This is a genomic window from Pseudomonas mandelii (assembly GCF_024138395.1).
GTDB lineage: Bacteria > Pseudomonadota > Gammaproteobacteria > Pseudomonadales > Pseudomonadaceae > Aquipseudomonas > Aquipseudomonas mandelii_E.
The window spans coordinates 1-54,530 of the sequence record NZ_JAMYDU010000013.1 but is presented as its reverse complement, the minus strand read 5'-3'; the positions used below and the strand labels follow the sequence as shown (position 1 = coordinate 54,530).

Genomic DNA, 54,530 nt, shown 5'->3' with positions numbered 1-54,530 from the left:
GGGCGATTGCCTTCGGACCGGCGGAGTATTTCGTGCTGATGGTGTTTGCGATTGTCTGTCTCGGCGGCATGGCCGGTGATCGACCGCTCAAGACCTTCATTGCAGCGCTGATCGGTCTGTTTCTGTCGAGCGTCGGGATCGACGCCAATAGCGGCGTATACCGTTTCACCGGGGATAACATTCACCTGACGGACGGCATTCAGTTCGTTGTGCTGGTATTGGGTTTGTTCTCCATCAGCGAAATCCTTCTACTGCTGGAAAAAACCCATCACGGCCAGGAAGCGGTGAAAGCCACCGGGCGCATGATGTTCAACTTCAAGGAAGCCGCGGCAGTGTTCGTGGTGAACATCCGTTGCGGTGTGCTGGGTTTCATCATGGGGGTGTTGCCGGGTGCCGGCGCGACATTGGCCAGTGCTGTGGCCTACATGACCGAGAAACGTATCGCCGGCGCCAAGGGCACGTTCGGACAAGGCGACATGCGTGGCCTCGCGGCTCCGGAAACCGCCATCGGCGGTGCAGCCTGCGGTGCATTGGTGCCGATGCTGACCCTCGGCGTTCCGGGTTCGGGTACCACGGCGGTGATGATCGGCGCGCTGTCGCTGTACAACATCACCCCGGGACCGCTGTTGTTTCAACAACAACCGGATATCGTCTGGGGCCTGATCGCGTCGTTGTTCGTGGCGAACGTGATGCTGGTGATCCTCAACATCCCGATGATCCGCATCTTCACCCGCATCCTCGCCGTGCCGAACTGGGCGCTGGTGCCAGTGATCGCGATCATTACCGGGATCGGTGTCTATGCGGTGCATGCCACCACGTTCGACCTGTTCCTGATGATCGGTATTGGTATCTTCGGTTACATCCTGCGCAAGCTAGACTTCCCGTTGTCGCCCGTGCTGCTGGGCTTCATCCTCGGCGGTCTGATGGAACAAAACCTGCGTCGCGCCCTGTCGATTTCCAACGGAGCACTGGAAATCCTCTGGTCGAGCCCGATCACGTTCGGTTGCTGGGTACTGACTGCAATCATGTTGCTGATGCCGCTGCTGCGTATCTGGCGCAAACGTTCGGTCGCCCGGCGCGCTATCGCCGATGTCTGATAGGACCCCCTTCAAAAGCTGGTGGGGAACCCCGCTGGTCGGTCTGCTGGGCGGTTACCTCGCCAGCCAGATCGGCTGGCCACTGCCGTGGATGGTCGGCTCGTTGCTGGCGATCATCCTGGTGCGCTGTCTGACGCCCTGGCAATTGGCGGAAATCCCTGGCGGCCGCAAGTGCGGCCAGTGGATCGTCGGCATCGGCATCGGTCTGCACTTCACCCCGGGGGTGATGGAGCAGGTGTTGAGCCACTTCGGTTTGATCTTCTTCGGTGCGTTGGTCACCAGCCTGTCCGCGGTGGTCGGGGTCTGGTTGATGCGGCGCACCGGGGAAGATCGCGCCACCGCGTTCTTTTCCAGCATGCCTGGCGGCTCCGGGGAGATGGTCAATCTCGGCGCCCGCAACGGCGCGGTGCTCAGCCGTGTCGCGGCGGGGCAGAGTTTGCGGGTGCTGGTGGTGGTGCTATGTGTGCCAGCTGCGTTCAAATATTTACTGGGCGACGGTACGCCGATCGCCCATGCCGGCAGCGTCGATTGGCGTTGGCTGGCGATTTTGTTTCCGGCGGGCGCCCTGCTCGCCTGGATCTGGCAACGATTGCGTCAACCTAACCCCTGGCTGTTCGGGCCGTTGCTGGTGAGTGCAGCGGTAAGCATTGCTTGGGACCTGCACATCGGTCTGCCCAACGGCGGCAGTCAGATTGGCCAGTGGCTGATCGGCAGCGGGTTGGGGTGTCACTTCAATCGGCAGTTCTTTCGGCGGGCACCGTCCTTCATGGGCCGAACCCTGCTTGGCACGGTGTTGACCATGTTGATCGCCACTTTGGCGGCATTGGGTTTGAGTGCGCTGACCCATCTGGATCTGCGTTCGCTGACACTGGGCATGATGCCCGGCGGGATTGCCGAGATGAGCCTGACAGCGGAGACCCTGCAATTGTCGGTGCCGTTGGTGACGGCGATGCAGGTGATGCGATTGTTGTTTGTGTTGTTTCTGGCGGAACCGTTGTTTCGGTATTGGAACCGGGAGCCGGATTCGCCCTGATATGAGTCCTGTGGCGAGGGGGCTTGCCCCCGTTCGGCTGCGAAGCAGTCGTAAAATCTGAGGAATTCGGTGTGGCCGGTTTTGGGGCCGCTACGCGACCCAACGGGGGCAAGCCCCCTCGCCACAATCTTCAGACCGCCGGCAACCGCCACTCGATCGGCGTCTCGCCATTCTGTTCCAGAAACTTGTTCGCCCGGCTGAAATGCCCGCAACCGAGGAAACCGCGATAGGCGGACAGCGGCGACGGGTGGACGGAGGTGAGTACCAGGTGTTTGGTGGCGTCGATGAGTTTCTGCTTGCTCTGGGCATGCGCGCCCCATAGCAGGAACACCAGATGTGGCTGGTGCTCGCTGACCACTTCGATAACCCGGTCGGTAAAATATTGCCAGCCCTTGCCCGCATGGGCATTGGCATTCGCGCGTTCCACGGTCATGGTGGTATTGAGCATCAACACGCCCTGCTCTGCCCAGCTCTGCAAGTGGCCATGGTTGGGAATGTCGATGTTCAGGTCGCGCTTCAACTCTTTATAGATGTTCACCAGCGACGGCGGTGCCGGCACGCCCGGTTGCACCGAGAAGCACAACCCATGGGCCTGACCCGGGCCGTGGTAAGGGTCTTGACCTAGAATGACCACTTTGACCTTGTCCAGCGGCGTGGAATTGAGCGCGTTGAAAATCATCGGTCCGGGTGGATAGATCTCTTTGCCCGCCGCGCGCTCCTGTTGCAGAAATGTGCGCAACTCTGCCATGTACGGCTGGTCGAATTCGGCACGCAGTGCCTCCTTCCAGCTCGATTCGAGTTTGATACGGTCGTCAGCAGTCATGGTTACATCCGGCAAAAACAATGGGGCGAACCCTAGGAAACCCTATCTCGCTTGTCAATTGATCTGACGCAGATCCGGCACTTTCCTAAAGAGCGATCATACTGAACGCTCAATTTCCCGATCGAGGTCACGATGAATCTGCACTTCGAAGAACTCACCGGCACCGACGGCGCACGTATCGGCATCGCCAGCCTGGATGCCGAAAAATCCCTTAATGCCCTCTCCTTGCCGATGATCAACGCCCTGCGCGATCAACTGGACGTCTGGGCCAAGGAGCCACAGATCGTTTGCGTGCTGCTGCGCGGCAATGGCGCCAAGGCTTTTTGCGCCGGCGGCGAAGTACGCAGCCTGGTGGAGGCCTGTCGCGCCCATCCCGGCGAAGTGCCGCCCTTGGCTGCGCACTTCTTTGCGGCAGAATACCGCCTCGACTTCAACCTGCACACCTACCCGAAACCGCTGATCTGCTGGGGTCATGGTTACGTGCTGGGCGGCGGCATGGGGCTGCTGCAAGGGGCGAGTATCCGGATCGTTACGCCGAGCAGCCGGTTGGCGATGCCGGAAATTGGCATCGGTTTGTACCCTGACGTCGGCGCCAGTTGGTTTCTGTCGCGGTTGCCCGGCAAGCTCGGAGTGTTTCTCGGCCTGACCGGCGCCCCGATGAACGGTCGTGATGCGATCGATCTGGACCTCGCCGACCGCTTCCTGCGCGATGATCAACAGCATGAGCTGCTCGAAGGTTTGCTGCAATTGAACTGGCAGGAACAGACAGCCATGCAGCTCAACAGCCTGCTCAAGGCCTTGCAGCAGGAAGCGATCGCGCAAATGCCTGAAGCGCAGTGGCTGCCTCGACGCGAGCAGATCGACGAACTGTTGGATGTCAGCGACGTTCAATGCGCCTGGAAGGCCATCAGTGCGCTACACGATCATTGCGACCCGCTGCTCGCTCGTGCCGCCAGAACCATGACTGAAGGCTCGCCCCTGACCGCTCATCTGGTGTGGGAACAGATCGTTCGCGCCCGGCATCTATCGCTGGCTCAAGTCTTTCAGATGGAATACACCATGAGCCTCAATTGCTGCCGGCATCCGGAGTTCAGCGAAGGCGTGCGAGCGCGGTTGATCGACAAGGACCAGAAACCTCGCTGGCATTGGCCGGACATCAATACTGTGCCGGAGGCGGCGGTGGAGGCGCATTTCCATAAGGTCTGGGAAGGCCGGCATCCTCTGGCCGATCTATCGGAATACTGAAAATTCGAGCATAAAAAAGCGGCGCTTCATGCGCCGCCTTTTATTGAGCGGTTAACGGTGGCCGCCTCGGCCATCGTGATCGCCGCGATTGCGGTGATCGCCTCTTCCGTCACGGCGATCCCTGTGGCCTCGATAGTCATCGCCCCGGCCGCCTCGATTCCGGCCGTCCCAACCGCCCCGGTGATGACCGTCCCAACCTCTGCGGTCATGACGATCCCATCCGCGATTCTGGTAGACCCGGTAGTCTGCTCGTGGCGCCGGCTGGTAATAGCGCGGGGCCGGTTGATAAATCCGCGGCTGATGGTAATAACGCGGCGTTGGCTGGTAATACCGAGCAGGTGGCGAGTAATACCTGCGCGGGGCCGAGTAGTAACGTCCATCGGAGTAGTAAGCCCCGCCACCGGAATAATACGGCGCTGGGGACGTGTAGACCTCGGAACGGTAGTAGCTGGCTCCTCCATCGGAATAGGGCACACACGCACCAAGAGACAATCCCAATAGACCAATCAGCAGAATTTGGCGGATCTGTTTTTGACAGAGCATGGCGGCCTCCTGGACCGCGAGTGAACCACACCAGCGACGCTGGCAGGCGACAGTCAATGGTTCGGCGACTGTCGAAATATCAGACAGTGAAATCGGAATCTGGTGCGTCCTTGCAACACGTTGAAACAAGTAGCCGATGAAAGGTTTTTCATCCAGCCCACAAGAAAACAGCGCGTCCGTAAGCCAGACGCGCTGTTGTATTCATGAACCGGTTAACGGTGCCCGCGATGGTGTCCGCCGCGATGGTGATGACGGGGACCACTGAAATAATAGTAACGATAACCCCCGTAAAAACGCGGGCCGCCGTAGTAGTAAGGTGAGTAGTAATAACCGGGGTAGTAATAAGGGGTCGGGTAGAAATCGCCCGAGCCTGCGTAGTAGTAACAGCCGGACAGGCCCAAACCAAAAAACACACTGAGCAATATTCGACGCAGCTTTGTTTGACAGAACATGGAGGCCTCCTGGAAGACCTGCAACAGCAGTCGACTGACATCTGTTTTGACTTTCAAACCGGCACCGAGTGCCAGACAGCGTCTGGCCTTCAGATCAGCGGCCACTGCGTCCATCTACGGTGCATAGACATGCGCCAATGCACCATGACAAGGCAGGGCATGCTGCTTGTTTATCCCTCCCTTTTCCTCGATGCCCAAGCTAGAGGGCTCAAGCCGACTTGGCACGGCTCTCGCTTAGCCAAAGGCGTGCAGGAGTCATCACAGGTTCGCGGCACCACAATTTGCAATGGCTGACTAGGGTTCCGGCTCGCTTAGGCGAGTGGCTGGTCCGAGAGTTGGCGACCTCCAGTTGAGGTTACACGGCGGGACAAAAGCCCGGGAGACAAGCCACCGTTCACGGTGCCGCTGCCTTCCTGTCCGCCCTTGATCAACTGGAGAACCACCATGCTCAAGCTTCGTTTACCCACCCTGCTCGCCACTGCTTTCGCAGCCCTCGTGAGCGTCTCGTCTCAAGCTGCACAGAAAGACCACTTCAGCGTCTGCTGGACCATCTACGCCGGTTGGATGCCTTGGGAATACGCGGGCAGCCAAGGCATCGTCGACAAATGGGCGAAAAAGTACGGCATCAAAATCGATGTGGTGCAGCTCAACGATTACGTCGAATCCATCAACCAATACACCGCCGGCCAGTTCGACGGGTGCACCATGACCAACATGGATGCGCTGACCATTCCGGCTGCCGGTGGCGTCGACAGCACGGCCCTGATCGTCAGCGACTTCTCCAACGGCAACGACGGCATTGTGCTCAAAGGCGAAGGCAAGAAAGTCGCCGACCTCAAGGGCATGGACGTCAATCTGGTGGAGCTCTCGGTGTCCCACTACCTATTGGCCCGGGCGCTCGATTCGGTGGACCTCACCGAGAAAGACTTGAAAGTGGTCAACACCTCCGACGCCGACATTTCGGCCGCCTTCAACACCGACCAGGTCAACGCCGTCACCACCTGGAACCCGATGCTCTCGGACATCAAGGCCAAACCCGGCGTGACCGAAGTTTTCAACTCCAGCCAGGTTCCCGGCGAAATCATGGACATGATGGTGGTCAACAGCGCGACTCTCAAAGACAACCCGGCCCTGGGCAAAGCGCTGACCGGTGCGTGGTTTGAAGTGGTGGAGTTGATGAACGCCAAAAACGCCGCCAGCAAAGCTGCCCTCGAACACATGGCCAAAGCGTCGGGCACTGACCTCGCTGGTTTCCAAGCGCAACTCGATACCACCAAATTGTTTGCCACACCCAAAGAAGCGTTGGAATTCGCCACCAGCAAGCAACTGCCCGACACCATGCGCAAGGTCGCCGAGTTTTCCTTTCAGCACGGCTTGCTGGGTGAAGGCGCCAAGGACACCAGCGCCATCGGCATGGCTTTCGCCAATGGCGTGACCAGCGGCGACAAGACCAACCTCAAGCTGCGCTTCGATCCGAGCTACGTGCAGATGGCTGCCGACTCCACGTTGTAATAACGGAGGACTGGGCCATGCGCCTGATCAATCGCCACCCGGATCGTCCGAGTCGCCTGCTGTTGGTGATTCTGCCGTTCGCCCTGGTGTTGTTCGCCTACTTCATGGGCTCGGCCGATCGGCTGATGGACAACCCCAACGACAAACTGCTGCCCAGTGCCGTGCAGATGACCGATGCGGTGAAACGCCTCGCCTTCACCGCCGACACCCGCTCCGGTGAATACCTGCTCTGGCAAGACACTGCCTCGAGCCTTCGCCGACTGGCCATCGGCCTTGGCATCAGCGCGTTGGCCGGGCTGTGCCTGGGCATCGCCGCCGGGACCCTGCCGCTGTTCGGCGCACCGTTGTCGCCGGTACTCACCGTGCTGTCGATGGTGCCGCCGCTGGCGATCCTGCCGATGCTGTTCATCGTGTTCGGGCTGGGGGAGTTGTCGAAAGTGATGCTGATCGTGATCGGGATCACCCCATGCCTGGCCCGTGACCTGGAACAGCGAGCCCGGGAAATTCCCGTCGAGTTGCTGATCAAGGCACAGACGCTTGGCGCTTCGACCTGGACCTTGATGCTGCGTGTGGTGCTACCGCAATTGTTGCCGCGCCTGTTGATCTCGCTGCGGCTGATGCTGGGTTCGGCGTGGTTGTTCCTGATTGCCGCAGAAGCCATCGCCTCCACCGATGGTCTCGGCTATCGAATTTTTCTGGTGCGCCGTTACTTGGCGATGGACGTAATCCTGCCATACGTGGTCTGGATCACCCTGCTCGCCTGGTTGATGGATTGGGGCCTCAAGCGCCTGACCCAACGGGCGTTCCCTTGGTATGAGGGGGCCCGCGCATGAGCTTCATCACAGTGAAAAACGTCTGGCAGCAATACGCCGATCAGGTAGTGCTCGAAGGTCTGAACCTGAACGTCAACGAAGGTGAGTTCTGCACACTCGTCGGGGCGTCAGGTTGCGGGAAATCGACTTTCCTGCGGCTACTGCTGGGCCAGGACCGCGCCAGTCGCGGCGAGATTCTGTTGGACGGCCAGGCCCTGGCCAGCGAACCGGATGCCAGCCGTGGTGTGGTATTCCAGCGCTACTCGGTGTTCCCGCACCTGACAGTTCTGGACAACGTCGCCCTCGGCCTCGAACTGCCGCGCTCCCCGTTGCTGGGCCGGTTGTTCGGCAGCGCAAAAAAAGACGCGCAAGAACAAGCCTCGGTATTGCTGCACAAAGTCGGCCTCGGACACTCGCTGGACAAGTACCCGGCGCAGCTCTCCGGCGGTATGCAACAACGGCTGGCAATCGCCCAGGCATTGATCATGAAACCGCGCGTGCTGCTGCTCGACGAACCGTTCGGCGCGCTCGATCCGGGCATCCGCAAGGACATGCACGGCTTGCTGCTGGAGCTGTGGCGCGAGACGCAGCTGACGGTGTTCATGGTCACCCATGACCTGTCCGAAGGTTTCAGCCTCGGCACCCGTTTGCTGGTATTTGACAAGGTCCGTATCGACCCGCATGCCCCCGGTGCCTATGGCGCACGCATCACTTACGACATCCCTTTGAACAGCGACCGCCGCGCCAATCGCGCCGCTGTCGACGCCCTGCTGCCTCAGTTGGCAGGGTCGCCTCGCATCGCTTAGAGGAATTTACACATGACTGACTCGACTCAACTATTTGCGCCCTTCGCCGAAGAAATGCTCCCCGGCGGCGGCCATCGTTCCTTCGTTCTGAAACGCGGCCAATTAATGCGCCTGACCGACCTGCGCGGCGGTGCCAACGTCAGCCTGACGCTGCTCAACGCCAACGAAAAAACCGAACGCCTGAACCTGCCCGACAGCCTCAAATGCCAACACACCGCCAAGCTCACCACTGGCCATTGCCTGTACTCGGACATGGGCCGCGTGTTGGCGGCAATCACCGCCGACACCTGCGGCTGGAGCGACAGCCTCGGCGGCGTGCTGTGCGCTGAAGAGGTCGCGCAAAAGTACGGCGCGGGCCGCTATCAGGAACTGCGCAACGGTTTCTTCCGCAACGGCACCGACAACCTGTTGGTGGAACTGGGCAAGTGGGGTCTGGGCCTGTCCGATCTGTTGATGACCCTCAACCTGTTCAGCCGCGTGAACGTCGATGAGGCCGGGCGTTTCCACTTCGTCGAAGGCAACTCAAAGGCCGGTGATTACATCGAGTTGTACGCGCCGATGGACACCCTGGTGGTACTCACTGCGCTGCAACATCCGATGGACCCGGCGCCTGAGTACGCACCCAAACCGCTGAAGCTCAGCTGGATGAACGCCGATGCGAGTGTCGCCGAACACTGCCGCACCTCGCGCCTGGAAAACGAGCGCGGCTTCATCAATACCGACCGTCTGTTCGCCTGAGGATCGCTGCCATGTCACTCGCTATCGCCACCGCTCAACAGCTGCCTGAAACCGCGATCTACCGCGCCACCATCCCCGCCGGCGAACCCTGGCTGATGGAAGTCAAAGCCGGTCAGACACTGCGTATCCTCGACCTTGAAGGCAATCAGGCGGTCGACACCTTGTTCTACAGCGTTGCCAACCCGAAGGAGCGCTACGACGTACAACGCACGTTACGTCGGCAGAACAGCGTCTACCTGAGCACCGGCAGCGTGCTCTATTCCAACCTCGGCAAACCGATGCTGACCATCGTCGCCGACACTTGCGGCCGTCACGACACCCTCGGCGGTGCCTGCGCCCAAGAGAGCAACACCGTGCGTTATGCGCTGGAGAAACGCTACATGCACAGCTGCCGCGACAACTACCTGCGCGCCTGTGTCCACGATGGTCGGCTGGGCAAGGGGGACATCGGGCCGAACATCAACTTCTTCATGAACGTGCCGGTGACGGCCGACGGCGGCCTGACCTTCGAAGACGGGATTTCGGCACCGGGCAAATACGTCGACCTGCGGGCCGAGATGGACGTGATCGTACTGATCTCCAACTGCCCACAACTGAACAACCCGTGCAACGCCTACAACCCGACGCCTGCGGAGGTGCTGGTATGGAACTGAAATTTTCGCGTTTACGTAGATGGTTGTTTGCGTTCTGCCAAGCCCGTTCCGGCCAGTGCCTCAAACAGCCAAAACACCACTGAAACCTGTGGGAGCGAGCTTGCTCGCGATAGCGGTGTGTCAGTCGACATCGATTTTGAAAGTTCCGACGCCATCGCGAGCAAGCTCGCTCCCACAAGGGTTCGGTGGTGTTTGGGAGTTAATTCTGCCGCCGAGGACGACCTCGGCGCCTTTCGAAAAACTGCGGGACGGCCCGCATCCCAGGTCGAGGCTGATGCGTTATCGCCTCCAGGGGTCATGCCATGTTCAAAAAAGTTCTCATTGCCAACCGTGGCGCCATCGCCTGCCGCATCCTGCGCACCCTCGGTGAATTGCAGGTCAAGGGCGTCGCGGTTTACTCCGAAGCCGACGCCGCCAGCCTGCATATTCTGCAAGCCTCTGAGGCCCACTGCCTCGGTGAAGGCGCGGCAGCCGGCACGTATCTGGCCGTGGATAAAATCCTCACCATCGCAAAAGCCACCGGTGCCACCGCGATCCATCCCGGTTATGGTTTTCTCTCGGAAAACGCTGCATTCGCCCAAGCGTGCGAAGCGGCCGGCATCGCCTTCATCGGCCCTACACCAGAGCAACTGCGGGTGTTCGGCCTCAAGCACACCGCACGCGCACTGGCCAAGCAACACGGCGTGCCAATGCTCGAAGGTACCGAGCTGCTCGACAGCCTCGACGCAGCGTTGATAGCAGGCGAGCAGGTCGGCTATCCGGTGATGCTCAAAAGCACCGCCGGCGGAGGCGGCATTGGTATGCGCGTGTGCCGCAGCGCCGGCGAATTGAGCGAGTCGTTCGAAGCCGTCAAACGCCTTGGTCAGAACAATTTCAGCGACGCCGGCGTGTTCATCGAAAAGTACATCCAACGCGCTCGGCATCTGGAAGTGCAGGTGTTCGGCGACGGCCAGGGTGAGGTCATTGCCCTCGGCGTGCGCGACTGTTCGGTGCAGCGGCGCAACCAGAAAGTCCTCGAGGAAACCCCGGCGCCGAACCTGCCCGAGGGCATGGCTGACGAACTCTGTGCCGCGGCGATCAAACTGGCCACAGCGGTGAATTACCGCAGCGCGGGCACTGTGGAATTCGTCTTCGACAGCGATGCCCAGCATTTCTATTTTCTTGAAGTGAATACCCGTTTACAGGTAGAGCACGGCGTCACCGAACAAGTGTGGGGCGTAGATCTGGTGCGCTGGATGGTGGAACTGGCGGCCGGTGATTTGCCGCCGCTGCGCACGTTGAGTCAAGGATTGAAAGCCTGCGGCCATTCCATTCAGGCACGACTCTATGCCGAAGATCCGGGTCGGGATTTCCAGCCGAGTCCCGGTCTGCTCACTGCCGTGAACTTCCCTGCCGCCGATGGGAAACACCTGCGCATCGACACGTGGGTCGAGGCCGGTTGTGAGATCCCGCCGTACTTCGATCCGATGATCGCCAAGGTCATCAGCTGGGCGCCGACTCGCGAAGAAGCGCGCGTCGATCTGCATCAGGCTCTGGGTGACAGCCTGCTGTATGGCGTGGAAACCAACCGCGATTACCTACGCCAGATTCTGCTCGATGCTCCCTTTGCCAGTGGCCAGCCGTGGACCTGTTGCCTGGAAGGCCTGGTCTATCAAGCCAACACCTTTGAAGTGCTTAGCGCTGGCACCCAGACCAGCGTTCAGGACTATCCCGGACGCCTCGGTTACTGGGCGGTGGGCGTGCCGCCGTCGGGACCGATGGACAACCGGGCACTGCGTCTGGGCAATCGCTTGCTGGGGAACGATGAAGGTGCAGCGGCGCTGGAAATCACCATGAGCGGTCCGTTATTGCGCTTCAATTGTGATGCGGTGGTGGCCGTCACCGGTGCGGTGATTCCACTGACGTTGAATGGTGAAACCGTGGCGATGAACACGGCACTGCTGATTCCCGCCGGTGCCACTTTGAGCCTTGGCACCCTTGGCGGTGCAGGCGCACGCAGCTACCTGTGCCTGCGCGGCGGTCTGCAAGTGCCGGATTATCTGGGCAGCAAGAGTACGTTCACGCTCGGTCAGTTTGGTGGGCATGGTGGCCGTGCGTTGCGCGCTGGCGATGTGTTACATGTGCCTGCCTTGATCGACCGAAGTGCTGGTCAATCACTGGCTGAAGTTCAGATCAGCGAGTTGTCGAGCATGCGGCGTATTCGGGTGATCTACGGTCCGCATGGCGCGCCGGAATACTTCACTGAAAACTACATCGCTACCTTCTTCGCCACGCAGTGGGAAGTGCACTTCAACTCGAGCCGCACCGGTGTGCGGTTGATCGGGCCGAAGCCTGAATGGGTGCGGGCCGACGGTGGTGAAGCGGGATTGCATCCGTCGAATATTCATGACAATCCGTACGCGATTGGCGCGGTGGATTTCACCGGCGACATGCCCGTGATCCTCGGTCCCGATGGCCCGAGCCTCGGTGGTTTTGTCTGCCCGGTGACGGTGATCGAGGCGGACCTTTGGCAGCTGGGTCAGCTCAAGGCTGGGGATAAGGTTCAGTTCATCGCAGTCGACCTCAAGACCGCGCGCAATCTCGCGTTGAAATGGGATTCCTGTGGGAGCTGGCTTGCCTGCGATGAGGCCCGACCAGACACCGCATCAACTTCATCGCAGGCAAGCCAGCTCCCACAGGGGATTGCGTCGCCTGTGGTGTTGGATTTGGGCCAGGACGAAACGAGGCTGGTTGCGAGACTGTCCGGCGACACTCATTTGTTATTGGAAATCGGTGCCCCCGAGCTGGACCTTGTTCTGCGCTTTCGCGCTCACGCGTTGATGCAGGCACTGGAAAGCAAACACCTGCACGGCGTGATCGACCTGACGCCGGGCATCCGCTCGCTGCAAGTGCACTACCAACCCGAGCAGCTGCCGCTGGCCGATCTGCTGGGCATTGTCGCCGGTGAATGGGACGCCGTGTGCGCCGCCAAGGACCTGCAAGTGCCCTCGCGCATCGTCCATCTGCCACTGTCCTGGGATGACCCGGCCTGCCAGTTGGCGATCGAGAAATACATGACCACCGTGCGTAAGGACGCGCCTTGGTGCCCGAGCAATCTGGAGTTCATCCGCCGCATCAACGACCTGCCGAACCTCGACGAAGTGCAGCGCACAGTGTTCGACGCCAGCTATCTGGTAATGGGCCTGGGCGACGTCTACCTCGGCGCACCGGTCGCCACCCCGCTCGATCCTCGGCATCGCCTGGTGACGACCAAGTACAACCCGGCCCGCACCTGGACCGCGGAAAACTCGGTAGGCATTGGTGGCGCCTACATGTGCGTGTACGGCATGGAAGGCCCCGGCGGTTATCAGTTCGTCGGTCGCACGCTGCAGATGTGGAATCGCTATCGCGAAGTCGCCGCGTTCGATGGCAAACCGTGGCTGCTGCGCTTCTTCGACCAGATCCGGTTCTACCCGGTGAGCGCCGATGAACTGCTGCGCATTCGTCGGGATTTCCCGCTGGGGCGCTTTGATCTGAACATCGAACACAGCCAGTTGAATCTCGCGGATTACCAGGCGTTCTTGACCAAGGAAGCTGAGAGCATCGCAGCCTTTCGGGATCAGCAAAAAGGCGCGTTCAATGCCGAGCGCGAACGCTGGATCGCCAGCGGTCAGGCGCACTTCGACAGCGAAGAGCTGGCCCCGGAAGTGACCGAAGATGCACCGCTGGCCAGTGGTCAACGGAGTGTCGACAGCCACATCGCCGGCAACCTCTGGCAGGTTCAGGTGCAGGCTGGCAGCCGGGTCGCGGCGGGGGATGTGCTGGTGATTCTGGAGTCGATGAAGATGGAAATCCCGCTGCTCGCGCCCATGGCGGGCGTGGTGCGCGAGATTCGCGTGCAACCGGGTTCGGCAGTGCGTGCCGGGCAACGTGTGGTGGTGCTGGAACTCGACTCAAGCCATTAAAAAAGGATTAACGCCATGAACATCAATCTGCAACTCGACGCCCTGCGCAACGCTTACCGTGACGGCAGCACTACGCCTCGGCAACTGCTGCTGAACCTGCGTGAAAAAGCCGCGGCACTGAACCCGGACTATCACCTGTTCATCCATTTGCTCAGCGCCCTGGAACTGGAACCGTACCTCGCCGCACTCGACGATCGTGACCCAGGCAGCCTGCCGCTGTACGGCGTACCGTTCGCGATCAAGGACAATATCGACTTGGCGGGCATTCCCACCACGGCGGCGTGTCCGGCGTTTGCTTATGTGCCGGAACGCTCGGCAACCATCGTCGAGCAACTGCTGGCGCTGGGTGCTATCCCGTTGGGCAAGACCAACCTCGACCAGTTCGCCACTGGCCTCAATGGCAGCCGCTCGCCCTATGGCGCTTGCCCAAACAGCGTGTTGCCGGAGTATCCGTCGGGCGGTTCCAGCGCCGGGTCGTCACTGGCGGTGGCTCTCGGGGTGGCGAGTTTTTCCCTGGGCACGGACACGGCAGGCTCCGGTCGCGTGCCGGCGGCATTGAACAATCTGGTCGGTTTGAAAGCCAGCAAAGGGCTGATCTCCACTGCCGGTGTGGTTCCGGCCTGTCGAACGCTCGATTGCGTCACGACTTTCACGGCCACGGCCCGGGAAGCCAGTCAGTTGCTCGCGCTCACCGCTCATCTCGATCCACGGGACGAATACAGCCGCAGTAATCCGCTGTGGAATGACGGCTCGGCTTTCGGCACACCACGTCCATTTCGTTTCGGCGTGCCCCGTGCGCAGGATCTGGCGTTCTTTGGCTGTCCTGAAGGCCCGTTGCTGTTCGGCGATGCCATCGACCAGCTCAAAGCCATGGGCTGCGAGGCGGTCGAACTGGATTTGTCGCCGTTTCTCGAAGCGGCGCGGTTGCTCTACGAGGGGCCGTGGGTGGCCGAGCGTTACAGCGTGGCCGGCGAGTTGATGGAACAACATCCTCAAGCCGTGCTGCCGGTGATTCGCGCCGTGCTGGCCAAAGCTCCAGCGGTAACCGGCGTGCAAACCTTCCGTGCCCAATACCGTCTGCAGGCCTTGAAAGCGCTGTGCGACAAAGCCCTGGAAGGCCTTGATTGCGTGGTCACGCCAACCATCGGCCGCCCGGTGACACGGGCGGAGCTTGCGGCCGAACCGGTGCTGCGCAACTCGGAACTGGGCTACTACACCAACTTCATGAACCTGCTCGATTACGCCGCCGTCGCCGTGCCCAGCGGATTCATGGGCAATGGTTTGCCATGGGGCGTGACATTGTTCGGCCGGGCGTTCACTGATCAGTATCTGTTGAGCGTGGCGGATGCCTTGCAACGCCAGCAAGGGTTGGCCGCGCCTGCGCCGACACATGTTGCGCGCAATGATCGCGCACGGCTGGTGGTCTGCGGCGCGCACCTGGATGGGCTGGCGCTGAACTGGCAACTCAAGCAGCGTGGAGCGCGGCTGGTCGAAGCGACTCACAGTTCTGCCGACTATCAACTGTATGCCCTGGCTGGCGGTCCACCGTATCGTCCCGGCATGGTCCGTGTGAAAGAAGGCGGCGTGGCGATTGCGGTGGAAGTGTGGGAGTTGCCGAGCAGTGAGTTGGGTTCATTCCTGACCGGGATTCCGGCGCCGCTGGGGTTGGGCAAAGTGCAACTGGCGGATGGGCGTTGGGAGAGCGGGTTTATCTGTGAGCCCTATGGGCTGGAGGGGGCGGTGGATATCAGTCATTTGGGCGGGTGGCGTGCGTATTTGAACGATCGTCGTTGATTTTCAGGGTCGCCGGCTTGCGCAGGAGTGCTTGCCGGCCGATCATGCGCGGTCTCGGGCCAAACCAACCGGCCGTCACCGAATGCTCCTCGTAACCGATGCTCCTTCATGAATAAACCTGACCTGTGCCCGGCCTGTGGTGCCTCCAACGACTGCAGCCTGGCTGACCCGCGAACCGTCGATCGCGCCTGCTGGTGCTACGGCGTCAGCATCGATCCGGCGGTGCTTCAGGCGTTGCCCGCCGAACTGCGCGACAAGTCCTGCCTGTGCCCGGCCTGCGCCCAGGTCGAGATGCAGTTGCAAGCAGCCGCTTGGCCGATCACGTAAGATGCGCGGCGCTCTCCCATCGAATCCACCCACCGAACCCTAGCCATGCGCGTTGACCGCTTCCTCAGCAACCTGCCCCGCTTCAACCGTAAGCAGGTACGCCTGTTGCTGGTGGAAAAACGCGTCAGGGTCGACGGAGAAGTCGTCAGCGACCCTCACGCCGAGGTGCTTGAGTTCAGCCGCGTGGAAGTCGACGACGAGGTGCTGCAAGTTGGCAAGCCGGCCCGCTACTTCATGCTGCACAAACCACCCGGTTGCGTCAGTGCCACCCGCGACCCACAACACCCGACGGTGCTCGACCTGATCGATGAACCGGACAGGGACGACCTGCACATCGCCGGTCGCCTGGACTTCAACACCACCGGCCTGATGCTGATCACCAACGATGGCAGCTGGTCGCGACGCCTGACCCAACCGCAGACCAAACTCCCCAAGGTCTACTACGTCGAGACCGAGCAGGACATCACTGCCGAATACGCGGTCACCTTTGCCAAAGGGCTGTATTTCGCCTTCGAAGACCTCACCACACAACCGGCCGAACTGGTCGTGCTCGGGCCAAAATCTGCGCGCCTGAGCATCGTCGAAGGCCGCTATCATCAGGTCAAACGGATGTTCGGCCACTTCGACAACAAGGTGTTGCGACTGCACCGCGAACGCATGGGGCCACTGGTGCTCGACGATGGGTTGAAGCCCGGCGAATACCGGTCGTTGAGCAACGAAGAGATCCGATTGATCTAAGCGGACGACCGCTCAGCAGAAGTTATCGAAAAATTTGCGAAAGATACTTGCGCGATGACGTGACCGCTGCTTGAATCAGGACGTCGGCGCGAAACGTGACCGACGAGTCACAAAACTACTCTAAGAAACTTTTTGCCGGCAGAGAACCCTAAGGTTCCGCCTTCCCCCGGCAAACTGCCCGCTTATAACAATACCCGTCGACCGGCTTTCAATGGATCGACATGGGCCTTCAAAAATTCCAGGCGTATGCCTACCTGTCACAAAGCTCGTGCAATCTGATTTGCGCGCATACCCGCTTGCCAGGAGTCTTATGACATGAGGCCAGAAATCGCTGTGCTGGATATACAGGGTCAGTATCGGGTCTACACGGAGTTCTATCGCGCAGACGCCGCAGAGAAGACCATCATTCTGGTCAACGGCTCGATGTCCACGACTGCGTCGTTTGCACAGACCGTGAAAAACCTTTACCCAGAGTTCAATGTGGTGTGCTACGACCAGCCCTACGCGGGCAAGTCCAAGGCCCACAACCTGCATGAGAAAATGCTCACCAAGGAAATCGAAGGGCAGATCCTCCTCGAGCTGATCGACCACTTCGCCGCCGAGCACGTGCTGTCGTTTTCCTTTGGTGGCGCCGCCACGCTCGTCGCCCTCGCCCAACAGCCACGGCGCATCGAAAAGGCTGTGATCAGCTCGTTCTCGCCGGTGGTCAACGAGCACATGCTCGACTACCTTGAGCGCGGTGTCGATTATCTCGGCAGCCGGGACGGTAACCGGGTCGGTGACCTGGTGAACAGCACCATCGGCAAACACTTGCCCTCGCTGTTCAAGCGCTTCAACTACCGTCACGTCAGTTCATTGGCCGAACATGAATACGGGCAGATGCATTTTCACATCAGCGACGTACTCCACAGCGACCGTCAGTGCTACCTGAACGCGGCGAAGAAAATCAACGTGCCAGTGCTGTTCATGAACGGCGAATGGGACGAGTACACCGCCGCCGCCGATGCCAAGCTGTTCGCTGGCCACGTGCAGCACAGCACCTTCAGTACCCTGCAGGCCACCGGCCACTTTCTCGACATGGAGCACAAAGCCGCCTGCCGAGACAGCCGCAACGCACTGCTGGGCTTCCTGAAACCGGCGCAACACGAAAGCCGGCCGCGTTACCACTACGTCCAGGACCACCATGCATTGGCAATCTGAAACAGAGTCATCGCGAGCAAGCCCCGCCCTACTGCAACACTGATGCAATTCTGTAGGCGCGAGGCTTGCCCGCGAATGACCGCCACGCGGTCGATGCTTTCGTTTAACCCGTGCTAAAGCCATCGAGCATAAAGAAAAACTTCAAATCCGCGCTCACATCTGGTACAAAGTCAGCCGCTCTGAGCGGGTGTCGTATAATGGCATTACTCCAGCTTCCCAAGCTGATAACGAGGGTTCGATTCCCTTCACCCGCTCCAATCAGATTTCAGTCTTACGTCGTTTTTTGACGGGGGATGCAGATAAAGAAAAAACCGGCCTCGATGGCCGGTTTTTTTGTGTCTGGGGTTTGGGGCTTGGGCCAAGCCCTGCCACCTCTCAGATCTTGACGTTGCCCGGCCCGCATGCTAGCGAATGCTATACTTCCTTCAAATTGCATGAAGCGCGCAACGTTCCCCACGGACACAGATACCGACTGCAAATCTCAGTTAACGGCTGCAAGACAGAGGAGGTCTACAGCCAATACGAGATGGGAGGTGTGGCATGAATCGGCACTATTACATCAGTGACAATCTCGACGATCTCGAAGCCGTTGAAAATGAACTGGAAGCCAACGGCATCAATACCGAACAAATTCATGTGCTCAGTGAACAAGTTGCTGATGTTGAAGAACATCACCTCCACGAGGTCAACTCGTTAATGAAACAGGATGTTGTTCACTCTGGCGAGATTGGTGCTGTGGTGGGATTGCCACTCGCGGCGCTGGTCCTTGGCGGCGCCTATTGGATGGGTTGGACCGAATCCGCCGCAGGCTGGGTGCCTTTTATCTTCCTGGCCATTGTTATATTTGGCTTCTGCATCTGGGAAGGCGGCTTTTTTGGTATCCAGGTGCCGAACGCTCACTTCCGCAATTTTAAACAGCTGGTAGAAGATGGAAAACATATCTTCTTCGTGGATGTTGAACCGGATCAGGAACCGATATTGGACCGGGTAATCGAACATCATCCAACGCTGACAGTCGCCGGCACGGGAACGGCAGCTCCCCACTGGACAGTGGCCTGGCAGCACAAATGGCACCAGTTCAAGCGAGTGATATCGGGTTAGCCATGGAGACTGAAGGCCATCCGGAAGCTGCTTATTGACCGAAGGAAATGACCCGGCTGAGGAAGACATAGTCTGCCTCGGTGGCCATCAGTCCGACGAGTACCAGCAAACACAAAGGTGGCAACAATATGGCGTAGACCATGGTCAACCGTTCCCAGGCCATGTGCATGAAGATGGAGACAATCAAACCTGCCTTCAACAACATGAACGTGATAATCAGGGACCACCGAAGGTAGCCATGGAACTGGAAATAGTCGACAAGGTACGACAACGTGCTGAGGACGAATAACAGCCCCCAGATTTTAAGGTACAAACTGATTGGATGTTGTTGACCCTGAGCATGTGCCATCACCGTGCTCCTCTACCATAAATAGAAGAAAGCAAAAATAAACACCCACACCAAATCCACGAAGTGCCAGTAGAGCCCGGCTATCTCGACGTTCTGATAGTTTCCGGAGCGCTCATAATCTCCTCGCATTACTTTCAGCGCCACAATGCTGAGGTAGAGGGCGCCGATTGACACATGCAGCCCGTGGAAACCGGTAATCATGAAAAAGCTGGCACCAAATTGCGCCGCCCCCATGGGGTTCCCCCAGGGACGCACCCCTTCTGCGATGAGCTTGGTCCATTCAAATGCCTGCATGCCAACGAAGGCCACGCCCAAGGCCGCGGTCGCCAGCATCAGGGCAGCGGTTTTCGCGCGATCACGGCGATAGGCGAAATTAACGGCCATGGCCATGGTGCCGCTGCTACTGATCAGCACAAAGGTCATGATGGCGATCAAAATAAGCGGGATTTCCTTACCGGCAATCGTCAATGCGAACACTTCACTGGGGTTCGGCCAGGCGGTGGTGATGGTCATGCGTACCGACATGTAGCCGGTTAAAAAACAGGTGAATATAAAAGTATCGCTGAGCAGGAATATCCACATCATCGCCTTGCCCCAAGGGACTTGCTTGAAGACCTCTCTATCCGAGGCCCAGTCGCTGGCGATGCCCTGCCATCCCGGTTCAGGCGGTGAGTCTGGGGGATTGGATGAACTGGATTCGCCTGGGGCGAGTGGGTGCGATGCCATGGCTTTTCACCTCAGGCCGCAGAATCTGGCGATGGCTTCATAGGTTTCCGGCGTGCTGGCCAGTAAAGCGAATAGCACGAACCAAAGACCCAACAAGTAATGCCAATAGATGGTACAGAGCTCTACGCTGACGCCAAGTTGCGCCAACGGCACGCGATGCAGGAATTTAGCGACGATTATGCTCCAGGCTATCAGCCCGCCCAGCAGGTGGAGCCCATGCAGGCCGGTCAACAAGTAGAAAAAACTGTTGGCCGGATTGCTGGCGACAAAGTAGCCCCAGGCGACAAACTGCTGCCAGACCCAGAGTTGCCCCACCAGAAAGGCAATGGCAAATACGCCCCCCAATGCAAAACCGATGACCGTCGCGTCCAGTCGAGCCTGCCGGGCGGCCATACGCGACCACTGCAGTGCGATGCAACTCAATACCAGAAAAGCCGAATTCAGCCATAGCTGCCAGAGATTGGCTAACGGCGCCAAGGGGTCTGTCAGGGGGAGCCAGTCGGCCATTTGTGAACGGGCAATAAAGGCGAACAGGAAGAGAAAGAACAACGAACTCACCACGACCAGAAACAAGCGCAGGCCCACTCTTGCAATTTGGCTTCTATCGGCACCCTCCGTGGTATCCCCAGGATCGCGACTCCAACTGCCGCCGGGGTCTGCACCGTCGGCGTTTCTCAATAGCAGCCTTTTCATGTTTTAACGTCCGCTATCTTGGTTCCGGCGCTCAGTTGCCGCATCTGCTCCAGCTCCTCGGCGGAGACCGTTTGCGGAACGAAATCCTGTTCTATCCCCGGCACACTGTAGTCATAGGCCCAGCGATGCACGACCGGCAACTTCGCTCCCCAGTTACCGTGTATCGGCGGGGTGTTCGGCGTTTGCCATTCCAGACTGGCCGCCCCCCACGGATTACTGCCTGCGGGTTTGCCCTTGAATGCACTCCAGGCCAGGTTGAACAGGAACAGCAGTTGGGAAACGCCAACGATCAATGCGATCACCGTAATGAAGGCATTCAACTCTTGCGCCGACTGCGGGATGAACGCGTAGTTTTCATAGACGTAGTAACGGCGTGGCATGCCCTGGAAACCCAGGTAGTGCATGGGGAAGAAGATGGCGTAGGTGCCCAGAAAGGTAATCCAGAAATGCAGCTTGCCCAGGGTGTCGTTCAACATGCGCCCGGTTACTTTCGGGAACCAATGATAAATGCCGCCGAACACCACCAATACCGGTGCGACCCCCATGACCATATGAAAATGCGCTACGACGAAATAGGTGTCCGAGAGCGGAATATCCACGATCACATTGCCGAGAAACAATCCGGTCAAACCGCCGACCAGGAACGTGACGATAAAGGCCAGGGCAAACAGCATTGGCACGGTCAGATGGATGTCGCCCCGCCACAGGGTCAACACCCAGTTGTAGACTTTCAGTGCGGTCGGCACCGCGATGATCAAGGTGGTGACGGCGAAGAAAAAGCCAAAGTACGGGTTCATTCCGCTGACATACATATGGTGCGCCCAGACCACAAAGCTGAGTACGCCAATTGCAATAATGGCCCACACCATCATTCGGTAGCCGAAGATATTTTTACGCGCATGCGTGCTGATCAAGTCGGAAACCAGACCAAACGCGGGGAGAGCCACGATGTAGACCTCCGGGTGGCCGAAGAACCAGAACAAGTGCTGGAATAATATGGGGCTGCCACCTTGGTGATCGATCTGCTGCCCCAGCGAGATCATTGCCGGCATAAAGAAGCTGGTGCCCAACAGCTTGTCAAACAGCATCATGACCGCACTGACGAACAACGCCGGGAAGGCCAACAAGGCCATGATCGAGGCCATGAAGATGCCCCAGACGGAGAGCGGCATGCGAAACAATGTCATGCCGTGCGTGCGCGCCTGCAACACCGTGGTGACGTAGTTCAACCCGCCCATGGTGGCTGCAACAATAAAAATAGCCAGTGAGACGAGCATCAGGACAATGCCCCACTCGACCCCCGGTGTTCCCTGAGAAATGGACTGTGGTGGATAGAGCGTCCAGCCCGAACCGGTGGGGCCGCCGGGGACAAAGAAACTGGAGAGCAACACCACTACCGCCAGCAGGTAGAACCAGAAACTCAACATGTTGACATAGGGGAAGACCATGTCACGGGCGCCCACCATCAGCGGGATCAGATAGTTACCGAAGCCACCCAGAAACAAGGCCGTCAGCAAGTAAATGACCATGATCATGCCGTGCATGGTCATCGCCTGATAGTAAGCACTGGCGTCCATGAACTCCAAAGTGCCGGGGAAGCCAAGCTGTATGCGCATCAAGCCGGACAACACCACGGCGATAACGCCCACGAATAGAGCCGTCAAGGAATATTGAATGGCTATGACCTTGTGGTCCTGACTCCAGATATATTTGGTCAGGAAGCTTTTAGGTTCGTGCAGTGCTTCTGTTTCGGCTTGCTCCGCATAGGCCATCACGTCATCCTCCTGTTCGAAGTTTCGGTGCATTCCTGGCTGCTTTACGGCTACTTCCCTGGCTCCGCCTTGCTCGCATCAGCGTCGGCATTCGCTTTGGATTTGATAAAAGCGATCAGTGCGTTCAACTCCTGATCACTCGGAGCAAAGGCCGGCATGACGGCTGCATAGCCTTTGACGATTTTGGCGTTGGGATTAAGAATCGAATCCTCTATATAGCCCTCATCGACCTTGATATTCGTTCCGTCGGTAAGGGGTTCTGTCTCGCCATACAGGCCTTGCCAGGTGGGGCCCACTCCCTTGCTGCCATCGACACTGTGACAGGCCAGACAGCCGAGCGACTCGGCCAGTCGCTGCCCTTGCGTCGCCATGTCGTCACCTCTGTCCAGCTTTTCGCTGGTAGAAGGTTCTTGCTGCGCGGCACCGAGTGATTTGATCAGGGCGACGATGGCACCCAGTTCATCTTCAGTGAGAGTATAGGCCACCATGACTGGCGGGTAGCCCAGCACAAGTCGGGCCTTGGGATCGAGGATCGACTCTTTCAGGTAGGCCTCATCGACCAGCGCACTGGTGCCATCGGCAAACTGTTCAGTGCGGCCGTACAGCCCCTTCCATCCCGGGCCGAGACGAGTACTGCCATCCTGGCTATGGCAGGCACCGCAGCCGTATTGTTCGACCAACTGGCGGCCTTTTTCCAGCACGCTGCCCTGACTGGGTTTGGCAGCTGTCGTTAATGTCTGTGCAAAAGTCGGTTGGCTGTTCAGCCATTGATCGAAGGCGCCCTGCTCTTCCACGATCATCTGGCCGCGCATGTTGTAATGACCTACGCCACAATATTCAGCACAAAGGATTTCATATTTCCCGGTTTTGGTCGGCGTAAACCAAAAGTACGACACCATCCCCGGCACCATGTCCATCTTGCTGCGAATTTGCGGAATATAAAAATTGTGCAGCACATCTTTAGAGCGCAGTAAAACTTTCACTGGCTGATCGAGCGGAAGGCGAACTTCATTATTTTTTATAAGCACATCGTCTTGCCCAACAGGATCTTTGGGATCAAGGCCAAGGGGATTGGTGAAATCAACAAACTTGATATCCGATTTACCCAACTTCCCGTCCTGGCCGGCAAAACGAAAGGCCCACTGCCACTGCTGGGCGACCACTTCAAGCTCATAAGCATTTTTCGGCACTTGGATGAAATCATTGTAAACCACCAGACCTGGCGCCAACATCGCGGCAATACCTACCGAGGTCACGATAATCAACCAGGTTTCCAACTTTTTACTTTCTGGCTGGTAGTGCGCCCTGGAACCCTCCTTGTGACGATAACGCATCACGGCTACCGCCATAAATACCGTGATAGCGATGAAAAATATTCCGCTAATGATCAGGGTGATGAACAGCGTGGTGTCTATTGACCCCCAGTTGGAGGCTGGCGGTGCCGCATGCCAAGGCGCAAGTAAATGGAACAGTACTGAGGCAATAACGATTAGTATCAGGATAATTGCTATTGCCATTTCTGTTCATCCTATTCCTGTTGCTCACTGGTTATGCAACAGCCACTGACGTCCAGGCAGGGCAGACAAGTACCACCCATCGGGGCGGCAAAAGTCAGTAAAAAGTATAGTTCCATCGGGTTGAACCGCGAGGTTGATAAGGAAGGCCCGGCTGGCTGCTATACAGGTTTTTCTCCACCGTCAGAAATGGCCGGTTCTTTTAGGCATCAAATTTGATTTCCCCTCGCCCTCCAGCTCCTCGGCAAAACCCTGCAATACAGAAGGCCGGCCTCTCTCAAGCCATCGCCAAATGCCCTCCTAGACTCATTTCATGCCGCTAACACGTCGGTGCTCAGGATGAACTGGTGGTTATAGTGTTGATTAGTGAATTTCAGTAGGTATAGTAACCACAAGCACACCACAGGGAGGTGATGTGAATAGCCGGTTTTTGATAAGCCAAATCGTTGCAGACGGCTGGTATCTGGTACGAATCAAGGGGAGCCATCACCATTTCAAGCATCCGACCAAGCCGGGACTGGTAACGGTTCCTCATCCGAAAAAGGATCTGCTCAAAAAAACGGCCATCAGTATTTTGCAACAGGCGCTGCTCTGACGAGCCGATGGACAGCGCCTTCAGAGGATGACGAACATGCTTTACCCAATTGCAATTTCAATGGGCGATGACGAACACGCTTGGGGTGTAGAAGTACCGGATATTGCGGGTTGTTTCTCCGCTGGGGAGGATCTGGATGACGCCATGGCCATGGCTCGCGAAGCCATCGAAGGCCATTTCGAAATACTGGCCGAAGACGGATCGCCGATTCCGCCCGCCAACAAAGTGACCCTGCATGCGGCCAATCCGCAGTACGCTGGATGTACATGGGCCGTGGTGGACATCGATGTCACCAAATACCTGGGCAAGGCCCAGAAACTCAACATCACCCTGCCCGGCTATCTGCTCAACCGCATCGACGAATACGTACTGCATCATCCGGAAGAGAAAAGTCGCTCCGGGTTTCTGGCCTCGGCGGCACTCAAGGTATTGCAGCAGGGTTGAAGGTTCGAAGGTTGGTCAACCAAAGGGACAAACGGCCACGCATGTCCCTTTGTACGTCAGCGTGTCGCCACGATGAACAACCGCGGAAACGGCAACAGCACCGAACCATCACTCAGCGTCGGATAGGCCTTCTCGATCGCCGTTAGATACTGCTTGAGATACTGCACCCGCTCCGCCTCATTCAGTGGCTCAAGAAAAGGTCGTAAACCGCTGCCCTTGAACCACTCGACCACGCCCGATGCGCCGTCCGCGAGTGGATGGTAGTAAATGGTGCGCCACACATCGACCCGGCTGCAGTGGGCACGGAGCATCGAGTAGTAACCACTCGCATCCTCCATTTCCGTTCGCAGGCCAGGCGCACTTGCCAGTTTGTCAGCCCAAGGGCCGTTCGCTGCGACCTCGCGCATCAACCTGTGCGACGGTTCGTTGAGGTTGTCGGGCATCTGAATCGCCAGGCTACCGTCGGGCGCAAGCCTGGTCACCAATGACGGCAACAACCGGGCGTGATCGGGCAGCCACTGCAATACCGCGTTGGCGAAAATCACGTCGAACGGGCCGGTCTCGTTCCAGGTATCAATATCAGCAGTGTCGAAACGCAGGTCAGGCAAGCGCTTGCGGGCGGCCTCGATCATATCGGCTGAACTGTCCACCCCTCGCACCGCGGCAGTGGGAAAACGCTGCACCAACAACTCGGTGGAATTACCGGGGCCGCAGCCGATGTCGATTGCCGATTGGACGTCCACTGCGGGGATGGCGGCCAGCAAATCACGCGCCGGGCGCGTGCGCTCATCTTCAAAAGCTACGTATTGTTTGGCGGACCAACTCATATCGCTCTCCTGTCGGTGCAGTTGTAGCCAGAGGCGACAACCGGTTCGCTACGATACATCGACCGGTGTACTCCGCCCTATCCCGACTTTTGGAGTAGGGATCTGAACGAACCTTTTTTTATCGCCGATTCATTGGAAATCATAACCAAAAGGACCGTTCGTCGACCGACAGGCAAAGCGATTTTGACAGTATAAAAATGGCATCTATAGTCCTATCGCAGCCTGTTGGAAGGAACCCAACCCGTCATTTCAAGGCAAGGAGCAAGGCCAGCTCGTACCCGTGATCGAGTGGGTTCCCCAGTAGTGTGTTCGCAACGGCCGCAAGGCAAACAAGCGTTGTCGTGCCTGGTAGGTAGCCAGGTAATCACTATGTTCAAAGGAGCTTTACTATGTCTCGAGTCACGGATGTACTTGTTTCGATCGACACAGAAACCATTCTGAAAAACTACCCGAACATCAGCAAAAACCCTGCTTCGCCGACGCTGATCGACTGGAAGCACGTCTACATGGTCACCAATCAGGATAACGTGGTCGGCGGCCAGGCCGGTGGCGAGCTGGACCTCAAGGCTCAGGTCGGCGATCTGATTCGCTGGCGTGAAACCAGCCTGTCCCAGAGCTTCGAAACCGCCGTAATTTTCTACAAGTTCATCGGCAACGCAGGCAACGAGCTGATCTCCCCACCTTCGCCGCGCCGTGCTACCGCGTGCGTTGCGGTACCCAATACCAGCAATCCGTCAGTGCCTAGCTGCCAGAAAGTCGACAACCATTACTGGTCCTCGGAAACCCTGGCGTGTGGTCGTGTGACCTACCACTTCAACTTCCTGATCGTCGACCGCAACTGCCAAATTATCGGCTGCTGCTCGTGGGACCCGTTCATTTCCATCCATAACTGATGATGGAACCGGCCCCTTGGCAACGAGGGGTCACCCCCAGTTCGTTGCCGCCTCGGCTGGATCAGGATGTCTTGCTTGAAACCGAAGCGGCTACCGTTTTGCGTCAACATCATGAAAGGAATCCATGATGACTTCCGAACCGATGACCTCCCCTTCGGCGGGCGCCGTAACCGCCAATAGCGTGCTGCTGATCGTCGATGCCGAATCGCTGCTTTCCCGCTATCCGCAACCCAGCCTTGACCCGCAAAAACCGACGGTGATTGAAGATGGTTTCATCTTCGCCATCAGTGCTACGACGGCAGCACAAAATATTATAAATGACAGTAAAATCATGCTGACCACCAACAACGGAAAAGTCTTTCATATTCGCGGCAGGACCGTCAGTTTGCTGGCCGAACACACCGTGGTATTCCACAACATGACGGTGCATGATACCGGGATCCTTTCACCGCCCAAACTGATCGTCCACGGCGACCAGACCGTCCCCGCACCCGACCCCGCCAACCCGACCCAGCCTGGCAGCCACAGCGCCGATGATCATTATTGGGAGTGTTCGCAACTGAGCACGGGCGTGACCGCCTGCGAACTGAACTTCATGCTGATCAACCAGCGCTGCGAAGCGCTCGGGTACTTCAGCTGGAAGACTGAGGTGACGCTGTCGGCGTGAATAGACACCCACAAAAAACCGGCCTTAAGGGGTAATGCCGGTCAGTTAAGGGCAAATCGGACCTGTAGGAGCCAGGCTTGCCGGCGAAGGCATTCTTAAGGACGCCTTCGCCGGCAACCCTGGCTCCTACAGAAAAGCGGCTTACTCGCTTAACTGACTGGCATTAGCCTCAAGGGCCGGTTTCTCGATTAGCGCAGCGGTATAGCAACGCGACTCACTGCTTTTTATCATCCGCCCCCTTCTCCTGCATCTGCACCGAAGACTTGGTGCCGTCAGTATTGTCTTTGGTCTCGTTATCGGAATTATCGAAGCAGCCCTGCAACGCGAGCAGGCAGCAGCAAAGGTAAAACGTGCGGGGGAGGTTCATGCTGTTCTCCAGTTTCATGGGCTTGAAGTAGTGACCCATGTCGAGGGAAATGGTTGCGACTTTCTCGCCCCCGAACGATCGGCACTGACAGAGGGTTCAACGCATCGATTTTCCGCCCCCGCAGGCAATATTCAGCAGAATTTTCGTTATGCCCGTGCTGTCTGAAAATCAGGCGCATCCTTATAAGGAATACGGCAATGAAATTCGCGAAAATCGCACAGAAACTCTCCCTGTGGGCCGGCTATCCTCGGACTTTTCTGATGGCGATCATTCTGATTGTACTTTGGGGTTTGAGCGGGCCGATTTTTCATTTCAACGATACCTGGCAACTGATCATCAACACCTCGACAACCATCATCACCTTCCTGATGGTGTTCCTGATCCAGAACACCCAGAACCGCGACACCGACATTTTGCACCTGAAAATCGACGAATTATTACGGGTGACCAAGGAAGCGCAGAACGCGATGCTGGGGCTCGAATCGCTGGATCTCAAACAGCTGGAAGAATTGAGAAAGAAATATCGCCACCTCGGTGAGGGCGAAACGATTGCCCTGGACGGCACAGTCGTACCGGAAACAAAGAAACAGGATTGAATAAATGTTGATCCCTGCCCCGCGGGTGACCGGCGACGTCACCCGCGCCATTGATGCTAACGATGGGTGCTAACGACTGGCTTGCAGCTCTCTGGCCATTTGCAGGTGGTTTTGCAATTTGGGCAAGGTTTCTTCGGCGAAAGCTTTGATTTGCGGCACGTCCGTGGTCTGCGCTTGTTGCTGAAGCTGCTCGATTGATTCTTGTGTGGTTTTCACCTGGTTGGCGGCGTATGCCTGATCGAAGGACGCGTCGTCCTTTACCTCCGGGATCAATGTCTTGGCCTTGTCCATCACCTCTTCGCGTGGCGCAACCGGTAAATCAAGTTCCTTGGCAATTTTCGCCAGATGCTGGTTGGCGGTGGTCAGGTCGTTGATCACCACGATGGTGTAATCCTTGACCTGTTGGGACTCGGTTTTCTGGTGCGCCAGGCGACTGGCTTCGATGTCGGCCATGCCTTTGGCCGACGCTTCGTTGATGAATTCGGCAACTGACTGGGCAAAGGCACTGCTGGCAAACAGACCCAGTAACGTGACAAAACTGACATTGCGTAAACGGGTGGCCATCCGGCTCATGGTCGCGCCCTCCTTCTTTGAAAATTCCAACGGGGGCTTTCGCCCCCGTCTTTTAATAAAACCACCTTCACTATTACCGGGATTTCTGACCACCTTTGCGGCCCATGCCGCCTTTCGCGGAGTCTTTATCAACGGTCGTCGTGGTGGTTTTCCCACCTTTGCGACCGGATTCAGACGCCTTCGTTCGATCGTGGGAACTACCCGGACTTGGATTTTTTGAAGTAGGCATGGTTCTCATCCTCTTGGTGATGATTGCTGCGAGCAGCCGCCCGCATAGAATATGAATTTCCATCGCCAAAAAGGTTTAGAAAAACTGGCAACGCTGCGACGAACGGTGACGGGCTTTCAGGCCCCGAGACGCAGGTGCTGCTGACGCTTGGCGCTGTACATCGCCTCATCGGCATGCCTGAACAGCTGGTTTTCTTCAGTCCCATGTTCGGGGTAGCGCGCAACGCCAATGCTCGGCTGAATGTTCAGGTTATGCCCGTCCAGGCGCAGGGGCTGAACCAGCACCTGGCGGATTTTTCCCGCCACACTCTCGGCATCCTCCGCGGCGTGAATGCTGTGCAACAACACGACAAATTCATCACCGCCGATGCGCGCCACGGTGTCGGTTTCACGCACGCAGCCCTTGAGCCGATTGGCGACTGCCTGCAACAGCATGTCGCCGACCGCATGCCCGTGGGTGTCGTTGACTTGCTTGAAGCGGTCGAGGTCGACGTAGAGCAATGCCATTCGACCGGAATCTACTCGGGCCAATGCCAGCGAGGCTTTGAGGCGTTCGCGCAACAACTCGCGATTGGGCAGCTGAGTTAGTTGGTCGTATTGGGCCATGCGCTGGAGCCGGGCATGCAATTGCTTGCGCTCGATAGCGGTCGCGACCTGATCGCAAACATACTGCAGCAGTTCCTTGTCTTGCTCGGTATAACGCTCGCCGCCCGGTACGCTTTTAACGATCAACGCGCCAATGGTGCCGTTCTTCGAACTCAATGGCACACCCAGCCAGCAGGGCGAATCCTGCCCCGCGACCAGCGCCGCAAACCCAGCCGGTGGATTGTCCTGATCCGGGGTCAGCAGGATCGGCAAACCGCTGCGAATCACTTCACCGCAAAGACGCCCGGTCACCGTTCCGGGCTCCTCGGGTTGCGGTTCACGGTCGTCGACGTGATAGGGAAAATTCAACTGCGCGCAGTGCTCGTCATACAGCGCCACGGAGAAATTCAATGCCGGAAGCCATTCGCCGATGATCGAATGGATGCGTTTGAACAGCGCCAGCAAATCTTCCGTCGCATGGGCCGCTTCGGAGATGGCATACAACGCCGCTTGCCGGGACTCGGCCTGTTTGCGCTCGGTAATGTCATGAGCCACGGCGATACGCAATTGGTCGACCTCGGACCAGCGCGCCGACCAGAGAATGTGCGCCACCCGACCGTCCTTGCGCAGGTAACGATTTTCGAAATTCAGCTTGGGCTCGCCGCCCATGATCTCCCGCGCGGCGTCGAGAGTGCGCTGTCGGTCGGCGGGATGCACCAGGTCGATCATCGGCTGGCCGATCAACTCGTCGGGGGTATAACCAAAAATGCGCTCGCAGGCCGCGCTGACAAATACGAAGCGACCTTGTTTGTCCACCGCACAGACGGCGTCCAGCAAGAGGTCGATGTAGCTCGCCAGTGGTTCGGAGTTTCTGCTTTCCATGATGCCGAGAGCGTGTCCGGACAATGCAACATTGAACAACCTCCCTGACCGGTCATACGCCCGAGCGCTGACTGTGCAGCTGACGCGTCCCTGCGATCAGCCTCAAGCTTTGTTCGTCACCAGCCCCGGCAGCGCATGCACCAGGGCATTGATGGCAAAACCGATGAACATTACCCCGCACAACCGGGTGATCGCCAGTTCATGACGCTGATACAGCGTGCGCACCTGACGCGCACCGACGATGCCTATGAGGATAGCGTAGGCCATAAGGCCACCAACGAAGCTCAAGACGATCAACCATGGCAGCATCGACCAATGCAGCAATTCTGCACGGCTGGACAGCAGCGCAGTAAAGGTCGCCACTGCCACCGGATAAGCCTTGGGGTTGGTCAGACCGAACATGATGCCGTGCCAGAACGGCTGCCGCGCCGGCCCCTGAGGTGCATCGGCATTGCCGCGGCGAGCCCGGACCGCGCGAAGGCCCAGCCAGAACAGGTAGAGCCCACTGAGCACGCCCAGCACATCGAACGCGGTGCTGCCGATTTCACGCGCACCGACAATCGCGATCAGCGCGGTGCTGCACCAGACCACGTCGCCCAGCAAATGCCCGCACAGAAACCCCGCTCCGGCCCGCCGCCCGCGCGCCGCGCCGATGCCGAACACCGCCAGAACGCCGGGCCCCGGCGTGATGCCATAAATGAAGCCCGAGGCGAGAACGGCCATTAGCAGCGATGGAGTCATGGGAATTCCTGTTGAAACGCCGGATGAATGGACGCAAGTCTATCTCAGGACCCCGAGCATCGACTTAACGATCGTCGAAGAACTTCATCCCCGCATACGGCCGTTGCCGGCAAGCCGTCAGCCGCGACGCCAGATCCCCGACATGCGCCTCAAGCTTGTGCCCGTCCGGGTCGAGAAAATAGAACGACGCGCCTTCGCTGCGGTTATCCCGCCATTCCCGCACGTTGGTCGATCGCAGGCGTTCGACGAACAACGGAAAGTCCGCAGAATCGATGCTGAAGGCGTAATGGATATAGTCAGCAGCGGGCGCGGATTCGCGCAGCGGATCGAGAGAAAGACACAACCACAGACCGGGTAGCGAAAGATAGGCGCCGGTGTCCCACGTGGCTTCGAGCTGAAGTTGCAGCAGATCCCGATAGAACGCCACGCTGCGGTTCAGGTCGGTGACGGCGAGGGTCAGATGGTTGAGGCCGGTTAGCATGGGTTTAGTAACCTTGAGGCTGGTTCCGAGCGGAGCGTACAACTTAAACGTCCTTGAGCGTATAGCCGCAGGTTTTTTGTTGGCTGTAAGCCAGTCATCGCGAGCAGGCTCGCTCAACACATTGAATGCGTCGGGCACAGGATTTGTGTCCGACGCCCACCCCTTCAAGTCTAAACATACAAGCGAGCCTGCTCGCGATGGCGTCCTGTCGGCTCGGACGAGATCGCAGCGTAGCGTTCTTTGCGTCCGAACCGTGCCCTGGTTAAAACGCGTTGCGGAAAATCTCCTCGATCTGCCGCTGATCCGCCGCGCGTGGATTGGTCAGTCCACAGGCATCTTTCAGGGCATTGCTGGCAAGCACCGGGATGTCGTTGAGCCTGGCACCGAGCTCGCGTAAACCGGCGGGAATTTCCACGTCCCTGGCCAAGGTGCGAATAGCCGCGATCGCTGCCTGCGCGCCCTCCTCGGGGCTAAACCCGTGAATGTCGGCGCCCATTGCACGGGCAACATCGGTCAGGCGGTCAGCACAGACCAGCGCGTTGAAACTTTGCACATGAGGCAGCAGCACCGCGTTGCACACGCCATGGGGCAAGTCGTAGAACCCGCCCAATTGATGAGCCATGGCATGGACATAACCCAAGGACGCATTGTTGAATGCCATACCGGCGAGGAACTGCGCGTAAGCCATGTTTTCCCGCGCGATCATGTCACTGCCGTCGCGTACGGCCAGGCGCAGGTTATTGCTGATCAAGGTGATGGCTTTCAGCGCACAGGCATCGGTAATCGGGTTGGCCGCCGTGGAGACGTAGGCTTCGATGGCGTGGGTCAGTGCGTCCATGCCAGTGGCGGCAGTCAGGCCCATGGGCATGGCGACCATCAGCGTCGGATCGTTGACTGACAGCAGCGGCGTGACGTTGCGATCGACGATGGCCATTTTCACGTGACGGGATTCGTCGGTGATGATGCAAAAACGGGTCATCTCGCTGGCAGTGCCGGCGGTGGTGTTGATGGCGATTAGCGGCAGCTGCGGTTTGGTCGACTGGTCGACACCTTCGTAGTCACGAATCGTCCCACCGTTTGTGGCGCACAAGGCGATGCCCTTGGCGCAGTCGTGAGGCGAACCGCCGCCCAGAGACACCACGAAATCACAGCGACTTTCCTTGAGCAGACCCAGGCCAAGCTCGACGTTGGCAATGCTCGGATTCGGCTTGGCGCCGTCGAAGATCACCGAGTCGATGTCCTGGATCGCCAGTTTTTCGGCAATCATCGTCGCCACGCCAGCCTTGGCCAGCCCGGTGTCGGTGACGATCAGCGCGTTGCGAAAACCATACTTGCGGATGGCATCCATGGCTTCGTCGAGGCAACCGGTGCCCATGATGTTCACAGCGGGGATGAAAAACGTACTGCTCATGCGAGAGTCTCCTGGCTGAAGCCGAATCGGCAGCGCCGATTTGGCGGGTGGGCACAGGATCGACCCATCAGTCGTGCGGTAACTTGATCTGGCTCAAGTCCGGGTCGTGATAAAGTCGCCGTCCATCAGACCTTTTGCTTTGAGACTTTGATCGCAATGACCGATTTCCAGGATGTCGATGCCCAACTTGAAGACTGGAACGCCTTGCGCACCACCGCCTCATTCGGCGGCCTGCTGGTGGGTAACGGCGCCAGTCGTGCGGTGTGGGACGACTTCGGCTATGACTCGCTGTTCGAAAATGCCCGCACCGTCGAAGAAAAGCCTCTGAGCCAATCCGAACTGAGCGTGTTCGACGCGATGCAGACGCGTAGTTTCGAACAAGTACTTGGGGCGCTGAAAACCACCAGCCGCGTCAACAAGGCGTTGGCCGTCAGCTCTGCGGCGCCGCGCAACCGCTATTACGCGATCAAGGAAGCGCTGATCAACACCGTGCATGCGGTGCATATCCCTTGGCGATTGGTGGTGCCCTCGACGCTGGCGACGATCAATCAGGAACTGGGCAGCTATCGAACGGTGTTCACCACCAATTACGATTTGCTCAACTACTGGGCGGTCCAGCACCAGCCTGACGCCATTACCGATCTGTTTCAGGGCACCGAGCCGCGCTTTGATTTGAGCCTCACCGCGACCGACAAAACCCGGCTGCTGTACCTGCACGGCGGCCTGCATCTGGTGCGCAATCAGGACGGCACGGCGCGTAAACTGATATCGACCGAGGGTACGTTACTGGGCAGTTTCGCCATTAACAATACGATCAAGACCCTCGACGACGTGCCGCTGTTCGTCACCGAAGGTCCGACCCAGGACAAGCTCAAGACTATTCGCAGCTCGGATTACCTGTCGTTCTGCTACGACCAGTTGCTGAGCCATGGCGACGGGCTGTGCATCTTCGGGCATGCCCTTGGCGACCAGGACAGTCACATCATTCATGCATTGCGCCAGGCGAAGCCGAAGACTGCGGCGATCTCGATTTACCCGCGCAGCAAGGCATTCATCCAGCATCAGAAGCGGCACTACACGAAGGTGTTCGAGGGGACGGGTGTGGAGCTGCGGTTTTTTGATTCGAAGACCCATGCGCTTGGCAACCCGAAGCTGACCGTACCGGTCGAGGTTTAGGTCAAGATCAAAAGATCGCAGCCTTCGGCAGCTCCTACATAGATCGGTGTGGGAGCTGCCGAAGGCTGCGATCTTTTAGAGACACCTCATTCCTCGCTGCTATGCACCACCACCAGCAACTGCGCCTGCACCTCACCCACTGACCTGATGCGATGCGGTTTCTGCGCATTGAAGTGCAGCGCATCCCCCCGATTGAGCAGCACGCGCTCGTTCATGAAGTCCACTTCCACCTGCCCCTCGTGGACGAACAAAAACTCTTCCCCCAGATGTTCCTTGAAGGTTTTGTCGGTGAACTCTGCCGGCGGGTAGATGATGAACGGCAACAGGCTGCGTTCACTGACCTGATGGGCCAGCACCGCATAACCCGGGCTGTGGTCGTTGGCGGCCAGGGACTGGCGTTCGTCGCTGCGCACCAGGCTGTAGCTGTCGAGGCTGACGTTGTCTTCGGAGAACAACTCCTCGACCTTCACGTTCAGCGCCTTGGCCAGTTTCAGGGCAGCAGCAATCGACGGGGTATTCAACCCGCGCTCGACTTTCGACAGGTAGCTCTTGGTCATGCCGGATTTTTCGGCCAGGGCCTCCAGCGTCACGCCAAGTTTTTTTCTCAGTAATTTCAAACGGATAGACATGTAGAGCGATTAATCCATCAAGGAGGCAACGATTTGTTCTTGCCAATGACACAATGTGTCATATAGCCTCTTTGGTGTCATTTGCATGATCCACAGAAGGACACCGAACATGGCCAAGACATTAGCACTACCCAAAGAGCAACTGGTCAAGCAAGCGCTGACGCAGATGCAAAACACCCTGGCGGATAATACGTGGACCGACCGGCAAAAGCTGGCCCTGACCTCCCGCATTCTGTTCGAAAACGGCCACGATTCAGGTCTGGCCGGGCAAATCACCGCTCGCGGCCCGCAGCCGGGCACCTATTACACTCAGCAACTGGGCCTGGGTTTCGACGAGATCACGGCAGGCAATCTGCTGCTGGTCAACGAAGACCTGGAAGTGCTTGAAGGCCATGGCATGCCCAACCCGGCCAATCGTTTCCACAGCTGGGTGTACCGCGCCCGGCCAGACGTGAACTGCATCATTCACACGCACCCAACCCATATCGCGGCGCTGTCGATGCTCGAAGTGCCGCTGCAGGTTTCCCACATGGACCTCTGCCCGCTCTACGACGACTGTGCGTTTCTCGAAGACTGGCCGGGTGTACCGGTGGGCAATGAAGAAGGTGAACTGATTGCCGGGGCCTTGGGCGACAAGCGGGCGATTCTGCTTTCCCACCATGGTCAGCTGTCCACCGGCGCGACCATTGAAGAAGCCTGTGTCATTGCGCAACTGATCGAACGTGCGGCGAAGTTGCAGTTGCTGGCCATGGCCGCGGGGGTGATCAAACCGATTCTTCCCCAGCTTGGCCGCGAAGCCCATGACTGGATTTCAAAACCCAAGCGTCACGTCGCCGCGTTCAACTACTACGCTCGGCAGAACCTGCGTCAACACGCCGATTGCCTGAACTGACCCCACTCATTCTTCAAAGGAGAGACACCATGTCGACCCCAAACATTCACGGCATCATCGGCTACACCATCACCCCCTTCACCGCTAATGGCGAAGGCATCGATCTGGACGCGCTCGGGCGTTCCATCGATCGCCTGATCGACAGCGGCGTCCACGCCATCGCCCCATTGGGCAGCACCGGCGAAGGCGCTTACCTGAGCGACGCGGAATGGGATCAGGTCAGCGAATTCAGCATCCGGCATGTCGCCAAACGCGTCCCGACCATCGTCAGCGTGTCCGACCTGACCACCGCCAAAGCCGTGCGCCGAGCGCGTTTCGCTGAAGCTCACGGCGCCGATGTGGTGATGGTGCTGCCGGCGTCCTACTGGAAACTCAGCGAGGCAGAAATCCTTGCCCACTATCGCGCCATCGGCGAGAGCATCGGCGTGCCGATCATGCTCTACAACAACCCGGCCACCAGCGGCACCGACCTGTCGGTGGAGCTGATCCTGCGGATTTTCAACGCCGTCGATAACGTCACCATGGTCAAGGAAAGCACCGGCGATATTCAGCGCATGCACAAACTGCAACTGCTGGGTGAAGGTCAGGTGCCGTTCTATAACGGCTGCAATCCGTTGGCGCTGGAAGCGTTTGCGGCAGGCGCGAAAGGCTGGTGCACGGCGGCGCCGAATCTGATCCCGCAGCTTAATCTCGACTTGTACGAAGCCGTATTGGCCAACGACCTGGGTAAGGCTCGCGAACTGTTCTATCGCCAATTGCCGCTGCTGGACTTCATCCTCAAGGGTGGTCTGCCGGCGACCATCAAGGCCGGGTTGCGCATGACCGGGCTGGAAGTGGGCGATCCGCGGTTGCCGGTGTTTGCGTTGGGTGAAGCGGGTCGCAGTCAGTTGCAGGGATTGTTGAACGCATTGCGCTGATCGTCAGCCACACACAAAACACTGTGGGAGCGAGCCTGCTCGCGATAGCGGTCTGTCATTCAACATTTATGTTGACTGTCATGGCCTCATCGCGAGCAGGCTCGCTCTCACATCAGGTAGCCGGTGTGGGTTTAGAACACCGGCAAGGTCTTGTCCTTGATCATCGTGGTCGGGCCGTTGGCCTTGACGCTGGCGATGCCTTTATCCCTCGCGGCATCGGATGAGTAGGACTCGCTGCTGCCGATGATCTCGTGGTTACCGGCCTTGAGATTGAAATAAGGATGACCGTCCTTGGTGGTCTTTTTCTCGTAGCGTTCGTCCAGCGGGCTGTTGGCCTGAACCGAAGCGATACCGCTATCGGCTGCACCGCGCGTGGTGTACAGCTCGCTGGTCAGAATGGTTTCGGCATTGGCCGCTTTCAATACAAACTTGAATTGACCGCTGACGGTTTTGCTCACTTCGTACCATCCAGACATGCTTTTACTCCTTGGCGATTGAAAGGTTTCGCGCTTCAGAGTAAAGACCAAGTCAGGATTTCTGTCGCCTGTACCGGCCTCTTCGCGGGCAAGCCTCGCTCCTACAGGTTCGATGTTGTTCTCACAACGTATGCAAAACCTGTAGGAGCGAGGCTTGCCCGCGAAGGCATCCTCAAAATTGATACAAGCCGCTCTATTTCACCGCCGCCCGCACCACCGACAACTCCGGGGCCTGCCCCCGTCTCTGACTCAGGTAGCGCATGCAGCTGACCCGCAGGAACGAGGCGAAATTCACCACTTCGCCGCGGTAGTCCATCACCTCTTCATACAGCTTGGCGATCAACTGATTGGTGGTCATGCCGTCCACCTCGGCGATTTCGCTGAGGATGTCCCAGAACTGATTCTCCAGCCGCAGGGTGGTGACCACCCCGCAGATGCGCAGCGAGCGGGAGCGCGATTCGTAGAGAATCGGATCGGCCTTGACGTAGAGCTCGCACATGGACAAATCCCTCGTTACAGCGTGATTTTAGTGCCCAGCAATCCGAGGAAACCGGCCAGCCAGCTCGGGTGCGCCGGCCAGGCTGGTGCAGTGGCCAGATTGCCTTGAACGTGACCTTGCGTCACCGGGATATCGATGAATGTGCCGCCAGCCAGGCGCACTTCCGGAGCGCACGCCGGGTAAGCGCTGCACTCACGCCCCTCAAGAATGCCTGCCGCGGCCAACAGTTGCGCACCGTGACACACGGCGGCGATCGGTTTGCCGGCCTTGTCGAAGGCTCGCACCAGGTCCAGGACTTTTTCGTTCAGGCGCAGGTACTCCGGCGCACGACCGCCCGGCACCAGCAGCGCATCGTAGTCCGCCGCGTCTACCTTGGCGAAATCGAAGTTCAGGGCAAACAGGTGGCCGGGTTTTTCGCTGTAGGTCTGATCGCCTTCGAAGTCATGGATCGCTGTGCGTACGGTCTGGCCGGCGGTTTTGTCCGGGCAAACGGCGTGTACCGTATGGCCGACCATCAGCAGCGCCTGGAAGGGCACCATCACTTCGTAGTCTTCGACGTAATCGCCGACCAGCATCAGAATTTTTTTAGCCGCCATGGGGAGGACTCCTCTGGAAAATGCATGGGCATGCAGGAGTATTCAAGGTAGTCCTTATCCGGCGGGTCGGGTAATAACCAGTTACTACCTGAAGGACCGCGTCATCGTTCATCGCGGGCAAGCCACGCTCCCACAGTCCTGTATCGATCTTGCGGTCAGTGCGAAACCTGTGGGAGCGCGGCTTGCCCGCGATGGCGTCCTCAAACTGGACGCCAAGCTTTGTGCCTGGCTCGGCAATCAGGCCAAATAGCCATCAGCCCGCAGCAATGTTTCCAGGCAATGTTCGCTGATGTGGTAGAAATCCTTCAGCTCCTGAATCTTCACCAACAGCTGAGCCGGATCCACCGGTTCGGCGCGCTTCACCGCCAGGATCATCTTGTTCTTGTTGGTGTGGTCCAGTGAGATGAACTCAAAGACTTTGGTCTCATAACCACAGGCTTCCAGGAACAACGCACGCAAACTGTCGGTGACCATTTCCGCCTGTTGGCCCAGGTGCAGGCCGTATTGCAACATCGGCTTGAGCAGCGCCGGGCTCTGGATCTGCAGGCGGATCTGTTTGTGGCAGCACGGCGAGCACATGATGATCGAGGCGCCGGAACGAATGCCCGTGTGAATCGCGTAGTCGGTGGCGATGTCGCAGGCATGCAACGCGATCATCACATCCAGCTCGCTCGGCGCGACGCTGCGCACGTCACCACATTTGAACACCAGCCCCGGATGCTCCAGCTTCGCAGCCGCGCTGTTGCACAGGTTGACCATGTCTTCGCGCAGCTCGACGCCAGTCACCTCGCCCTCAGCCTTCAAGGTATTGCGCAGGTAGTCGTGGATAGCGAACGTCAGGTAACCCTTGCCCGAGCCGAAATCCGCCACCCGCACGGGTTTGTCCAGCGCCAGCGGCGATGAGGTCAGCGCATGGCTGAAGACCTCGATGAACTTGTTGATCTGCTTCCACTTGCGCGACATCGCCGGGATCAGCTCATGCTGCGCGTTGGTCACGCCGAGGTCTTTGAGGAACGGCCGGCTCAGGTCGAGGAAACGGTTCTTCTCGCGGTTGTGCTCGGCGGACGGTACTTCACGCAATTGCTGAGGTTTGCTCTTGAACAGCGAACATTTGCCTTTTTTGCTGTATTCGAGCTGGGCTTCGTCGGTCAATGACAGTAAATGCGCATTTTTGAACGATGCAGGCAACAGCGCGGCGATGGTCGCCACACCTTCGGTAATCGGCAGGTTCTTGGTGATGTCGCGGGTTTTATAGCGATAGACGAAGGACAGGCATGGCTGATCCTTGACCGTCAGTTGCTTGATGATCAGCCGCTGCAAATCCGCTTCGCCACCGACGTACTTGGCCAGCACCAGTTTGATGAAGGTGTTCTGGTCGAGGCTGGTTTGCAGCAGGTCGATGAACTGGGTGTGGTGATCCGGCGCGAGGCTGGCGGGAGTGGCGGTGACAGACATGGGAAAAAACAGCCTCGGGCGGTGCGGACGGGAATGGTGGGTATTTTAGGGGGGATGGCCGTTCGGGACACGCAGTTATTTGCCGAACGGTGCAATCTGTAGCAGCTGGCGAAGCCTGCGTTCGGCTGCGCAGCAGTCGCAAAACCAGAATGCACGGTGTATCAAATAGACCGTGCCAAGCGAATTTGCGACTGCTTCGCAGCCGAACGCAGGCTGCGCCAGCTGCTACAAAGAACGAGTCGTTGCCGGGAATCTGGTTTTTAGCCCAACACCACCAACCGATTCGGCAATTCATTCCTCACATGAGTCACCGGCACATGCACCTTGAGCAACTCGCCGCATGCCTCGATGCACGTCACAAACCCCTGCAGCGTCTGCCCCTGTTTCACCTGGTGCGTAAACGCCGCCACAATCTCGTCCCAGTTTTTGTTGTCCAGCCGTTTGGAAATGCCTTCATCCACCAGAATCTCCACATAGCGCTCGGCCTCAGAGACGAAAATCAGCATGCCGGTGCTGCCCACGGTGTGGTGCAGGTTTTGCTCCAGGAACTGCCGACGCGCCAGGTTTGATGCACGCCAGTGACGAACCGTACGCGGGATCAGACGCGTGGTGACTTTGGGGATCCGGAACACCAGGCACAGCACGATGAAGCTGAGCCATTGCACCAACAGCAGGCTGTGCATGGTCATCCAGCCCGTCAGGTAATGCACGATACCCGGCACCACCAGCGCCAGCAGACTGGCCCAGAGCAGCGGGATATACGCGTAATCGTCCGCGCGGGCCGCCAGCACCGTCACCAGTTCGGCGTCGGTGTCGCGCTCGACCCGGGCAATTGCCTCGGCGACTTTGCGTTGTTCGTGTTCAGTCAGTAATGCCATGGTTATGAATGCCTGCTCGCTATTGTTGTTTTTACCTGCAGTGTTATCACCAGCCGCCCGACGAACCGCCGCCCCCGAAACTGCCCCCGCCGCCACTGAAGCCCCCGCCGCCGCCAAAACCTCCACCGCCGAAACCGCCTCCCGAGCCGCCACGGCCCCCGCCGCTTGGCAGAATACCGAACATCTGCCCGACGAAGATCGTCAGGATGAACAGCATCAGCAGCAGCACGAACAACCCCGGATGCCGCCCAACGAAATCACTCTCCTGATCACCACCCGATTCATACACCGTCGACGGCTCGTCCAGCGGATTGCCACCCAGCACCACCAGCATCGCCGCGACGCCATCGCTGATGCCTTTACTGAAGTTGCCGGCCTTGAACGCGGGTGTGATCACCTGATGGATGATCACCGAACTCTGCGCATCGGTCAGGCGATCTTCCAGGCCATAACCGACTTCGATCCGCAGCTTGCGCTCGTCACGCGCGACGATCAGCAACGCGCCGTTGTTCTTGTCCTTCTGGCCGATGCCCCAGTAGCGTCCCAGCTGATAACCGAAATCGGCGATGTCGGTGCCCTGCAAGTCCGGCAACGTGACCACCACCAACTGCTCGCCGGTGGTTTTTTCATGGGCGTTGAGCTGTTGCGTCAGCTGCTCGCGCACCGCCGGCTCGATCATCTGGGCGTTATCCACCACCCGCCCGGTCAATTCCGGGAACTTCAACTCAGCCTGGGCCGCCTGGGCAAACACCCAGAACATCAGCATCAGGCCCACTTTCAACACGCGCATTGGCAACCTCATCCTGGGTGACGCTTCAAGCCAATTCCGGCGCTTACTGGAACTTCACTTCAGGCGCTTTCTCGGCACCGGGGCTGGTCGCCTCGAAGGTTTCGCGGATTGGCAGATCGCTATACATCACGGTGTGCCACAAGCGACCGGGAAAGGTGCGGATCTCGGTATTGTATTTCTGCACCGCCAGGACGAAGTCGCGACGCGCCACGGCGATGCGGTTCTCGGTGCCTTCAAGTTGCGATTGCAGCGCCAGGAAGTTCTGATTGGCCTTGAGGTCCGGGTAACGCTCGGACACCACCATCAACCGACTCAGCGCGCCGGTCAGTTGATTCTGCGCCTGCTCGTACTGTTTGAGTTTTTCCGGATCGTCCAGCGTGCCGGCATCCACCTGAATAGACGTGGCCTTGGCGCGGGCTTCAATCACCGCGGTCAGGGTTTCTTGCTCATGCCGGGCATAACCCTTGACGGTTTCCACCAGGTTGGGAATCAGGTCGGCGCGACGCTGGTACTGGTTCTGCACCTGGCCCCAGGCGCCTTTGGCTTGTTCGTCGAGGGTCGGGATATTGTTGATGCCGCAGCCGACCAGCAGTGTTGTCAGCAACATCAAGGCTGCAACCTGCAGGTTCGACCGATAATGGTGTCGTACATTCATCTGGTTGATGCTCCCTTGCACAGTCCGTTGATGAAACAACCTGCGAACTTTGAACCCGGCTCTTGGGGCATAATCTGCGCCGCTACTGGATTGCAACGAGCCAATGGGCTAAAAGATGGCCCAGCGCTGACACACTGCGCAAGTGTGTCTGCATTTACCTGAACAACAATAGTCGCTCCCAAAATTTTGGCTGACCGGCGTGTATTCACTGCCGTTTAGGCTTTTGAGAAAACAATTCATGAAGAAGCTGTGTTTGCTGGGCCTGTTCGTCAGCCTGGCCAGTCATACCGCATTGGCCGCCACGACGCCCGCACCGATAGAGAACAAGGACGCCTTCATCAGCCAGCTGATGAAGCAAATGACCCTCGATGAAAAGATCGGCCAGTTGCGCCTAATCAGCATCGGCCCGGAAATGCCGCGGGAGATGATCCGCAAGGAGATCGCGGCCGGCAATATCGGCGGCACCTTCAACTCGATCACCCGCGCCGAAAATCGTCCGATGCAGGACGCGGCCATGCGCAGCCGGCTGAAGATCCCGATGTTCTTCGCCTATGACGTGATCCACGGCCACCGCACCATTTTCCCGATTCCGTTAGCCCTGGCCTCGAGCTGGGACATGGACGCCATTGGTCGCTCCGGGCGCATCGCCGCCCAGGAAGCGGCGGCTGACAGCCTCGACATCACCTTCGCGCCGATGGTCGATATCTCCCGCGACCCACGCTGGGGCCGCACGTCCGAAGGCTTCGGCGAAGACACCTACCTGGTCTCGCGGATCGCCGGCGTAATGGTCAGGGCGTTCCAGGGTACTGGGGCGAACGCGGCCGACAGCATCATGGCCAGCGTCAAGCATTTTGCCTTGTACGGCGCGGTCGAGGGCGGTCGCGACTACAACGTCGTCGACATGAGCCCGGTCAAGATGTACCAGGACTACCTGCCACCGTACCGCGCGGCGATTGACGCCGGTGCCGGCGGGGTGATGGTTGCGCTGAACTCGATCAACGGCGTGCCGGCCACCGCCAACACCTGGCTGATGAACGACCTGCTGCGCAAGGAATGGGGCTTCAAGGGCCTGGCGGTCAGCGATCACGGGGCGATTTTCGAGCTGATCAAGCACGGCGTCGCCGCTGACGGTCGCGAAGCCGCGAAGCTGGCGATCAAGGCCGGCATCGACATGAGCATGAACGACACCCTCTATGGCAAGGAATTGCCAGGGCTGTTGAAGGCCGGTGAAATCGACCAGAAAGACATCGACAACGCCGTGCGCGAGGTGCTCGCCGCCAAGTACGACATGGGCCTGTTCAAGGACCCGTACCTGCGCATCGGCAAGGCCGAGGATGACCCGGCCGACACCTACGCCGAAAGCCGTCTGCACCGCGCCGAGGCCCGTGATGTCGCTCGCCGCAGCCTGGTGTTGCTGAAGAACCAGGGCGAAACCCTGCCGCTGAAGAAAACCGCGAAAATCGCGCTGGTCGGTCCATTGGCCAAGGCGCCGATCGACATGATGGGCAGTTGGGCCGCTGCTGGCCGTCCCGAGCAATCGGTAACTTTGTTCGACGGCATGACCCATGCGCTTGGCGCGCAGTCGACGCTGATCTACGCCCGTGGCGCGAACATCACCAGCGACAAGAAAATCCTCGATTACCTGAACTTCCTCAACTTCGACGCACCGGAAGTGGTGGATGATCCGCGTTCGGCCAATGTGTTGATCGATGAAGCGGTCAAGGCCGCCAGGCAAGCGGATGTGGTGGTGGCAGCGGTGGGCGAATCCCGTGGCATGTCCCACGAATCGTCTAGCCGCACCGACCTGAATATCCCGGCCAGCCAGCGCGAGCTGATCAAGGCGTTGAAAGCCACCGGCAAACCGCTGGTGCTGGTGTTGATGAACGGCCGTCCGCTGTCGATTCTCGAAGAGAACGAGCAGGCTGACGCGATTCTGGAAACCTGGTTCAGCGGCACCGAAGGCGGCAACGCCATCGCTGACGTGCTGTTCGGCGACTACAACCCGTCGGGTAAACTGCCGATCAGCGTCCCGCGCTCGGTGGGTCAGATTCCGACCTACTACAACCACCTGAGCATTGGCCGGCCGTTCACTCCGGGCAAACCGGGGAACTACACCTCGCAATATTTCGAAGACACCACCGGGCCACTGTTCCCGTTCGGCTTCGGCCTGAGCTACACCCAGTTCAGCCTGACCGACATGGCCCTGTCTTCGACCACGCTGAACAAGACTGGCAAGCTCGACGCCAGCGTCGTGGTGAAGAACACTGGCAAGCGTGACGGCGAAACCGTGGTGCAGTTGTACATCCAGGACGTGACCGGTTCGATGATCCGCCCGGTCAAGGAACTGAAGAACTTCCAGAAAGTAATGGTCAAGGCCGGCGAACAGAAAGTCGTGCGCTTCACCATCACCGAGGATGACCTGAAGTTCTACAACGCCCAACTCAAATACGCCGCGGAACCGGGCAAGTTCAACGTGCAGATCGGCCTGGACTCCCAGGACGTGACGCAGCAGAGCTTTGAGTTGCTGTAATCCCGCGCACGGACTGATCGTTCCCACGCTCTGCGTGGGAATGCCTCAAGGGACGCTCCGCGTCCAGTGACGCGGAGCGTCACGGGCTGCATTCCCACGCAGAGCGTGGGAACGATCTGAACGACTACCCCCGTCGATCCAGCAAATTCACCACCAGCCGATCCACCCATCCCCATACCCTTTGCTTGACCCGCCGCCACAACGGTCGGCGTTTCCATGCCTCGAGGCTGACTTCCTGGCTCAGGGCAAAGTCATTCTCGAAACTCGCCGCCACCGCGAAGGTCAATCCGGGGTCCAGGGCTTCGAGGTTGGCTTCCAGATTGAAGCGCAGATTCCAGTGATCGAAGTTGCACGAGCCGATGCTCACCCAGTCATCGATCAACACCATTTTCAGGTGCAGGAAACACGGCTGGTATTCGAAAATCTTCACCCCGGACCTGAGCAGTCGCGGGTAGTAGCGATGCCCGGCGTAGCGCACCGACGGGTGATCGGTGCGTGGCCCAGTCAGCAGCAGACGCACATCGACACCACGAGCCGCCGCCCGACGCAGTGAGCGGCGGACTTTCCAGGTCGGCAGGAAATACGGCGTGGCCAGCCAGATTCGGCGCTGGCCGCTGTTCAGCGCGCGAACCAGCGATTGCAGAATATCGCGGTGTTGGCGGGCGTCGGCATAGGCGACCCGGCCCATACCCTCGCCCATGGCCGGCACTCGCGGCAAGCGCGGTAAACCGAAGTGCGCAGTGGGTTTCCAGGCGCGCCGATGGCGGTTGGCGATCCATTGGCGGTCGAACAGCAACTGCCAGTCGATGACCAAGGGGCCGGTGATTTCCACCATCACTTCGTGCCATTCGCAGGTGTCTTCGCCCGGTGCCCAGAACTCATCGGTGACCCCGGTGCCGCCGACTACCGCCAGGCATTGATCCACCAGCAGCAGCTTGCGGTGATCGCGATAAAAGTTGCCCACCCAACGGCGCCAGCTCAGGCGATTGTAGAAACGCAACTCGACACCGGCGGCGATCAGGCGCTGACGCAAGGTCAGGGTAAAAGCCAGACTGCCGTAGTCATCGAACAGGCAGCGTACCCGCACGCCGCGCTCGGCCGCCTGGACCAGCGCCTGAACCATGGCCTCGGCGCAGGCACCCGCCTCCACCAGATACAGTTCCAGTTCGACTTGCTCTTCGGCGCGGGCAATCGCCACCAGCATTCGCGGAAAAAACTGCGGGCCGTCGATCAGCAGTTCAAAGCGGTTGCCATCGCGCCACGGGAAAATCGCGCCGCGCATCTCAGCGCGCCGTGAAAATCAGCACCGCACCCACCGGCACCGACAGACTGATGGCCGACAAACCGGCAACCTTGCGCAAGCTTTCCAGGCCCGGGGCCAAGTCGAAATCTTCAGCGCTGATCACCAACGGCTCGAGGGTCACCACTTGGAAGCGCCGGTCATCGAGACGGGTCGCCAGCAGTTCGGCGTTGTATTGGTGTTGCTTGCCATGCAGGTTGACGGTCAGCGGCAAGCGCAACTCCAGTTGCGCACCTGGCGCCAGGTCGTTGATCGGCCGCAGATCGATTTGCGTGGTGATCAGCGCTTCGGGGAACGTCTGGATCTCGAACAGCTCCTTGCGCATGCGTTCGTCACGCAGCGGAATGCCGCTGTTGACCGACTCCAGTTCAACCTCCACCTGCGCCAGGCCCTTGGGATCGACCTTGCCGTGCAGCACCAGAAAGCGCTGCACTTCGGAGATGTTGGCGTTTTTAGTGCTGATGAACGACAGCCGCGAGGACTCGCCGTCCAGATACCAATTGGCCTGGGCCGATAGGGTGACACCGGCCAGCAGCAGGAAGGCGAGGGTATTAGAGAAGGAGCGCTTGAACATAGAAACTCGGGGGCAGATAAACCTGAGCGAACCTTAACTGTCCGCGAGTCAGTTGCAAACCTGTAGCAGCTGCCGAAGGCTGCGTTCGGCGGCGAAGCCGTCGTAAAACCATGCCTGCGGTGTTTCATATAGATCGAGGTGACGGGATAGGCGACGGCTTCGCCGCCGAACGCAGCCTTCGGCAGCTGCTACAGGGGATAGGTGTAGTTCAGGGTTGCAGGCGACATCCCTGCCGTTCACCAACCCAAGCAGCGCTATTGCTGCGCCCCATCCCACCAACCGTCACACGCTTGTTCGCCGCATCATCGACGAACCCACTGGTGGGCAAATACTGCTTCACATAACCCTGGCAATACTCGGCCGGATTATTCATCACATAGCGGCACGAGCAGTATTCCTTGGCGGTGTAGGCGCTGATGATGTCGGGAAAAGCCCACAGTGCCACACGCTCCTGCCAGACCCAGCCAAGCAAGGCGATCAGCAGCACCAGTAATAGAGTGCTGAACGGCCGACGGCGAATAAAACTGCGGCGGCTCATGGCTGCACCTGCATGGCAAACGTCTTGAGCGCGAGTTTGAGCAGTTCGTTATGCCGATAACTCCCATCGCGGTCATCGCCGTAGCGCACGATCACCAGCTTTTCGCTAGGAATCACGTACATCGCCTGCCCCCAATGGCCCAGAGCGGCGAAGGTATCGGCAGGCGCGGCGGGCCAGGGCTGGGTCGCGCCATCCATCGCGCGGTTGAGCCACCAATGCCCGCCGGGCACCGCTTCATCCTGATTGGCTTGATAGCCGGCGAAAGGCTCGCGACTGAAGTCGACCCAATCCTTGGGCAGCAATTGCCGTTCACGCCAACGACCGTCGCGCGCCATCAACAGACCGACCCGCGCCAAGTCCCGGGCAGTGAGGTAAGCGTAAGACGATGCGACAAATGTGCCCGTGGCATCTGCTTCCCACACCGCACTGCGAATCCCCAAGGGTTCGAACAGCGCAGTCCACGGATAATCCGGATAACGAGCCGGGCCGACGATGGTTTTCAGCGCGGCGGACAGCAGATTGCTGTCGCCACTGGAGTAGCGGAATGCCTGACCGGATTTGGCGTATTCGTCGTGGTCGACAGTGAACGCAGCCATGTCGCGGTGACCACGGGTGTAAAGCATGGCCACCACCGAAGACTTCAATGGGGCGTATTCGTAATCTTCCTGCCAGTCCAGGCCCGAGGCCCAGTGCAGCAGGTCGGCCATGGTCATGGTTGGGTGTTTTTCCAGCGGTGGATAGAACTTCACCGCCGGGTCCTGCAGTTTGAACAGCCCTTCGCCATAGGCCACACCGAGCACCGCACCCATCAGGCTTTTGCTGATCGACCAGGTCAGGTGCGGCGTTTGAGCAGTGGTCGGGCCGGCGTAGCGTTCGTAGATCAGCTGACCGTCGCGGATGACCAGCAAGGCATCGGTGCGGATGCCTTGGTAAGTGGCCTCGTCGCGGGGTGGGAAGGCGTAATTCTCCAGGGCCTGAAGTGCCGGCCCGGTGATTTTCGGGCCGGGCGACCATTGCTCGGCCGGCCAGTTTTCGGCCTCGGCCGTGAGGCTGAGCAGCAGCATGAAAAACAGGGACAAGCCTTTGAACATGAGGGGCGCTCGGAGGGATGAACCTGCAGAGCCTAGTCGAGGTTGATGACAGTTTTGAAGTTTGCGTCGCCTGTGAGATCGCTATCGCGAGCAGGCTCGCTCCCACAGGGGGGCTGTGTTGAGCACAGATCTGCGGCACGACACAAAACTAATGTGGGAGCGAACCTGCTCGCGATGAGGCCCGTCAATACACCGCCAACGCCTTCGCCAACCGCTTCCCCCGCGCCCCAGCCGCCAAATCCATCACTGTCTGATCGCGCTGCCACATCTGCGCCCATTGTGGCGGGCCATCGGCCAGGGCCTGATTCACTTCAGCCTTGAGCCCGTCGAACTGCGCAAACAACCCGCCCAGCAACACGTGCCCCGCCGGATTGTTCGGTGCCTGGCGGCTGACTTCCGCGCACCCGGCCAGCAGCGCCAGTAAACGCAGTTGCAAGGTTTGCGGCCAGTCGCTGTCCTGGCCAACGCCAAACAGCCACGCAGTCATGGCGCTCAGCACATAGGTGTCTTCCAGGGTTCTGAACGGTTTGACATAAGCATCCCAGCCATCCCCTGCGAGCAATTCGCACAAGGCATTGTCGAGAAACAGCCGGCCGTGGCCTATGTCCGGCATCAGTGGCATCGGCGCGAGTTTTTCCAGACGCACACCCGGTTCGCCGGGGTAAACCACCGCAAGATTCAAGCGCGGTACTTCGCCGGGTTCTTCACTGCGAGCAGCGACCAATAGCCAGTCGGCGGCATCGCCGGCGGTGACGAAATCCTTGCGCCCGCTCAGCCGCAGATCGCGCAGCCGGGTCTGCATGTCCGCCACCCGCAAACTGCGCTGTTCAGTCGCACATAACGCGCCGAGGCTCAGCGGCGCGCTCGGCCAGAGCATGCGCAACGCTGCCTGATAGCCCACCAGAAACGCCAGCCCCGGTGTTGCCATCAGCCGTCCGCCGACCACCGCCAGTTCGAACGGCGTCACCGTGCCCAACTGTTGCAGCAAGGTTGCAAACCCTTCGCCCAGGTCCGGGTTGGCGGGCAGACGATCACGGCGGTTCAACAGAATTTGCCAGGGCATAAGAGGCTCCTTGTGGGCTGTCATATAAGCATCACCAAAGCTTCATGGCGATGACACCGGGGCTACATAGCCTGACTTTGCACAACACGGCTGCATAAAGAAAGTCGATCGGCTGCAACCCAAGACGGGTGGCCAGCCCGTACGGAGACTCACAATGACTCAGATCGCCCGCATCAGCGACACCGGCAATGAACGCCGCCTGCAAGCCGAACGCCTGGTGGGCGCCGAGGCATTGCAGGAAGCCCAGGCCTTGCGCTTCAACGTGTTCAGCGGCGAATTCAACGCCAAGCTGAAAGGCGCGGAGTTGGGTCTGGACATGGATGACTATGATGTTCACTGCGCCCACATCGGCGTGCGTGACTTGAACACCGGGCGCCTGGTGGCGACCACCCGTTTGCTCGACCACACAGCGGCCAGCAGCCTGGGCAAGTTCTACAGCGAAGAAGAATTCAGCCTGCATGGTCTGGTCCATTTGAAAGGCCCGATTCTGGAAATCGGTCGCACCTGCGTCGACCCGGCCTACCGCAACGGCGGCACTATCGCCGTGCTTTGGGGCGAACTGGCCGAGGTGCTGAACCAGGGCGGCTACAGCTATTTGATGGGGTGCGCGAGCATTCCGATGCAGGATGGCGGCATTCAGGCCCACGCGATCATGCAGCGCCTGCGCGAACGCTACCTGTGCACCGAACACCTGCGGGCTGAACCGAAGAAGCCATTGCCGACGCTGGATATTCCGTCCAACGTCATCGCCGAAATGCCGCCGCTGCTCAAGGCCTACATGCGCCTGGGCGCGAAAATCTGCGGCGAGCCATGCTGGGACGAAGACTTCCAGGTGGCCGACGTGTTCATCCTGCTCAAGCGCGACGAACTCTGCCCGCGTTACGCCAAGCACTTCAAGGCGGCTGTGTAATGAGCCGCTTGCGGGTGTACGCGCGAATTGCGCGAGTGCTGTTGGTGGTAACGCTGGGCTTGAGCATGGCCAGTGTGTTCGGGTTGTTCGAGCGACTGGGGATTGCCCATTCGATGGTCCGTCGCCAGCGCTGGTCGCGTTTTTTCATGGCGCGGCTGAGCAATGCCCTGCCCTTTCGCGTGACCGTGCATGGCGAGTTGCCGAAAGCACCGATGCTCTGGGTCAGCAATCACGTGTCCTGGACCGACATCCCGTTGCTGGGCATGCTCACGCCGCTGTCGTTCCTGTCCAAGGCCGAAGTGCGCACCTGGCCGGTGGCGGGCTGGTTGGCGGCCAAGGCCGGCAGCTTGTTCATTCGTCGCGGTTCAGGCGACAGTCAGTTGATCCGCAAACAAATGACCCGCCATCTGGAGCAAGAGCACCCGCTGCTGATGTTCCCCGAAGGCACCACCACCGATGGCCGCTCGCTGCGCACGTTTCACGGTCGTTTGCTGTCCGCGGCGATCGATTCCGAAGTGGCGTTGCAACCGGTAGCGATTCGTTATCTGCGCGATGGCGAGCTCGATACTCTGGCACCGTTCATTGGCGATGATGATTTGCTCTCGCACCTGATGCGCTTGTTCGCCAATGATCGGGGTGAAGTGGAAATTCATCTGCTCAAACCGATCGAGTGCCAGGACCGGGAGCGTGCGGCGCTGGCGTTTGAGGCGCAGCAGGCGGTGCAAAGGGCGTTGTTTGGTGAAGTCGCAAAACCTGCCGAGCCACAGCATGCCGGCGAGCTGATCGCTGCCTGACTTTGCTTTTGTAGGAGCGAGCGGTGCGGCGACCCGACTTGCTCGCGAAGAACGATAACGCGGTGTCTCAGGTACACCGCGGCGTTCCTTTCGCGGGCAAGCCTCGCTCCTACAGGTATCGTGCCATTTTTGGGAAACTGGTTTGTGTCAGCGGTTTTGGACGAAATCCTGAAGCTGCGGATAGAACAACCGAAAATCCTCGCTCAACGGTTCATACAACAACCGCAACTCCTGCATCGCCCCGGCCAACTCCTCCGGCCGGGTCAACCGCCGCGAAATCCCCCGCAGCACCTGCTCCAGCACTTCGAACTCCTGATAGGACCCCAACCAGTCGTTGGCGACCATGTGCGGTGCAATCTTCGCCAAGCGCTCCGGCAACTGGTGCTCGGCCAATAGCACCCGGTACACATCCGAGGTGAATTGCTCCAGCGGCCGATCGGCGTACAGCACCCAGTCCCGCGCCAGGCAGTGGTCGAAAAACACATCGAGCACGATCCCGGCGTAGCGCCTGCGCGTGAGGGAAAACCGCGACAAGGCGATGTCCACCAGCGGATGGCGATCGGTAAAGACGTCGATGCTGCGGTGCAACTGGATGCCCGCTTCGATCTCCGGTTCGAATTGCCCCTGCAGCCGCCCTTTGACGAAATCGCCATACAGACTGCCGAGCATTTGACCGGGGCGCTGGCCACCGAGGTGCAGATGTGCGAGATAGTTCATGCGCGCAGCTTAGCACTGCGCCATCCATATCGTTATAACCCGATATACCGATTCATGCGGTCATCAGACCAAAATCATATTGGTATATCGCGAAGTACCGATTTAAAGTTCGCCTCATCGCGATATAGCGTTTTACTCATCACGAGCCCAAACCATGACCATCGACCTCGACGAAATAATAAAAGCGCTGGCACACCCAGTACGCCGAGACATCCTCATCTGGCTGAAAGACCCCAAGGTCCAGTTCCCGGAACAGCTCCACAACCACGAGTACGGCATTTGCGCCGGACAGATCGATCAACGCTGCGGCCTGTCGCAGTCGACCGTGTCCGCCCATTTGGCGACCTTGCAACGTGCGGGACTGATCAGCAGCCAGAAGGCCGGTCAATGGCACTTCTTCAAACGCAACGAGGACGTGATTCAGGCGTTCCTCGACGCCATCGACAAGGAGCTCCGCGCTCCGACAAGGAACTGATAATGCCCCTCTCGCTACTCATTCTGGCCTTGAGCGCCTTCGCCATCGGCACCACCGAGTTCGTCATCATGGGCCTGTTGCCCGAGGTGGCGGCCGATCTCGGTGTGTCGATCCCCGGCGCCGGCTGGCTGGTGACCGGTTACGCCCTGGGCGTGGCCATCGGTGCGCCGTTCATGGCACTGGCCACTGCCAGACTGCCGCGCAAGGCCGCACTGGTAGCGTTGATGGGCATCTTCATCATCGGCAACCTGCTCTGCGCCCTGGCCAGTGACTACAACGTTTTGATGTTTGCCCGTGTGGTCACCGCGCTGTGTCACGGCGCCTTCTTCGGCATCGGTTCGGTGGTGGCGGCAGGTCTGGTGCCGGCCAACAAACGGGCATCGGCCGTGGCTCTGATGTTCACCGGCCTGACCTTGGCCAACGTCCTCGGGGTTCCGTTGGGCACCGCGCTCGGTCAGGAAGCCGGCTGGCGTTCGACCTTCTGGGCGGTGACCGTGATCGGTGTGATTGCGTTGATCGGCTTGATTCGCTTCCTGCCGGCCAAGCGCGATGAAGAGAAACTCGACATGCGCGCCGAACTGCGAGCCCTCAAGGGCGCCGGCATCTGGCTGTCCCTGAGCATGACGGCGCTGTTCGCCGCCTCGGTCTTCACCTTGTTCACCTATGTCGCCCCGCTGTTGGGCGAGGTCACCGGGATCTCGCCACGCGGCGTGACCTGGACCTTGATGCTCATCGGTCTGGGCCTGACGGTCGGCAACATCATCGGCGGCAAGCTGGCGGACAAAAGCCTCGCGGCGACGCTGATCGGTGTGTTCATCACCATGGCGGTCGTGTCCACCGTGCTGACCTGGACCAGCGTTGCATTGATCCCCACCGAGATCACCCTGTTCCTCTGGGCCACCGCGTGTTTTGCCGCCGTACCCGCCCTGCAAGTGAACGTTGTGACCTACGGCAAAGCGGCTCCGAACCTGGTGTCGACCCTGAACATCGGCGCTTTCAACGTTGGCAACGCACTCGGTGCCTGGGTTGGCGGCAGCGTCATCGCCCATGGTTTCGGTCTGACCAGCGTGCCGCTCGCGGCAGCGGCACTGGCGGTACTCGCGTTGCTGGTGACCCTGATTACTTTCCGTCAGAGCGGCGATGCCGAGCTGGCCCCCGCTACTCACTGATCGCTAAAAGAGAGCTATTTCATGACGACTATTTTCGATCCGATCAAACTGGGCGACCTCGAGTTGGCCAACCGCATCATCATGGCACCGCTGACCCGCTGCCGCGCCGACGAAGGCCGTGTGCCGAACGCGCTGATGGCCGAGTACTACGTGCAACGCGCCTCCGCTGGCCTGATCCTCAGCGAAGCGACGTCGGTAACGCCAATCGGCGTGGGCTACCCGGACACTCCCGGCATCTGGTCCAACGATCAGGTGCGCGGCTGGAGCAACGTGACTAAAGCAATCCACGGCGCGGGCGGCAAAATCTTCCTGCAGCTGTGGCATGTAGGGCGGATTTCTCACCCCTTGTACCTGAACGGCGAAGCACCGGTCGCGCCGAGTGCCATCCAGCCTAAGGGTCATGTCAGCCTGGTGCGTCCATTGGCCGACTTCCCCACCCCGCGCGCCCTGGAAACCGCGGAAATCGCCGACATCATCGACGCTTACCGCGTGGGTGCCGAGAACGCCAAGGCGGCCGGTTTTGACGGTGTGGAAATCCACGGCGCCAACGGTTACCTGCTCGACCAGTTCCTGCAAAGCAGCACCAACCAGCGCACCGACAACTATGGCGGCTCCCTGGAAAACCGTGCGCGCCTGTTGCTGGAAGTGACCGATGCCGCCATTGAAATCTGGGGCGCGGGTCGCGTCGGTGTGCACTTGTCCCCTCGTGCCGACCTGCATGACATGGGCGATGACAACCTGTCCGAGACCTTTACCTACGTCGCTCGCGAACTGGGCAAACGTGGTATTGCCTTCATCTGCTCGCGCGAGAAAGAAGCCGGCGACAGCCTTGGTCCACAACTCAAAGAAGCCTTCGGCGGCCCCTACATCGCCAACGAACGCTTCACCAAGGACAGCGCCAACGAGTGGCTGGCCAGCGGCAAGGCCGATGCGGTGGCGTTCGGTGTACCGTTCATTGCCAACCCGGATCTGCCGGCACGCTTGAAGGCCGATGCGCCGTTGAATGAAGCACGTCCGGAATTGTTCTATGCAAAAGGCCCGGTCGGTTATATCGATTACCCAGCGCTGTAAACGTCCGCCATTGAAATGCAAAAGCCCCAACTCGAAAGAGCCGGGGCTTTTGCGTTAATGCCAGTCAGTTAAGCAATTTCAGCCGCGACGCACTCTCTGTAGCAGCTGGCGAAGCCTGCGTTCGGCTGCGAAGCAGTCGTGAATCCGGCTGATGCGGTCTGCCTGACATACCG

The 54,530-nt window shown here is 59.1% G+C and carries 58 protein-coding genes, 1 tRNA gene and 1 riboswitch (1 of these 60 running past the window's edge); of the genes, 29 read left to right on the top strand and 30 right to left on the bottom strand.

Translation table 11 applies throughout. From position 1 onward, the window contains the following. Together NHU87_RS18845 and NHU87_RS18840 are read left to right on the top strand one after the other, a co-directional pair. Positions 1-1,097, top strand: partial view of a tripartite tricarboxylate transporter permease gene (locus NHU87_RS18845; protein ID WP_253551508.1) — the 3' portion only. 418 nt of this gene lie to the left of the window's left edge; the window shows 1,097 of its 1,515 coding nt (coding positions 419-1,515); its start codon lies off the left edge, out of view; the stop codon is at positions 1,095-1,097. Next, positions 1,090-2,130, top strand: coding sequence for an AbrB family transcriptional regulator (locus tag NHU87_RS18840; RefSeq protein ID WP_253551507.1), 1,041 nt, complete (start codon positions 1,090-1,092; stop codon positions 2,128-2,130). The genes NHU87_RS18845 and NHU87_RS18840 overlap by 8 nt, the downstream gene beginning before the upstream one ends. Positions 2,131-2,260: 130 nt before the next feature. Here NHU87_RS18840 and ung read toward each other — a convergent pair whose 3' ends face one another. Then, on the bottom strand, positions 2,261-2,953 hold the full coding sequence (gene ung / locus NHU87_RS18835) for a uracil-DNA glycosylase (protein WP_253551506.1): 693 nt from the start codon (positions 2,951-2,953) through the stop codon (positions 2,261-2,263). 132 nt (positions 2,954-3,085) lie between these two features. On the opposite strand from ung, the gene NHU87_RS18830 reads away from it, so the two are divergent. Then, positions 3,086-4,198, top strand: a complete 1,113-nt coding sequence (locus NHU87_RS18830) for an enoyl-CoA hydratase/isomerase family protein (RefSeq protein WP_253551505.1) — start codon at positions 3,086-3,088, stop codon at positions 4,196-4,198. Between the two features lie 51 nt (positions 4,199-4,249). Here the strand turns inward: NHU87_RS18830 and NHU87_RS18825 are convergent, their stop codons facing one another. Both NHU87_RS18825 and NHU87_RS18820 read right to left on the bottom strand, forming a co-directional pair. Next, positions 4,250-4,741 (bottom strand): hypothetical protein, encoded by a 492-nt coding sequence (locus tag NHU87_RS18825; protein ID WP_253551503.1) that lies wholly within the window; start codon positions 4,739-4,741, stop codon positions 4,250-4,252. A gap of 212 nt (positions 4,742-4,953) precedes the next feature. After that, complete coding sequence (locus NHU87_RS18820) at positions 4,954-5,193, bottom strand: hypothetical protein (protein ID WP_253551500.1); 240 nt, start codon at positions 5,191-5,193, stop codon at positions 4,954-4,956. Positions 5,194-5,476: 283 nt separating this feature from the next. Beyond that, positions 5,477-5,577, top strand: a riboswitch (guanidine-I (ykkC/yxkD leader). Positions 5,578-5,637: 60 nt separating this feature from the next. Here NHU87_RS18820 and NHU87_RS18815 point away from each other — a divergent pair. The 12 genes from NHU87_RS18815 (at position 5,638) to NHU87_RS18760 (ending at position 18,818) form a co-directional block, all read left to right on the top strand. After that, a complete protein-coding gene (locus NHU87_RS18815; RefSeq protein WP_253551498.1) occupies positions 5,638-6,705 on the top strand; it encodes a putative urea ABC transporter substrate-binding protein in 1,068 nt (355 codons plus the stop codon). A gap of 17 nt (positions 6,706-6,722) precedes the next feature. Continuing rightward, the gene (locus tag NHU87_RS18810; protein ID WP_253551496.1) at positions 6,723-7,538 is read left to right on the top strand and encodes an ABC transporter permease; all 816 of its coding nucleotides are present in this window, start codon (positions 6,723-6,725) and stop codon (positions 7,536-7,538) included. Next, complete coding sequence (locus tag NHU87_RS18805) at positions 7,535-8,323, top strand: ABC transporter ATP-binding protein (RefSeq protein ID WP_253551495.1); 789 nt, start codon at positions 7,535-7,537, stop codon at positions 8,321-8,323. Before NHU87_RS18810 ends, NHU87_RS18805 begins: the two co-directional genes overlap by 4 nt. 12 nt (positions 8,324-8,335) lie before the next feature. Further along, positions 8,336-9,061, top strand: coding sequence for an urea amidolyase associated protein UAAP1 (locus NHU87_RS18800; RefSeq protein ID WP_253551494.1), 726 nt, complete (start codon positions 8,336-8,338; stop codon positions 9,059-9,061). Between the two features lie 11 nt (positions 9,062-9,072). Next, positions 9,073-9,714 (top strand): urea amidolyase associated protein UAAP2, encoded by a 642-nt coding sequence (locus NHU87_RS18795; RefSeq protein WP_253551493.1) that lies wholly within the window; start codon positions 9,073-9,075, stop codon positions 9,712-9,714. A gap of 302 nt (positions 9,715-10,016) precedes the next feature. Continuing rightward, positions 10,017-13,658 carry an urea carboxylase gene (uca, locus tag NHU87_RS18790; protein ID WP_253551492.1) on the top strand — a complete coding sequence of 1,214 codons (3,642 nt, stop codon included), beginning with the start codon at positions 10,017-10,019 and terminating at the stop codon, positions 13,656-13,658. Positions 13,659-13,673: 15 nt separating this feature from the next. Next, a complete protein-coding gene (gene atzF, locus NHU87_RS18785; RefSeq protein ID WP_253551491.1) occupies positions 13,674-15,452 on the top strand; it encodes an allophanate hydrolase in 1,779 nt (592 codons plus the stop codon). A gap of 108 nt (positions 15,453-15,560) precedes the next feature. Further along, positions 15,561-15,779, top strand: coding sequence for a cysteine-rich CWC family protein (locus NHU87_RS18780; RefSeq protein WP_052964783.1), 219 nt, complete (start codon positions 15,561-15,563; stop codon positions 15,777-15,779). A 45-nt stretch (positions 15,780-15,824) separates the two neighbouring features. Beyond that, positions 15,825-16,517 (top strand): pseudouridine synthase, encoded by a 693-nt coding sequence (locus NHU87_RS18775; RefSeq protein ID WP_253551490.1) that lies wholly within the window; start codon positions 15,825-15,827, stop codon positions 16,515-16,517. A 315-nt stretch (positions 16,518-16,832) separates the two neighbouring features. Beyond that, complete coding sequence (locus tag NHU87_RS18770; RefSeq protein WP_253551489.1) at positions 16,833-17,717, top strand: alpha/beta fold hydrolase; 885 nt, start codon at positions 16,833-16,835, stop codon at positions 17,715-17,717. A gap of 183 nt (positions 17,718-17,900) precedes the next feature. Then, positions 17,901-17,974, top strand: a tRNA-Gly gene (locus tag NHU87_RS18765). 283 nt (positions 17,975-18,257) lie between these two features. Beyond that, the gene (locus tag NHU87_RS18760; RefSeq protein ID WP_253551488.1) at positions 18,258-18,818 is read left to right on the top strand and encodes a magnesium transporter; all 561 of its coding nucleotides are present in this window, start codon (positions 18,258-18,260) and stop codon (positions 18,816-18,818) included. Between the two features lie 31 nt (positions 18,819-18,849). Here the strand turns inward: NHU87_RS18760 and NHU87_RS18755 are convergent, their stop codons facing one another. Genes NHU87_RS18755 through NHU87_RS18735 form a run of 5 tightly spaced genes read right to left on the bottom strand, consistent with a single transcriptional unit; the run spans position 18,850 to position 23,875 of the window. Beyond that, positions 18,850-19,167, bottom strand: a complete 318-nt coding sequence (locus NHU87_RS18755) for a cytochrome C oxidase subunit IV family protein (protein ID WP_253551487.1) — start codon at positions 19,165-19,167, stop codon at positions 18,850-18,852. Between the two features lie 12 nt (positions 19,168-19,179). Next, positions 19,180-19,893, bottom strand: a complete 714-nt coding sequence (locus NHU87_RS18750) for a heme-copper oxidase subunit III family protein (RefSeq protein WP_253551486.1) — start codon at positions 19,891-19,893, stop codon at positions 19,180-19,182. A gap of 6 nt (positions 19,894-19,899) precedes the next feature. Next, positions 19,900-20,586, bottom strand: a complete 687-nt coding sequence (locus tag NHU87_RS18745) for a cytochrome c oxidase subunit 3 (RefSeq protein WP_253551485.1) — start codon at positions 20,584-20,586, stop codon at positions 19,900-19,902. Continuing rightward, positions 20,583-22,358, bottom strand: coding sequence for a cytochrome c oxidase subunit I (gene ctaD / locus NHU87_RS18740; RefSeq protein ID WP_253551634.1), 1,776 nt, complete (start codon positions 22,356-22,358; stop codon positions 20,583-20,585). Before ctaD ends, NHU87_RS18745 begins: the two co-directional genes overlap by 4 nt. A gap of 50 nt (positions 22,359-22,408) precedes the next feature. Further along, positions 22,409-23,875, bottom strand: a complete 1,467-nt coding sequence (locus tag NHU87_RS18735; protein WP_253551484.1) for a cytochrome c oxidase subunit II — start codon at positions 23,873-23,875, stop codon at positions 22,409-22,411. A gap of 412 nt (positions 23,876-24,287) precedes the next feature. Here NHU87_RS18735 and NHU87_RS18730 point away from each other — a divergent pair, with 412 nt between their 5' ends. Both NHU87_RS18730 and NHU87_RS18725 read left to right on the top strand, forming a co-directional pair. After that, positions 24,288-24,467, top strand: a complete 180-nt coding sequence (locus tag NHU87_RS18730) for a type II toxin-antitoxin system HicA family toxin (RefSeq protein WP_048394018.1) — start codon at positions 24,288-24,290, stop codon at positions 24,465-24,467. Positions 24,468-24,503: 36 nt separating this feature from the next. Then, the gene (locus NHU87_RS18725; RefSeq protein WP_253551483.1) at positions 24,504-24,911 is read left to right on the top strand and encodes a type II toxin-antitoxin system HicB family antitoxin; all 408 of its coding nucleotides are present in this window, start codon (positions 24,504-24,506) and stop codon (positions 24,909-24,911) included. A gap of 56 nt (positions 24,912-24,967) precedes the next feature. On the opposite strand, the gene tam is transcribed toward NHU87_RS18725, so the two are convergent. Continuing rightward, entirely contained in the window at positions 24,968-25,738 is a 771-nt protein-coding gene (gene tam / locus NHU87_RS18720) for a trans-aconitate 2-methyltransferase (RefSeq protein ID WP_253551482.1), read from the bottom strand. Between the two features lie 389 nt (positions 25,739-26,127). Here tam and NHU87_RS18715 point away from each other — a divergent pair, with 389 nt between their 5' ends. Continuing rightward, positions 26,128-26,631, top strand: coding sequence for an inclusion body family protein (locus NHU87_RS18715; protein ID WP_253551481.1), 504 nt, complete (start codon positions 26,128-26,130; stop codon positions 26,629-26,631). Positions 26,632-26,758: 127 nt separating this feature from the next. Beyond that, positions 26,759-27,298, top strand: a complete 540-nt coding sequence (locus NHU87_RS18710; protein ID WP_253551633.1) for an AidA/PixA family protein — start codon at positions 26,759-26,761, stop codon at positions 27,296-27,298. Positions 27,299-27,512: 214 nt separating this feature from the next. On the opposite strand, the gene NHU87_RS18705 is transcribed toward NHU87_RS18710, so the two are convergent. Then, positions 27,513-27,665, bottom strand: coding sequence for a hypothetical protein (locus NHU87_RS18705; RefSeq protein WP_253551480.1), 153 nt, complete (start codon positions 27,663-27,665; stop codon positions 27,513-27,515). A gap of 197 nt (positions 27,666-27,862) precedes the next feature. Here NHU87_RS18705 and NHU87_RS18700 point away from each other — a divergent pair, with 197 nt between their 5' ends. Beyond that, positions 27,863-28,261 carry a low affinity iron permease family protein gene (locus tag NHU87_RS18700; protein ID WP_253551479.1) on the top strand — a complete coding sequence of 133 codons (399 nt, stop codon included), beginning with the start codon at positions 27,863-27,865 and terminating at the stop codon, positions 28,259-28,261. Positions 28,262-28,330: 69 nt separating this feature from the next. On the opposite strand, the gene NHU87_RS18695 is transcribed toward NHU87_RS18700, so the two are convergent. The 6 genes from NHU87_RS18695 to yiaY form a co-directional block, all read right to left on the bottom strand. Next, positions 28,331-28,834: a DUF4142 domain-containing protein gene (locus NHU87_RS18695; protein WP_253551478.1), complete on the bottom strand. Its 504-nt coding sequence runs from the start codon at positions 28,832-28,834 to the stop codon at positions 28,331-28,333. Positions 28,835-28,907: 73 nt separating this feature from the next. After that, positions 28,908-29,063 (bottom strand): stress protein, encoded by a 156-nt coding sequence (locus tag NHU87_RS18690; RefSeq protein WP_253551477.1) that lies wholly within the window; start codon positions 29,061-29,063, stop codon positions 28,908-28,910. 116 nt (positions 29,064-29,179) lie between these two features. Then, on the bottom strand, positions 29,180-30,529 hold the full coding sequence (locus NHU87_RS18685) for a sensor domain-containing protein (protein ID WP_253551476.1): 1,350 nt from the start codon (positions 30,527-30,529) through the stop codon (positions 29,180-29,182). 102 nt (positions 30,530-30,631) lie between these two features. Further along, the gene (locus NHU87_RS18680; RefSeq protein WP_253551475.1) at positions 30,632-31,270 is read right to left on the bottom strand and encodes a LysE family translocator; all 639 of its coding nucleotides are present in this window, start codon (positions 31,268-31,270) and stop codon (positions 30,632-30,634) included. A gap of 64 nt (positions 31,271-31,334) precedes the next feature. Beyond that, entirely contained in the window at positions 31,335-31,751 is a 417-nt protein-coding gene (gene fos, locus NHU87_RS18675) for a fosfomycin resistance glutathione transferase (protein WP_253551474.1), read from the bottom strand. A gap of 262 nt (positions 31,752-32,013) precedes the next feature. Then, positions 32,014-33,162: an L-threonine dehydrogenase gene (gene yiaY, locus NHU87_RS18670; RefSeq protein ID WP_253551473.1), complete on the bottom strand. Its 1,149-nt coding sequence runs from the start codon at positions 33,160-33,162 to the stop codon at positions 32,014-32,016. A 156-nt stretch (positions 33,163-33,318) separates the two neighbouring features. Between yiaY and NHU87_RS18665 the strand changes: the two genes are divergently transcribed. Beyond that, entirely contained in the window at positions 33,319-34,338 is a 1,020-nt protein-coding gene (locus NHU87_RS18665) for a DUF4917 family protein (RefSeq protein ID WP_253551472.1), read from the top strand. A gap of 86 nt (positions 34,339-34,424) precedes the next feature. Here NHU87_RS18665 and NHU87_RS18660 read toward each other — a convergent pair whose 3' ends face one another. Continuing rightward, positions 34,425-34,967, bottom strand: a complete 543-nt coding sequence (locus tag NHU87_RS18660; protein WP_038979290.1) for a helix-turn-helix domain-containing protein — start codon at positions 34,965-34,967, stop codon at positions 34,425-34,427. 109 nt (positions 34,968-35,076) lie between these two features. Here NHU87_RS18660 and NHU87_RS18655 point away from each other — a divergent pair, with 109 nt between their 5' ends. Both NHU87_RS18655 and NHU87_RS18650 read left to right on the top strand, forming a co-directional pair. Beyond that, the gene (locus tag NHU87_RS18655) at positions 35,077-35,859 is read left to right on the top strand and encodes an aldolase (RefSeq protein ID WP_253551471.1); all 783 of its coding nucleotides are present in this window, start codon (positions 35,077-35,079) and stop codon (positions 35,857-35,859) included. Positions 35,860-35,888: 29 nt separating this feature from the next. Beyond that, a complete protein-coding gene (locus NHU87_RS18650; protein WP_253551470.1) occupies positions 35,889-36,776 on the top strand; it encodes a dihydrodipicolinate synthase family protein in 888 nt (295 codons plus the stop codon). A 131-nt stretch (positions 36,777-36,907) separates the two neighbouring features. Here NHU87_RS18650 and NHU87_RS18645 read toward each other — a convergent pair whose 3' ends face one another. The 7 genes from NHU87_RS18645 to NHU87_RS18615 all read right to left on the bottom strand — a co-directional run bounded on the left by NHU87_RS18645 (position 36,908) and on the right by NHU87_RS18615 (position 42,125). Further along, entirely contained in the window at positions 36,908-37,252 is a 345-nt protein-coding gene (locus NHU87_RS18645) for a YegP family protein (protein ID WP_253551469.1), read from the bottom strand. 193 nt (positions 37,253-37,445) lie between these two features. Further along, the gene (locus NHU87_RS18640) at positions 37,446-37,751 is read right to left on the bottom strand and encodes a ribbon-helix-helix domain-containing protein (protein WP_253551468.1); all 306 of its coding nucleotides are present in this window, start codon (positions 37,749-37,751) and stop codon (positions 37,446-37,448) included. 14 nt (positions 37,752-37,765) lie between these two features. After that, a complete protein-coding gene (locus tag NHU87_RS18635; protein WP_008010833.1) occupies positions 37,766-38,347 on the bottom strand; it encodes a DJ-1/PfpI family protein in 582 nt (193 codons plus the stop codon). A 237-nt stretch (positions 38,348-38,584) separates the two neighbouring features. After that, complete coding sequence (locus NHU87_RS18630) at positions 38,585-39,802, bottom strand: class I SAM-dependent methyltransferase (protein WP_253551467.1); 1,218 nt, start codon at positions 39,800-39,802, stop codon at positions 38,585-38,587. Between the two features lie 260 nt (positions 39,803-40,062). After that, complete coding sequence (locus NHU87_RS18625) at positions 40,063-40,680, bottom strand: TPM domain-containing protein (protein ID WP_253551466.1); 618 nt, start codon at positions 40,678-40,680, stop codon at positions 40,063-40,065. Positions 40,681-40,726: 46 nt separating this feature from the next. Then, a complete protein-coding gene (locus NHU87_RS18620; protein WP_253551465.1) occupies positions 40,727-41,470 on the bottom strand; it encodes a TPM domain-containing protein in 744 nt (247 codons plus the stop codon). 43 nt (positions 41,471-41,513) lie between these two features. Continuing rightward, a complete protein-coding gene (locus NHU87_RS18615; protein WP_253551464.1) occupies positions 41,514-42,125 on the bottom strand; it encodes a LemA family protein in 612 nt (203 codons plus the stop codon). A 238-nt stretch (positions 42,126-42,363) separates the two neighbouring features. Between NHU87_RS18615 and bglX the strand changes: the two genes are divergently transcribed. After that, positions 42,364-44,655, top strand: coding sequence for a beta-glucosidase BglX (gene bglX / locus NHU87_RS18610; protein WP_253551463.1), 2,292 nt, complete (start codon positions 42,364-42,366; stop codon positions 44,653-44,655). Between the two features lie 124 nt (positions 44,656-44,779). On the opposite strand, the gene NHU87_RS18605 is transcribed toward bglX, so the two are convergent. From NHU87_RS18605 to NHU87_RS18585, 5 genes are all read right to left on the bottom strand, one after another. Then, complete coding sequence (locus tag NHU87_RS18605) at positions 44,780-45,937, bottom strand: phospholipase D-like domain-containing protein (RefSeq protein ID WP_253551462.1); 1,158 nt, start codon at positions 45,935-45,937, stop codon at positions 44,780-44,782. Position 45,938: 1 nt separating this feature from the next. After that, positions 45,939-46,529: a YceI family protein gene (locus NHU87_RS18600; protein ID WP_253551461.1), complete on the bottom strand. Its 591-nt coding sequence runs from the start codon at positions 46,527-46,529 to the stop codon at positions 45,939-45,941. Positions 46,530-46,737: 208 nt separating this feature from the next. Further along, a complete protein-coding gene (locus NHU87_RS18595) occupies positions 46,738-47,067 on the bottom strand; it encodes an amidase (protein WP_253551460.1) in 330 nt (109 codons plus the stop codon). After that, positions 47,064-48,158 (bottom strand): serine hydrolase domain-containing protein, encoded by a 1,095-nt coding sequence (locus tag NHU87_RS18590; protein WP_253551459.1) that lies wholly within the window; start codon positions 48,156-48,158, stop codon positions 47,064-47,066. The genes NHU87_RS18595 and NHU87_RS18590 overlap by 4 nt, the downstream gene beginning before the upstream one ends. 184 nt (positions 48,159-48,342) lie before the next feature. Then, positions 48,343-49,221 carry an acyl-CoA dehydrogenase family protein gene (locus NHU87_RS18585; RefSeq protein WP_253551458.1) on the bottom strand — a complete coding sequence of 293 codons (879 nt, stop codon included), beginning with the start codon at positions 49,219-49,221 and terminating at the stop codon, positions 48,343-48,345. Positions 49,222-49,375: 154 nt separating this feature from the next. On the opposite strand from NHU87_RS18585, the gene olsB reads away from it, so the two are divergent. Both olsB and NHU87_RS18575 read left to right on the top strand, forming a co-directional pair. Next, positions 49,376-50,131: an L-ornithine N(alpha)-acyltransferase gene (gene olsB / locus NHU87_RS18580; protein ID WP_007903792.1), complete on the top strand. Its 756-nt coding sequence runs from the start codon at positions 49,376-49,378 to the stop codon at positions 50,129-50,131. Continuing rightward, the gene (locus NHU87_RS18575) at positions 50,131-50,925 is read left to right on the top strand and encodes a lysophospholipid acyltransferase family protein (RefSeq protein ID WP_253551457.1); all 795 of its coding nucleotides are present in this window, start codon (positions 50,131-50,133) and stop codon (positions 50,923-50,925) included. The genes olsB and NHU87_RS18575 overlap by 1 nt, the downstream gene beginning before the upstream one ends. A 147-nt stretch (positions 50,926-51,072) precedes the next feature. Here NHU87_RS18575 and NHU87_RS18570 read toward each other — a convergent pair whose 3' ends face one another. Then, entirely contained in the window at positions 51,073-51,642 is a 570-nt protein-coding gene (locus NHU87_RS18570) for an ACP phosphodiesterase (protein WP_253551456.1), read from the bottom strand. A gap of 154 nt (positions 51,643-51,796) precedes the next feature. Between NHU87_RS18570 and NHU87_RS18565 the strand changes: the two genes are divergently transcribed. Genes NHU87_RS18565 through NHU87_RS18555 form a run of 3 tightly spaced genes read left to right on the top strand, consistent with a single transcriptional unit; the run spans position 51,797 to position 54,357 of the window. Then, positions 51,797-52,117 carry an ArsR/SmtB family transcription factor gene (locus NHU87_RS18565; RefSeq protein ID WP_007903797.1) on the top strand — a complete coding sequence of 107 codons (321 nt, stop codon included), beginning with the start codon at positions 51,797-51,799 and terminating at the stop codon, positions 52,115-52,117. Positions 52,118-52,119: 2 nt separating this feature from the next. Further along, on the top strand, positions 52,120-53,286 hold the full coding sequence (locus NHU87_RS18560) for an MFS transporter (RefSeq protein ID WP_253551455.1): 1,167 nt from the start codon (positions 52,120-52,122) through the stop codon (positions 53,284-53,286). A 21-nt stretch (positions 53,287-53,307) separates the two neighbouring features. Then, positions 53,308-54,357 (top strand): alkene reductase, encoded by a 1,050-nt coding sequence (locus NHU87_RS18555; protein ID WP_038979272.1) that lies wholly within the window; start codon positions 53,308-53,310, stop codon positions 54,355-54,357. Positions 54,358-54,530: the final 173 nt, after the last annotated feature.

What these genes read in the sequence shown, in the direction of transcription:
- NHU87_RS18645 (WP_253551469.1), bottom strand. Translation starts at nt 37,252, where the DNA reads ATGTCTGGATGGTACGAAGTGAGCAAAACCGTCAGCGGTCAATTCAAG.
- NHU87_RS18830 (WP_253551505.1), top strand. Translation starts at nt 3,086, where the DNA reads ATGAATCTGCACTTCGAAGAACTCACCGGCACCGACGGCGCACGTATC.
- NHU87_RS18680 (WP_253551475.1), bottom strand. Translation starts at nt 31,270, where the DNA reads ATGACTCCATCGCTGCTAATGGCCGTTCTCGCCTCGGGCTTCATTTAT.
- NHU87_RS18635 (WP_008010833.1), bottom strand. Translation starts at nt 38,347, where the DNA reads ATGGCGGCTAAAAAAATTCTGATGCTGGTCGGCGATTACGTCGAAGAC.
- NHU87_RS18735 (WP_253551484.1), bottom strand. Translation starts at nt 23,875, where the DNA reads ATGGCAATAGCAATTATCCTGATACTAATCGTTATTGCCTCAGTACTG.
- NHU87_RS18810 (WP_253551496.1), top strand. Translation starts at nt 6,723, where the DNA reads ATGCGCCTGATCAATCGCCACCCGGATCGTCCGAGTCGCCTGCTGTTG.
- NHU87_RS18710 (WP_253551633.1), top strand. Translation starts at nt 26,759, where the DNA reads ATGACTTCCGAACCGATGACCTCCCCTTCGGCGGGCGCCGTAACCGCC.
- NHU87_RS18800 (WP_253551494.1), top strand. Translation starts at nt 8,336, where the DNA reads ATGACTGACTCGACTCAACTATTTGCGCCCTTCGCCGAAGAAATGCTC.
- NHU87_RS18665 (WP_253551472.1), top strand. Translation starts at nt 33,319, where the DNA reads ATGACCGATTTCCAGGATGTCGATGCCCAACTTGAAGACTGGAACGCC.
- NHU87_RS18715 (WP_253551481.1), top strand. Translation starts at nt 26,128, where the DNA reads ATGTCTCGAGTCACGGATGTACTTGTTTCGATCGACACAGAAACCATT.
- NHU87_RS18605 (WP_253551462.1), bottom strand. Translation starts at nt 45,937, where the DNA reads ATGCGCGGCGCGATTTTCCCGTGGCGCGATGGCAACCGCTTTGAACTG.
- NHU87_RS18660 (WP_038979290.1), bottom strand. Translation starts at nt 34,967, where the DNA reads ATGTCTATCCGTTTGAAATTACTGAGAAAAAAACTTGGCGTGACGCTG.
- NHU87_RS18840 (WP_253551507.1), top strand. Translation starts at nt 1,090, where the DNA reads ATGTCTGATAGGACCCCCTTCAAAAGCTGGTGGGGAACCCCGCTGGTC.
- NHU87_RS18750 (WP_253551486.1), bottom strand. Translation starts at nt 19,893, where the DNA reads ATGGCATCGCACCCACTCGCCCCAGGCGAATCCAGTTCATCCAATCCC.
- NHU87_RS18755 (WP_253551487.1), bottom strand. Translation starts at nt 19,167, where the DNA reads ATGGCACATGCTCAGGGTCAACAACATCCAATCAGTTTGTACCTTAAA.
- NHU87_RS18575 (WP_253551457.1), top strand. Translation starts at nt 50,131, where the DNA reads ATGAGCCGCTTGCGGGTGTACGCGCGAATTGCGCGAGTGCTGTTGGTG.
- NHU87_RS18640 (WP_253551468.1), bottom strand. Translation starts at nt 37,751, where the DNA reads ATGTGCGAGCTCTACGTCAAGGCCGATCCGATTCTCTACGAATCGCGC.
- bglX (WP_253551463.1), top strand. Translation starts at nt 42,364, where the DNA reads ATGAAGAAGCTGTGTTTGCTGGGCCTGTTCGTCAGCCTGGCCAGTCAT.
- NHU87_RS18595 (WP_253551460.1), bottom strand. Translation starts at nt 47,067, where the DNA reads ATGAGCCGCCGCAGTTTTATTCGCCGTCGGCCGTTCAGCACTCTATTA.
- NHU87_RS18770 (WP_253551489.1), top strand. Translation starts at nt 16,833, where the DNA reads ATGAGGCCAGAAATCGCTGTGCTGGATATACAGGGTCAGTATCGGGTC.
- NHU87_RS18825 (WP_253551503.1), bottom strand. Translation starts at nt 4,741, where the DNA reads ATGCTCTGTCAAAAACAGATCCGCCAAATTCTGCTGATTGGTCTATTG.
- NHU87_RS18620 (WP_253551465.1), bottom strand. Translation starts at nt 41,470, where the DNA reads ATGCGCGTGTTGAAAGTGGGCCTGATGCTGATGTTCTGGGTGTTTGCC.
- NHU87_RS18615 (WP_253551464.1), bottom strand. Translation starts at nt 42,125, where the DNA reads ATGAATGTACGACACCATTATCGGTCGAACCTGCAGGTTGCAGCCTTG.
- NHU87_RS18775 (WP_253551490.1), top strand. Translation starts at nt 15,825, where the DNA reads ATGCGCGTTGACCGCTTCCTCAGCAACCTGCCCCGCTTCAACCGTAAG.
- NHU87_RS18565 (WP_007903797.1), top strand. Translation starts at nt 51,797, where the DNA reads ATGACCATCGACCTCGACGAAATAATAAAAGCGCTGGCACACCCAGTA.
- tam (WP_253551482.1), bottom strand. Translation starts at nt 25,738, where the DNA reads ATGAGTTGGTCCGCCAAACAATACGTAGCTTTTGAAGATGAGCGCACG.
- olsB (WP_007903792.1), top strand. Translation starts at nt 49,376, where the DNA reads ATGACTCAGATCGCCCGCATCAGCGACACCGGCAATGAACGCCGCCTG.
- NHU87_RS18630 (WP_253551467.1), bottom strand. Translation starts at nt 39,802, where the DNA reads ATGTCTGTCACCGCCACTCCCGCCAGCCTCGCGCCGGATCACCACACC.
- NHU87_RS18655 (WP_253551471.1), top strand. Translation starts at nt 35,077, where the DNA reads ATGGCCAAGACATTAGCACTACCCAAAGAGCAACTGGTCAAGCAAGCG.
- NHU87_RS18560 (WP_253551455.1), top strand. Translation starts at nt 52,120, where the DNA reads ATGCCCCTCTCGCTACTCATTCTGGCCTTGAGCGCCTTCGCCATCGGC.
- atzF (WP_253551491.1), top strand. Translation starts at nt 13,674, where the DNA reads ATGAACATCAATCTGCAACTCGACGCCCTGCGCAACGCTTACCGTGAC.
- NHU87_RS18695 (WP_253551478.1), bottom strand. Translation starts at nt 28,834, where the DNA reads ATGAGCCGGATGGCCACCCGTTTACGCAATGTCAGTTTTGTCACGTTA.
- NHU87_RS18590 (WP_253551459.1), bottom strand. Translation starts at nt 48,158, where the DNA reads ATGTTCAAAGGCTTGTCCCTGTTTTTCATGCTGCTGCTCAGCCTCACG.
- NHU87_RS18555 (WP_038979272.1), top strand. Translation starts at nt 53,308, where the DNA reads ATGACGACTATTTTCGATCCGATCAAACTGGGCGACCTCGAGTTGGCC.
- uca (WP_253551492.1), top strand. Translation starts at nt 10,017, where the DNA reads ATGTTCAAAAAAGTTCTCATTGCCAACCGTGGCGCCATCGCCTGCCGC.
- NHU87_RS18585 (WP_253551458.1), bottom strand. Translation starts at nt 49,221, where the DNA reads ATGCCCTGGCAAATTCTGTTGAACCGCCGTGATCGTCTGCCCGCCAAC.
- NHU87_RS18815 (WP_253551498.1), top strand. Translation starts at nt 5,638, where the DNA reads ATGCTCAAGCTTCGTTTACCCACCCTGCTCGCCACTGCTTTCGCAGCC.
- NHU87_RS18795 (WP_253551493.1), top strand. Translation starts at nt 9,073, where the DNA reads ATGTCACTCGCTATCGCCACCGCTCAACAGCTGCCTGAAACCGCGATC.
- NHU87_RS18700 (WP_253551479.1), top strand. Translation starts at nt 27,863, where the DNA reads ATGAAATTCGCGAAAATCGCACAGAAACTCTCCCTGTGGGCCGGCTAT.
- ctaD (WP_253551634.1), bottom strand. Translation starts at nt 22,358, where the DNA reads ATGGCCTATGCGGAGCAAGCCGAAACAGAAGCACTGCACGAACCTAAA.
- NHU87_RS18650 (WP_253551470.1), top strand. Translation starts at nt 35,889, where the DNA reads ATGTCGACCCCAAACATTCACGGCATCATCGGCTACACCATCACCCCC.
- fos (WP_253551474.1), bottom strand. Translation starts at nt 31,751, where the DNA reads ATGCTAACCGGCCTCAACCATCTGACCCTCGCCGTCACCGACCTGAAC.
- NHU87_RS18600 (WP_253551461.1), bottom strand. Translation starts at nt 46,529, where the DNA reads ATGTTCAAGCGCTCCTTCTCTAATACCCTCGCCTTCCTGCTGCTGGCC.
- NHU87_RS18685 (WP_253551476.1), bottom strand. Translation starts at nt 30,529, where the DNA reads ATGGAAAGCAGAAACTCCGAACCACTGGCGAGCTACATCGACCTCTTG.
- NHU87_RS18705 (WP_253551480.1), bottom strand. Translation starts at nt 27,665, where the DNA reads ATGAACCTCCCCCGCACGTTTTACCTTTGCTGCTGCCTGCTCGCGTTG.
- NHU87_RS18625 (WP_253551466.1), bottom strand. Translation starts at nt 40,680, where the DNA reads ATGGCATTACTGACTGAACACGAACAACGCAAAGTCGCCGAGGCAATT.
- NHU87_RS18780 (WP_052964783.1), top strand. Translation starts at nt 15,561, where the DNA reads ATGAATAAACCTGACCTGTGCCCGGCCTGTGGTGCCTCCAACGACTGC.
- ung (WP_253551506.1), bottom strand. Translation starts at nt 2,953, where the DNA reads ATGACTGCTGACGACCGTATCAAACTCGAATCGAGCTGGAAGGAGGCA.
- NHU87_RS18690 (WP_253551477.1), bottom strand. Translation starts at nt 29,063, where the DNA reads ATGCCTACTTCAAAAAATCCAAGTCCGGGTAGTTCCCACGATCGAACG.
- NHU87_RS18745 (WP_253551485.1), bottom strand. Translation starts at nt 20,586, where the DNA reads ATGAAAAGGCTGCTATTGAGAAACGCCGACGGTGCAGACCCCGGCGGC.
- NHU87_RS18570 (WP_253551456.1), bottom strand. Translation starts at nt 51,642, where the DNA reads ATGAACTATCTCGCACATCTGCACCTCGGTGGCCAGCGCCCCGGTCAA.
- NHU87_RS18760 (WP_253551488.1), top strand. Translation starts at nt 18,258, where the DNA reads ATGAATCGGCACTATTACATCAGTGACAATCTCGACGATCTCGAAGCC.
- NHU87_RS18805 (WP_253551495.1), top strand. Translation starts at nt 7,535, where the DNA reads ATGAGCTTCATCACAGTGAAAAACGTCTGGCAGCAATACGCCGATCAG.
- yiaY (WP_253551473.1), bottom strand. Translation starts at nt 33,162, where the DNA reads ATGAGCAGTACGTTTTTCATCCCCGCTGTGAACATCATGGGCACCGGT.
- NHU87_RS18820 (WP_253551500.1), bottom strand. Translation starts at nt 5,193, where the DNA reads ATGTTCTGTCAAACAAAGCTGCGTCGAATATTGCTCAGTGTGTTTTTT.
- NHU87_RS18725 (WP_253551483.1), top strand. Translation starts at nt 24,504, where the DNA reads ATGCTTTACCCAATTGCAATTTCAATGGGCGATGACGAACACGCTTGG.